The sequence below is a fragment of the Brevibacillus sp. FW306-2-1A-C05A genome, from assembly GCF_058781555.1.
Genome location: NZ_JBYSWV010000008.1, coordinates 1 through 57,671 on the forward strand (window position 1 = coordinate 1; position 57,671 = coordinate 57,671).

General features: G+C 56.3%; 45 protein-coding genes and 2 pseudogenes. 10 read left to right on the plus strand and 37 right to left on the minus strand.

The window, feature by feature from the left end; genetic code table 11:
- The 6 genes and pseudogenes from AC3WJN_RS07900 to AC3WJN_RS07925 form a co-directional block, all read right to left on the minus strand.
- Positions 1-382: transposase (locus tag AC3WJN_RS07900; protein ID WP_492329238.1), on the minus strand; the 382-nt coding region annotated here is incomplete at its 3' end.
- Between the two features lie 92 nt (positions 383-474).
- A complete protein-coding gene (locus AC3WJN_RS07905) occupies positions 475-804 on the minus strand; it encodes a DUF5682 family protein (RefSeq protein WP_005829600.1) in 330 nt (109 codons plus the stop codon).
- Positions 792-1,890, minus strand: a pseudogene (locus tag AC3WJN_RS07910) (ATP-binding protein). The gene AC3WJN_RS07905 and the pseudogene AC3WJN_RS07910 overlap by 13 nt, the downstream one beginning before the upstream one ends.
- Before the next feature lie 513 nt (positions 1,891-2,403).
- The gene (gene kynA / locus AC3WJN_RS07915; RefSeq protein ID WP_005829598.1) at positions 2,404-3,264 is read right to left on the minus strand and encodes a tryptophan 2,3-dioxygenase; all 861 of its coding nucleotides are present in this window, start codon (positions 3,262-3,264) and stop codon (positions 2,404-2,406) included.
- Positions 3,265-3,539: 275 nt separating this feature from the next.
- Positions 3,540-4,679 (minus strand): amidohydrolase family protein, encoded by a 1,140-nt coding sequence (locus AC3WJN_RS07920; RefSeq protein ID WP_007786365.1) that lies wholly within the window; start codon positions 4,677-4,679, stop codon positions 3,540-3,542.
- 266 nt (positions 4,680-4,945) lie between these two features.
- On the minus strand, positions 4,946-5,557 hold the full coding sequence (locus AC3WJN_RS07925) for a DedA family protein (RefSeq protein WP_005829594.1): 612 nt from the start codon (positions 5,555-5,557) through the stop codon (positions 4,946-4,948).
- A gap of 193 nt (positions 5,558-5,750) precedes the next feature.
- Here AC3WJN_RS07925 and AC3WJN_RS07930 point away from each other — a divergent pair, with 193 nt between their 5' ends.
- The 3 genes from AC3WJN_RS07930 to AC3WJN_RS07940 all read left to right on the plus strand — a co-directional run bounded on the left by AC3WJN_RS07930 (position 5,751) and on the right by AC3WJN_RS07940 (position 7,874).
- Positions 5,751-5,918, plus strand: coding sequence for a hypothetical protein (locus AC3WJN_RS07930; protein ID WP_007786367.1), 168 nt, complete (start codon positions 5,751-5,753; stop codon positions 5,916-5,918).
- Between the two features lie 203 nt (positions 5,919-6,121).
- On the plus strand, positions 6,122-6,619 hold the full coding sequence (locus AC3WJN_RS07935) for a cation:proton antiporter regulatory subunit (RefSeq protein ID WP_007786369.1): 498 nt from the start codon (positions 6,122-6,124) through the stop codon (positions 6,617-6,619).
- Between the two features lies 1 nt (position 6,620).
- A complete protein-coding gene (locus tag AC3WJN_RS07940) occupies positions 6,621-7,874 on the plus strand; it encodes a cation:proton antiporter (RefSeq protein WP_005829592.1) in 1,254 nt (417 codons plus the stop codon).
- A 62-nt stretch (positions 7,875-7,936) separates the two neighbouring features.
- Here AC3WJN_RS07940 and AC3WJN_RS07945 read toward each other — a convergent pair whose 3' ends face one another.
- Together AC3WJN_RS07945 and AC3WJN_RS07950 are read right to left on the minus strand one after the other, a co-directional pair.
- Positions 7,937-9,538 (minus strand): SagB family peptide dehydrogenase, encoded by a 1,602-nt coding sequence (locus AC3WJN_RS07945; RefSeq protein ID WP_005829590.1) that lies wholly within the window; start codon positions 9,536-9,538, stop codon positions 7,937-7,939.
- Between the two features lie 32 nt (positions 9,539-9,570).
- Positions 9,571-11,034 (minus strand): annotated as a pseudogene (locus AC3WJN_RS07950) (TOMM precursor leader peptide-binding protein); the annotation flags it as partial.
- Between the two features lie 49 nt (positions 11,035-11,083).
- On the opposite strand from AC3WJN_RS07950, the gene AC3WJN_RS07955 reads away from it, so the two are divergent.
- Both AC3WJN_RS07955 and AC3WJN_RS07960 read left to right on the plus strand, forming a co-directional pair.
- Positions 11,084-11,859, plus strand: a protein-coding gene (locus tag AC3WJN_RS07955; protein WP_193373893.1) for an IS5 family transposase whose coding sequence is annotated in 2 segments (ribosomal slippage) — positions 11,084-11,411 and positions 11,411-11,859 — 777 coding nt in all. Because the reading frame shifts where the segments join, the coding sequence is not laid out codon by codon here.
- 52 nt (positions 11,860-11,911) lie between these two features.
- The gene (locus tag AC3WJN_RS07960) at positions 11,912-12,907 is read left to right on the plus strand and encodes a homoserine kinase (protein ID WP_007786373.1); all 996 of its coding nucleotides are present in this window, start codon (positions 11,912-11,914) and stop codon (positions 12,905-12,907) included.
- A gap of 397 nt (positions 12,908-13,304) precedes the next feature.
- Here AC3WJN_RS07960 and AC3WJN_RS07965 read toward each other — a convergent pair whose 3' ends face one another.
- From AC3WJN_RS07965 to AC3WJN_RS08075, 23 genes are all read right to left on the minus strand, one after another.
- Positions 13,305-13,643 carry a hypothetical protein gene (locus AC3WJN_RS07965; protein WP_007786377.1) on the minus strand — a complete coding sequence of 113 codons (339 nt, stop codon included), beginning with the start codon at positions 13,641-13,643 and terminating at the stop codon, positions 13,305-13,307.
- Positions 13,644-13,668: 25 nt separating this feature from the next.
- Positions 13,669-14,253, minus strand: a complete 585-nt coding sequence (locus tag AC3WJN_RS07970) for a hypothetical protein (protein WP_492329239.1) — start codon at positions 14,251-14,253, stop codon at positions 13,669-13,671.
- Between the two features lie 114 nt (positions 14,254-14,367).
- A complete protein-coding gene (locus tag AC3WJN_RS07975; RefSeq protein WP_026557145.1) occupies positions 14,368-15,846 on the minus strand; it encodes an Lsa family ABC-F type ribosomal protection protein in 1,479 nt (492 codons plus the stop codon).
- A 375-nt stretch (positions 15,847-16,221) separates the two neighbouring features.
- Positions 16,222-17,598 carry an acetyl-CoA carboxylase biotin carboxylase subunit gene (gene accC, locus AC3WJN_RS07980; protein ID WP_005829569.1) on the minus strand — a complete coding sequence of 459 codons (1,377 nt, stop codon included), beginning with the start codon at positions 17,596-17,598 and terminating at the stop codon, positions 16,222-16,224.
- 14 nt (positions 17,599-17,612) lie between these two features.
- On the minus strand, positions 17,613-18,074 hold the full coding sequence (locus tag AC3WJN_RS07985; protein ID WP_492329240.1) for an acetyl-CoA carboxylase biotin carboxyl carrier protein: 462 nt from the start codon (positions 18,072-18,074) through the stop codon (positions 17,613-17,615).
- A 17-nt stretch (positions 18,075-18,091) separates the two neighbouring features.
- Positions 18,092-19,642 (minus strand): acyl-CoA carboxylase subunit beta, encoded by a 1,551-nt coding sequence (locus AC3WJN_RS07990; RefSeq protein ID WP_007786386.1) that lies wholly within the window; start codon positions 19,640-19,642, stop codon positions 18,092-18,094.
- A 21-nt stretch (positions 19,643-19,663) separates the two neighbouring features.
- The gene (gene meaB / locus AC3WJN_RS07995) at positions 19,664-20,710 is read right to left on the minus strand and encodes a methylmalonyl Co-A mutase-associated GTPase MeaB (RefSeq protein ID WP_005829564.1); all 1,047 of its coding nucleotides are present in this window, start codon (positions 20,708-20,710) and stop codon (positions 19,664-19,666) included.
- The gene (gene scpA, locus AC3WJN_RS08000; RefSeq protein ID WP_007786388.1) at positions 20,707-22,890 is read right to left on the minus strand and encodes a methylmalonyl-CoA mutase; all 2,184 of its coding nucleotides are present in this window, start codon (positions 22,888-22,890) and stop codon (positions 20,707-20,709) included. Before scpA ends, meaB begins: the two co-directional genes overlap by 4 nt.
- Positions 22,887-25,013, minus strand: a complete 2,127-nt coding sequence (locus AC3WJN_RS08005) for a methylmalonyl-CoA mutase family protein (protein WP_429775370.1) — start codon at positions 25,011-25,013, stop codon at positions 22,887-22,889. The genes scpA and AC3WJN_RS08005 overlap by 4 nt, the downstream gene beginning before the upstream one ends.
- 33 nt (positions 25,014-25,046) lie before the next feature.
- Positions 25,047-25,583 carry an acetyl-CoA carboxylase biotin carboxyl carrier protein gene (gene accB / locus AC3WJN_RS08010; RefSeq protein WP_025847684.1) on the minus strand — a complete coding sequence of 179 codons (537 nt, stop codon included), beginning with the start codon at positions 25,581-25,583 and terminating at the stop codon, positions 25,047-25,049.
- Between the two features lie 227 nt (positions 25,584-25,810).
- Positions 25,811-26,458 carry a TetR/AcrR family transcriptional regulator gene (locus AC3WJN_RS08015; RefSeq protein ID WP_005829556.1) on the minus strand — a complete coding sequence of 216 codons (648 nt, stop codon included), beginning with the start codon at positions 26,456-26,458 and terminating at the stop codon, positions 25,811-25,813.
- Positions 26,459-26,589: 131 nt separating this feature from the next.
- On the minus strand, positions 26,590-27,510 hold the full coding sequence (locus AC3WJN_RS08020; protein WP_007786394.1) for a M15 family metallopeptidase: 921 nt from the start codon (positions 27,508-27,510) through the stop codon (positions 26,590-26,592).
- Positions 27,511-27,689: 179 nt separating this feature from the next.
- The gene (locus AC3WJN_RS08025; RefSeq protein WP_025847681.1) at positions 27,690-28,616 is read right to left on the minus strand and encodes a bile acid:sodium symporter family protein; all 927 of its coding nucleotides are present in this window, start codon (positions 28,614-28,616) and stop codon (positions 27,690-27,692) included.
- A gap of 230 nt (positions 28,617-28,846) precedes the next feature.
- Entirely contained in the window at positions 28,847-30,418 is a 1,572-nt protein-coding gene (locus AC3WJN_RS08030) for a glutathione ABC transporter substrate-binding protein (protein WP_005829550.1), read from the minus strand.
- 220 nt (positions 30,419-30,638) lie between these two features.
- Positions 30,639-31,610, minus strand: a complete 972-nt coding sequence (msrA, locus tag AC3WJN_RS08035; RefSeq protein WP_005829548.1) for a peptide-methionine (S)-S-oxide reductase MsrA — start codon at positions 31,608-31,610, stop codon at positions 30,639-30,641.
- Between the two features lie 155 nt (positions 31,611-31,765).
- Complete coding sequence (locus AC3WJN_RS08040) at positions 31,766-33,166, minus strand: M20/M25/M40 family metallo-hydrolase (protein ID WP_007783662.1); 1,401 nt, start codon at positions 33,164-33,166, stop codon at positions 31,766-31,768.
- A gap of 36 nt (positions 33,167-33,202) precedes the next feature.
- Positions 33,203-35,221, minus strand: coding sequence for a S9 family peptidase (locus AC3WJN_RS08045; RefSeq protein ID WP_005829544.1), 2,019 nt, complete (start codon positions 35,219-35,221; stop codon positions 33,203-33,205).
- 15 nt (positions 35,222-35,236) lie between these two features.
- Entirely contained in the window at positions 35,237-37,021 is a 1,785-nt protein-coding gene (locus tag AC3WJN_RS08050) for a S9 family peptidase (protein ID WP_492329241.1), read from the minus strand.
- A 119-nt stretch (positions 37,022-37,140) separates the two neighbouring features.
- Positions 37,141-38,775, minus strand: a complete 1,635-nt coding sequence (locus AC3WJN_RS08055; RefSeq protein ID WP_005829540.1) for a peptide ABC transporter substrate-binding protein — start codon at positions 38,773-38,775, stop codon at positions 37,141-37,143.
- A 36-nt stretch (positions 38,776-38,811) separates the two neighbouring features.
- Complete coding sequence (locus AC3WJN_RS08060; RefSeq protein WP_007783650.1) at positions 38,812-39,759, minus strand: ABC transporter ATP-binding protein; 948 nt, start codon at positions 39,757-39,759, stop codon at positions 38,812-38,814.
- A complete protein-coding gene (locus tag AC3WJN_RS08065; RefSeq protein WP_005829535.1) occupies positions 39,760-40,779 on the minus strand; it encodes an ABC transporter ATP-binding protein in 1,020 nt (339 codons plus the stop codon).
- Positions 40,780-40,807: 28 nt separating this feature from the next.
- The gene (locus AC3WJN_RS08070) at positions 40,808-41,752 is read right to left on the minus strand and encodes an ABC transporter permease (protein WP_005829533.1); all 945 of its coding nucleotides are present in this window, start codon (positions 41,750-41,752) and stop codon (positions 40,808-40,810) included.
- Between the two features lie 3 nt (positions 41,753-41,755).
- Positions 41,756-42,688 (minus strand): ABC transporter permease, encoded by a 933-nt coding sequence (locus AC3WJN_RS08075; protein WP_005829531.1) that lies wholly within the window; start codon positions 42,686-42,688, stop codon positions 41,756-41,758.
- A 388-nt stretch (positions 42,689-43,076) separates the two neighbouring features.
- Between AC3WJN_RS08075 and AC3WJN_RS08080 the strand changes: the two genes are divergently transcribed.
- Complete coding sequence (locus AC3WJN_RS08080; RefSeq protein WP_007783597.1) at positions 43,077-44,393, plus strand: helix-turn-helix domain-containing protein; 1,317 nt, start codon at positions 43,077-43,079, stop codon at positions 44,391-44,393.
- 204 nt (positions 44,394-44,597) lie between these two features.
- Here the strand turns inward: AC3WJN_RS08080 and AC3WJN_RS08085 are convergent, their stop codons facing one another.
- The 3 genes from AC3WJN_RS08085 to AC3WJN_RS08095 all read right to left on the minus strand — a co-directional run bounded on the left by AC3WJN_RS08085 (position 44,598) and on the right by AC3WJN_RS08095 (position 48,986).
- Positions 44,598-45,515, minus strand: coding sequence for a DMT family transporter (locus tag AC3WJN_RS08085; RefSeq protein WP_005829527.1), 918 nt, complete (start codon positions 45,513-45,515; stop codon positions 44,598-44,600).
- Positions 45,516-45,619: 104 nt separating this feature from the next.
- Positions 45,620-46,546: an MsnO8 family LLM class oxidoreductase gene (locus AC3WJN_RS08090; protein ID WP_005829526.1), complete on the minus strand. Its 927-nt coding sequence runs from the start codon at positions 46,544-46,546 to the stop codon at positions 45,620-45,622.
- 298 nt (positions 46,547-46,844) lie between these two features.
- Positions 46,845-48,986, minus strand: coding sequence for an acyltransferase family protein (locus AC3WJN_RS08095; protein WP_005829525.1), 2,142 nt, complete (start codon positions 48,984-48,986; stop codon positions 46,845-46,847).
- A gap of 237 nt (positions 48,987-49,223) precedes the next feature.
- Here AC3WJN_RS08095 and AC3WJN_RS08100 point away from each other — a divergent pair, with 237 nt between their 5' ends.
- The 3 genes from AC3WJN_RS08100 to AC3WJN_RS08110 all read left to right on the plus strand — a co-directional run bounded on the left by AC3WJN_RS08100 (position 49,224) and on the right by AC3WJN_RS08110 (position 52,468).
- Positions 49,224-49,844: a hypothetical protein gene (locus tag AC3WJN_RS08100; RefSeq protein WP_157179536.1), complete on the plus strand. Its 621-nt coding sequence runs from the start codon at positions 49,224-49,226 to the stop codon at positions 49,842-49,844.
- A 378-nt stretch (positions 49,845-50,222) separates the two neighbouring features.
- On the plus strand, positions 50,223-50,630 hold the full coding sequence (locus AC3WJN_RS08105) for a hypothetical protein (RefSeq protein ID WP_122953421.1): 408 nt from the start codon (positions 50,223-50,225) through the stop codon (positions 50,628-50,630).
- A 215-nt stretch (positions 50,631-50,845) separates the two neighbouring features.
- The gene (locus AC3WJN_RS08110) at positions 50,846-52,468 is read left to right on the plus strand and encodes a multicopper oxidase family protein (protein WP_492329242.1); all 1,623 of its coding nucleotides are present in this window, start codon (positions 50,846-50,848) and stop codon (positions 52,466-52,468) included.
- Positions 52,469-52,671: 203 nt separating this feature from the next.
- Here AC3WJN_RS08110 and AC3WJN_RS08115 read toward each other — a convergent pair whose 3' ends face one another.
- Entirely contained in the window at positions 52,672-54,636 is a 1,965-nt protein-coding gene (locus AC3WJN_RS08115; RefSeq protein WP_197186496.1) for an ATP-dependent DNA helicase, read from the minus strand.
- A 165-nt stretch (positions 54,637-54,801) separates the two neighbouring features.
- Here AC3WJN_RS08115 and AC3WJN_RS08120 point away from each other — a divergent pair, with 165 nt between their 5' ends.
- Positions 54,802-55,161: a Lin0512 family protein gene (locus AC3WJN_RS08120; protein WP_005835290.1), complete on the plus strand. Its 360-nt coding sequence runs from the start codon at positions 54,802-54,804 to the stop codon at positions 55,159-55,161.
- A gap of 54 nt (positions 55,162-55,215) precedes the next feature.
- Here the strand turns inward: AC3WJN_RS08120 and AC3WJN_RS08125 are convergent, their stop codons facing one another.
- Positions 55,216-55,530, minus strand: coding sequence for an MGMT family protein (locus AC3WJN_RS08125; protein WP_005835296.1), 315 nt, complete (start codon positions 55,528-55,530; stop codon positions 55,216-55,218).
- Positions 55,531-55,645: 115 nt separating this feature from the next.
- Positions 55,646-57,445 (minus strand): oligoendopeptidase F, encoded by a 1,800-nt coding sequence (gene pepF, locus AC3WJN_RS08130; RefSeq protein ID WP_007783585.1) that lies wholly within the window; start codon positions 57,443-57,445, stop codon positions 55,646-55,648.
- Positions 57,446-57,671: the final 226 nt, after the last annotated feature.

Here is a 57,671-nt window from a genome sequence, read left to right on the forward strand (position 1 = left end):
CGGTGGTATCTCCTTTAACCAAAAAGCCCTGATACAGCCAGCGATACATCGTTTTAAACGACACTTTCTGTTCGGGGCATTCCTGACTCATCCGTCCGGCAATCTGCTCGGGAGACCAGGTCTGCGCCAGCTTACGGGCAATATAATGCTCACGTTCAGGAGTCCACTTGCCTCTGGGAACAGACCGTTCGCGACGTTTCTCGTAAACCTCTTGCGCGGCTTCTGCCTGATATTCCCCTGCCTTACAACCCCGTTTTAACTCACGGGCAATGGTAGCATGATGCCGTTTGAGTTCTCTGGCAATGGCGCGGGCAGACCAACCCAACCGATGAAGGAGTGCTAGCTCACTACGCTCTGTTATGCTAAGATGTGTATAACTCATGATTGATTCTCCTGTGTAAATGGTGTTGTGGTGACTTCATTTTACACGAATCAATCATGGGCCGTTTTTTTATCTAGGTGTCGCACTTGATATTACAATCTGTCTCTCTTCCGCGCTTCGGTGAGCGCGACGTATTCCGGCGAATAGGCCAAAAACGGAAAGTAGCAGACGTACTTGTTCTCCCCGGACGCATACGCGTAGTAAATGCTGATCGGCGGCTTCGTCTGTTCATCGGTCAAAATCGGAATGAGGTGGTTGCTGTTGTCCGGCCCCTCGATCAAAATGATCTGCGGCGCGTATGCCTCAATCGTCTTTTGCAGATGGTAGGCGCAAGCAGGGCTGTGGTGCCTGACCGGAAAATAAACGACCTGCCCGGAAAGATCGTAGACCTCCTGCTCGACCAGCCTGTTTATTTGATCCATTTCTTCTCGTTGTAGTACGCTTCCCATAGGCCCTCTTCCTTTGCCCGTTCTTTGACCACCTTCGTGAAGTACGTTTTCAAAATGCCCGCGTCCTTCTGATTTTCCTTGACGACCGCACCCTGCAAGTTTTGCACCAGCCGCTCCAGCGTAATCGGCTTGCCCTCGTAGTAATAGGCGGTCATCGCGCTCTGCACGTAGACGGATACCGCTTCCGCCGTGCTCATGACGGATTGCGGCGACTCGATTTTGTAGCCTTCCTTCGTCTCGCCCGTGCGCAGCTCCATAAAGGTCGTCGCCAAAAGTTCCACGACATCGCGATCAATCTCGACTTCCACGCCGCTTTGCTGCAAAATCATTTTCGCTTGCGACTCGATGATTTGCGCTTCCATTTTGACGTGGTTGATCGGCGCGATCGTCTCGAAGTTGAAGCGGCGCTTGAGCGCTTCTCATCTCGTTGACGCCTTTGTCTCTTAGGTTGGCGGTGGCAATAATATTAAAGCCCGGCTTGGCAAACAAGATGCCGTCTGCAAGCTCGGGAATGTTCATGACTTTGTCGCTCAAAATGCTGATTAAGACGTCCTGCACCTCGAAGGGGCAACGGGTAATTTCTTCGAAGCGGGTGATGAAGCCCTTGTTCATGCCGTTGTACAAGGGCGACGGGACCAAAGCTTGCAGCGACGGTCCTTTGTCCAGCAGCATGGCGTAGTTCCACGAATACTTAATCATGTCCTCGGTCGTTCCCGCCGTGCCCTGGATCGTATTGGTGCTCGTGCCGCTAATCGCAGCCGAGAGCAGCTCGCTTAACATCGTCTTCGCCGTTCCCGGCTCGCCTACGAGCATGAGTCCGCGATTTCCGGCAAGCGTCACGATCGCCCGCTCGATCAGGGCATCATCGCCGTAAAACTTTTTCGTAATCTCGATGGACTCTCCTTCGTACGCAAGCGGCTTGTCGGTGCCGAGAATAAAGTCGCGGACCGCTCGCGGCGACAATTGCCAGTTCGGCGGCTTGGCTCCAGTGTCGTTGGCCCGCAAAGCAGCCAGTTGCGCTGCGTACAAAACTTCCATCGGCGGCTTCATCGTTTCCATCCAAATGCCCACTCCGTTTCGGCTTTTTCTGACAAACATGGCTTATCTCAAAAATAATAAGCAAAGCAAACTTGGGAAATTAAGGGTATTTGTGCCCAATATTAGGAAGAATATGTGAAAATTTGCGCTTGGAGTCCTGGTGCGCGGCAATTTGAGGCGGGACTTTCGAGGACAAAAAACCTGGATCCCCCCAGGCAGTCAACAAGCAGCGAAATGATTACATCCACCTTTTTTTCGGTCACGGCTTTCTCCTTCTTCCTTGATTGTAACATGACATGCAAAAAGTTCCATTTTTTCGAAGAGTTCTTTTTGTGAAGCATCGACAACCGGATGGAAGTTTTCTGCCAGGTACGTTCTTTGCCGTCGGATGCATGCTAGGCTTAGCATCGTGCTGTTCCTGTGTCCTGATAGCTCACGCGCTTTGCGCGTCAAAAAAACAGGCGTGACCGAACATGTTTGTCCGCACGCCTGTTTGCTGTGGCATTTTACCGTTGCCTATTCGCTTGGATTGTCCTATAGCTGTGTGCGCAGGCTCCACAGCTCCGGGAAAAAACGGTGATCGAGCGCCCTGCGCAAATAAGCGACGCCAGAGGAACCGCCCGTTCCGGGCTTTTGCCCGATGATGCGCTCCACGGTCGTCATATGGTTGAAGCGCCATTGCTGCTGCTGGCTGGCGATGTCGACGAGCTTTTCCGCCAGCTCGTACAAGTCCCAGTATTGGTGCACGTCGCGGTAAACCGTCAGCCAGGCTTGCTCGACGCTCGCGTTTGGCTGATACGGCTGCGACCAGTCCCGCTCCAGGCACGCCGGGTCGATCGGCAAGCCGCGCGCCGCCATTTCCTTGATCGCCGCATCGTAAATGCTCGGCGCATGCAACGCTTTGTTCAACTGCCCGTGCAGCTTTGGCTGATGCTCGTACACGGCCAGCACATGAGCGTTTTTGTAACCGAGCGTAAATTCGATCAGCCTGTTTTGAAACGACTGAAAACCGGACGAGTGCCCGAGCTTGTCGCGGAACTGCAAGTAATCGGCGGGAGTGAGCGTGGAGAGCACATCCCACGACTTGATAAGCTGTTGCTGGATGCGCGACACCCGCGAAAACATCTTGAACGCCGGCTCCAGCTCGTGATTGGCAATACAGTCCATCGCCGCGGCAAGCTCGTGCAAAATCTGCTTCATCCACAGCTCGCTCACCTGGTGAATAATGATGAACAGCATCTCATCGTGATGAGTCGACAGCCGCTGCTGGCTTGCCAAAATTTTGTCCAGATGCAGGTAGTCGCCATACGTCATTTCCTTCTTGAAATCGGTATGGATATCGTGTTCCAGCGAGGACTTGTCCGGTTCGTTGCTTCCATGCGGATGGGGATTCATCTGTGGTCGGCCTCCTTTTTCCGTTTCATGCAGACGATATGTATGCGCTTACATTACTGGGCACGTACTGGCTTTACGTATTAATTCCTTGCCGCCCTGCACAGTTCCTGCTGTTCGGTTCTTGTCCGCCTGCATTTTCTCCGTGAACATGGCCGCCCCAGAGGAAAAGGGCAAGGATGTCGGCTCCTTGCCCCGCCGTTGCAAGCCATGGCTTCTCAGTCCCCTTGGCGAACCGTTCGATAACATGGCTACGCCAACAAGCCATTGGCGCAGCCTTAGTCGCGCGAAAACAACGGCCTCGCCCGCCCTTCATCCAGATAGGCCCGCGCATGCCCCCAGAAGTATTTGCCCGGCTGCATGTAAGCGGCAAGCCCCGCCCGCGCAATCGTGCGTGCCGCCTCTTCATTCGCCTCCGTCAAAATGCGCTGCTCATCCACGGTCAGCACCTGCCGCTGATCCATGACCAACTGTCCGTCGACGATCACGTGGTTCACATCGCCGCCAACGGCCTGGTACACCAAGCGTTGGACGTGCATCGTTTCCGGCGTCAAATGAGCCTGCTGCATGTTCACCGTAATCACATCGGCCTTTTTCCCTGCTTCGAGCGAGCCCAGCTCGTCGTCCCAGCCCACGCAGCGCGCCGCATCAATCGTCACCATTTCCAGCAGCTTGCCGGGCGGCAGGTAAAAGTAATCGCGCAGAGCCGCCTGCTGCAAAAGCTGCATTCTGCGCATCGCCTGAAACATGTCAAACGGCGTCATCGGCGAAGTGCCGTCCGTCGTGATGGCGACGGTCGCCCCCATTTCCAATAGCTCGGTGATCGGCGTCCAGTCGTTGATTTGCCCGAAACCGGGAGAAGCGCTCACATTCGTCCCCGTCTCCGCCAAAATTTTCGCTTCGTCAAACGAAATGCCGCGACAATGCTGCAAGTGGACGTCTGGACCGAGCAAGGCGTACTCTTTGTCTTGCACAGCCAGATGAATCATGCCGCCAAACGCGTCAGAGTGAATCCGCGTGTCGTACTTGCGGGCAATTTCCCGGATTTTTCGCGCCTGGTAACGGTCAAAATCGGTGAGGCCAAACAACTGAGCCGACGGGTTGATCGACGTGACGATGACAAACGGCGTGATGTACGCCCGCGTCCTGTCCGAGTTGGCATGGTGCAGCGCCTCGATCACCGCTTCGGCTCCCGCCAGCACTTCTTCGTAGGTCACTTCCTTCGTCACCTTTTTCCCGTCGACCCAGCGGCTGAACGGATGCGGCCACGGCGGGTTGCACGGCCCTGTGCAAACGATCTCCCGCACCCCGACCTCCACGATCCGCCCGTCGTCAATCGCAACTGCGCCGTCCGCAATCACCCGTCTGTCCTTGTCCATCGTGATGACCACGCCGTTTACGAGCAATACATCGATCATTGGCAATCGCCTCCCTGTCTTTTTGTGCATGAGGGAAAAAGCGTGCTGCGGTCCCCTACCCTACACGATAACGAAAAGCAATGCCGTTGTATTTGCAAGAGTATTACGACTTTTTTCACGATCTTTACCTGTTTCGCCTGCCTGCCCGCTTTTGGCGACGCTTTCGCTGCCTGTATGCCGATACGATTTTGTCAAAAGGCTCCCTAGCTGAAAAAACCACCTTTCCCAAACGGAAAGATGGCGGATGGCTGACAGCGGGCAACGCTTTATGGATGGGTTCTGCGCTTGCGCAGGAAAACGATGAGAAAAACAAGAGCAGCGACAGCGATCACCCCGTAGACAAAGTGGGAGTAGACGTCCATCACGTGCAAAACATCTTGCCACGATTCGCCGAGAAACGCCCCGATCCACACCAGGGCAATGTTCCACAGCAGCGTCCCGATGCTCGTAAACAGCAAAAACAGCGGGAGATTCATCCGGGTCATCCCCGCCGGAATGGAAATGAGACTGCGCACCAACGGAATCATCCGGCAAAACAAAATCGTCCAGTAGCCGTATTTGTCAAACCAGGCATGCGCTCTCTCGATGTCTGTCTGCTTGACCCGCAGCAGATGTCCCCAGCGCTCTACGACCTTCTCGATTTTTCCTACGTCCAAATAGTAGCCGATCCCGTAAAGCAAAATCGCGCCGAGTACGGACCCGAACGTGGCCGACAAAATGACACCCGGCACGGTCAACGCCGAGTGTGTGGTCATAAAACCGCCAAATGTCAGGATCACTTCAGAAGGAATCGGTGGAAATACGTTTTCCAGCGCCATCATCAAAAAAATGCCCAGATAGCTGTATTGTTCAATGAAATGCGTCAGCCAGTTTTGCATACTACCCCTCTTTTATATCAACCGATGCTTATGATTCAAGTATAGAGACGATTTGTTCATAGTTCAATGAAAAGCGGCATTTGCCCGGGAGAATCTGTGCAAAGCTATGGGCCTTGCGCACGCCAAATCTGGTAAATATGGTACAATTCTTTCTATTAGATAGATTAGCAGAAAATGTAAAAGGAGCGAGCCGATGCTGGTTTTGGTTGCCGTCGTTGCCGTTGCTGCTTTGGCTGCCCTGTACGACGCCCTGCGGAAAATCAACGCGAACATTCTCATGCAAGTCGAGCAAAACGAACGAATCATCAAGCTGCTGGAAGACATCAAAAAAAAGACAATCATAGTGTTCAACCCAAGTTAAAGATCGTTTACCTGGACTACTCGCAGAGGCGGTCTTTTTTTGTACTTTTCTGCCCATTCAGAAACCAGACAAAGTGTGTCATATTTTTTGCAAACTGTTTCGAAATGTAGACTATTCGCATCATTTAAGTATATGATGATATTAGCAAACAATTATTTGTTTGTCGAAAAACAGGTGGATTCCACTTTTTAGGAGGCGTTTCCATGTTCACTATCAGGGAATCAGATTTGCCAGGAATCGGACGAAAGTACCAGGTGGAAACAAGAAGCGGCGACAAGCTGATTATCATTATCCACGATGACGGCCAACGGGAAATTTACCATTTTGACAAAGACGACTGGGACGAAAGCGTCTCCATGGTCACGCTGGATGACCAGGAATCGCGGCAGTTGGCTGGCATCATCGGCGGGATGACCTACAAGCCGAAAGCGCTGGAAACGATCGAGATGGCGCTCGACCAGCTCGTGATTGAATGGTACAAGATCGAGCCAGGGTCAGCCTGCATCGGCAAGTCGATCGGGGAACTGGACATTCGCCAAAAGACCGGGGCTACCATCATCGCCATTATTGAAAAGGATCAAAAGCAAAAAGTGAGTCCGGGACCAGAGTGCGTTCTGACTGCAGGCGTGACGCTGGTTGTGGCAGGTGAGAGAGGGCAGGTGAAGGTGTTAAAATCTACACTCATATCAGGGGGGGCTTGATTTGGAACACATCGTCTTTGAAATTGGTCTAGCCATTGGCTTGATTGCCATCGCAGGGTTCATTTCGCAAAAACTCCGCTTTTCCATCGTTCCGTTTTACATCCTCATCGGCATGGCCGTAGGGCCGCACGCCGCTTCGATCGGTCTGATCGACTTTCGGTTTATTGAAAGCGAACCGCTCATTGACTTCATGGGTCGGATGGGTGTTTTGTTCCTCTTGTTTTACGTCGGGCTTGAATTTTCGGTTGGCCGTCTGATTAAAGCGGGACGCTCTATCGCGATCGGCGGCACTATCTATATAGGCATCAACTTTACGCTCGGCTTGCTCTTCGGGTACTTTGCCGGGGTTCCTTTCAAAGAAATTCTCATTATCGCCGGTATTACGACGATCTCCTCTACAGCCATCGTGGCAAAAGTGCTGGTGGATCTTAAACGGACAGCCAACCCGGAAACGGAAATGATTCTGGGCATGATTATGTTTGACGACCTGTTCCTCGCTGTTTACTTGTCCATCATGTCCGGTCTCGTGCTCAGCGGAGCCACATCGGTCGTCGGCGTCCTCACTTCTGCGCTGATCGCACTCGGCTACATGCTTCTGTTCATCATCGTAGGGCGCAAGCTCGTTCCATTGCTCAACCGTGCGCTCAATATCAAATCAAATGAACTTTTCATGTTGACGGTCTTTGCAGGCCTGTTCCTCGTAGCTGGTTTCTCGGAAACCATCCACGTAGCCGAGGCGATTGGCGCCTTGCTCGTCGGTCTGGTCCTTGCAGAAACGGTCCATATGAAGAGAATTGAGCACATGATTCTGCCTTTCCGCGACTTTTTTGGCGCCATGTTCTTCTTCAGCTTCGGCTTGTCGATTGACCCGCTTCAGCTCGGCGGAGCTGTCTGGCTGTCACTGGCGGCTGTCGCCATTACGCTGATCGGAAACTACACCGCCGGACTTCTGGCCGGGCGCAGCGCAGGCTTGTCGGCACGCGCTTCCTCGAACATCGGGCTGACGATTACGGCGCGCGGGGAATTTTCCATCCTGATTGCGAATATGGGGAAAGCAGGCGGACTGTTGGAAATTTTGCAGCCATTCACCGCCCTCTACGTCCTGATTCTGGCCATTCTCGGCCCGGTACTGACGAAGGAATCGAAACATATTCACAACCTGCTCAGCAAAGTGCTGCCGCTGGAGAGGATGTTTCAGGCAAAAGCAGCCAAGGCATCTGCTCCTGCGCCAAGCGCGGAAAAGCAACAAGGGTAATCATCCATAACGAAGAGAAGGCTGATTTCTGTGCATCCGGCGCACGTCAGCCTTCTCTTTTTTTACCCATGCAAGCTCCCCTCTAGGCGGACTCGCGGCCTGTACGAGCCAACGGGCAACTGAATCAGGCACGTCTTCTGCTCATCTGCCAGCCCGTAAATGCCGTCGCTTTTCGCCACATCGTACCCGAGCAGCGGATGTCCTCCCAGCCCGCAGGAAAAAGCGCCAAGCAGCAAGCGGTGTACCGCGATCCCCGCCTGCATCTGCAAAATCCTGTAGCCTCTGTCCCCCCATCTGTCGCGCAACTGGTTTCGCTCCCCCGCTACGTGGAAGCAGAGCGGCACCTGAAACAGATTGACATTGTCGAGCGTCATGCCCGCTTGCAGCTCCAGCCGCTGGTCCCCGTACCGTCTCGCCAGCAGACTGTGGCTGTCTGGCTCGTAGCGGTACGCCCCGTTTTCGATGCCGTCCACCTGGTGAATGCAGACGCAGAGCGCGGGCAGCCCACTGTCTGTGCCGCCGAGGTCATGGCGGTAGCGAAAAGCGCCGAACGCCTCCTGCAAGAGAGCGGATAGCTGCTCCTGGGCGATTTTTCGCCAAACAAAGTCAAGCTCCGGCGAAGTGCGGCGGCGGCAAAACTCCGCGAAATCGTACCGCTGCGGCAAGCTGTCCGGCAAAACATGCCGCTTCTTTGCACTGTCCGCGACTGGCTGCTCGGCGGCGGCTCGCGGAGTTCCAAATGAAGCGGTCGACTCGTACATCGCCGCTTCATTCATTTTGCGCAGCAGCGGGTAGTCTTTTTGCCTCTGCGAGCCGATATGATACCGATGCGTGACAGGTTCTAGCTGCCGGAGCAGTTGTTCAGCCGTCGTCTCCCCTCGGGATTTCGCTCCAGCGGAAAGCCCCGGCGCTGCGGGCAGCGGCCACGCTTCCTGTCGCTTCGCTGCAAGCGGCATGATCGCGTACACGCTCTCTTCGTTTCCGGACAAGCCGAGCAGGTGGTTGATTGCGCGATCCAAAAACAAATAGTGCACCCCTGTTTCGATGCCGCAACCCTCGGCCAAAGCCAACCATTGCCCGAGCAGCACTCCCGTGTCCAGCCCTTGCAGCCGGTATGAAAACAGGTCGTATTTAAAGGCGTTTTTCCAAAAGTAAGCGGAGACAAACAGCGCGCCAAAGCAATGGTGAAGCGCGCAGCGCTGGCCGAGCGACTGGCTTACGTATGCATCGAAGTCGCCTTCGCGAAGCAGCACGAGCCGATGATGCGCCACATCGTAATGATAGACGCCCTGGGCCATGTACGAGAGCTTTCCGTACAGGTAGACTTCGTTCGGATACAACGCCCCGCCGGAAGGAATCGCCCTGCGGTAAGACTGCACGGGAAACAGCCCCTCCTCCGCGGCCTCTTGCGGAAATACCGTCTGGCTGACTTTTGCCAGTCCGTACATATAGTAGAGCAGGCTGCCGAGCTGGGCGAGCGACGGTTCGCCCTCTACCTTTTCCTCCGCCAGTGACAATGCCACCTCCGCAGGCAACGACACAGCCGGCAAGCCGCTATACAGCTTGTAGGGCAGCGGAGCGTCGTCCCAGTTCACTTCCAGATCGGGCGGCCTGACTTTTTCGGTGGCAAAATGCAGGTCGTGCACGAAACGCTCAAGGCTCATTTCCTCACACTCTCCCCCTTTGGTCGTTGCTTTTACGGAAACGGGTGCGGATGCGGATTCAGTTGGGCGTACGTGAGCGGCTGTTTGGCGTAGCCGAGCGTGACCGGAACGTGCAAGACGCGCTCCAGATTGGTCAGCCGCGTCAAATGGTGACCAAACGTCATCGGTAGCATCCCCGGAATCAGGACGCGCACGCAGGACAGCCCGATGCGGCTCACCTCTGGCGTCGTCTGCTCCACGACGATCACGTCGAGCTGCAAGCGGCGAAATACAGCCAACAGCTCCTTTAAGTCGTCTGTCAGATCCGCGTGCCTGCCCGGCTGCGCAAACACCTCGGCAAACGACTGCTGCGGCCCGTTATTTTCGAGCAAAAAGCCGAGGCGTTCTTCCGCCTCCGGCAAGCCGTAGAGCATGGCGTGATCGTCCATTTTTTTCACGAGCGAGGCGTCGTGGTACATGCGCACATAGCGGTCGCGGTTCGCTTCAAACTTGTCGTGCAAATTGTTCAGCATCGCTGCCGTCTCGTGCAGCCCGCTTTTGACTGCCCGGATCGGATCGGGATGGGCGCCGCCTGCGCAGACGAGATTCAGCCCTGTCTGTTTGCGGTTTTTCGCGATCATCCACACGCTCGGAATGCCGTTTTCCAGCGTCGCGTTGAACAAGTGCAGGTCGTAGTCGGTGACGGACTCAAGCCGCGCGAGCATCAAGTCCAGCTCCCGGTCGCCGGACGTCGCCGGATCGAGCCTCGGCAGCGGCAGCCGGGCATACCAGGTGAGCAAAAAAGCATCGCGCTCCACCACTTCCAACATGCCGTAAAAAATCGCTTCCTCCAGGCTTCCCCCGATCGCACAGCCATTGGACGTCTCGAAGACGAATCCGTCTCCGTAGCCGAGACTGTAGTAAGCCATCCGCTCGGGAACGAGGATCGGCCGCTCCTTCATGCAGGAATAGCCCCATACCCAGTTCATCGGTCGTTTCGGGTCGAACGGCTGAAAAGGAAAGCCGGGCATAGCGTACTGCTCCCGGGAATGAACGCCGCATGTCACAGGGTCGAGCGCGTGCTCCGCCAGATTCGCGTAGCAGTCGTAGACGACCGTTTTTTTGCCGCGCGGCGTCAAGCCGCAGTAGCGCTCCAGCCCTTCCAGAATCGCCGTCCACTCGCTGTCGGCATAGGAATTGGACCGCCCCGCTGTCGCTTCGTCGTGGGGAAACAGCGGCAGATTGACGCTCACATCCGAGTAAACCGAGACGAGATCGCGCATTTTCCCGTTTAAAAAGCCTGTCCGCGCATCCACGTATTCCGTGCGCAGCGCGGGCTGCAACTCCGCCATCGACTTCACGCGGTAGCTGTCCGGATGCCGCTTCGGACTCGGCTTCCAGGCAAACGTCGCCCGCTCTGACGTGTCCTCGTCCAGACGACCGCAAATGCCGCAGAGCGGATCGGCGAGAAAAAAGTGGCGAGAGCTTGCCAACGTCTCTAGAGCGTATCTGAAAACTAAAGAAAAATATGGTATCCTATGAGAAAAACGAATTGGAGCACTGAGGATGATACAACGACGGTATGAAATAAGTGATGAGCAGTGGAATCAAATAAAAGATATGTTTCCACGATACAGAACAGGAAGACCGTCTAAATTAAGCAATCGGACGATGTTTAACGCAATTCTTTGGATTGCACGAAGCGGTGCAGCTTGGCGCGATCTACCCGAAGAACTCTATGGTTCATGGAAAACAGTTTATAGTCACTTTTGCCAATGGAGAGATACAGGATTACTTGTAGCAATCTTTCAATCCCTCCAGGTTGAACCCGATTTTGAAAACTTGAGCATCGACTCTACATCGATAAAAGCTCATCAACATAGTGCGGGTGCTAAAAAAACGCCCCCGGCCACGAAGTAAATCAGCATATCGGCGTCAGCCGTGGGGGCAAGACAACCAAGCTTCATACCGTCGTTGATGGCTTAGGTAATCCTCTCGCTTTTCTCCTGACGGGTTGTCAGGTCTATGATAGCGTCCCCGCCATTGATTTACTTCAAGAATTAGATATTGCTGGTAGTCATATTCTTGGCGATAAAGCCTATGGCTCAGAAGCAATTCGGAACTGGATTACATCACGCGAAGCATCCTTTACCATCCCTCCTAAAGCAAACTGTAAAGAACCTTGGGATGTGGATTGGTATCGCTACAAAGAACGCCACTTGGTGGAGTGCTTTTTCAATAAAATCAAGCATTTTCGTCGTATAGCCACCCGCTACGATAAATTGGCAAAATCATTCCTAGCGTTTGTACACATTGCCTCTATTTTTAAATTGACTCAGTAAGAGTTTTCAGACACGCTCTAGTATTCAGAACGCTGGAACAGGGGGCTGTTACGTGAAAAGCAACGCACTTGCAACCGAGGAAATGATTCTCGCTGACTTGACGGAGGCGGTAGCGCAATTCTTCGGCCTGACGATCAGCAAAGCCACTCCCATCAACCGGGGGTGGCTCAATTTGAAATGGAAGATCAGCACGGAAGATGGGAGCTTTTTGCTAAAGCAGTACAACAAAGACAGATTTGCCTTGTACCATTCGGCGGACCTGGCTCTCGCTTTTTCCCAGCAAGCGAGATTGCATGCGGCGGGCCTCCCTTGCCCGAAGCTGCTGGCGCACGCCGGACAGTTTTTGTTGGAATCGGCTGGCAAAGAACGGTTTCTGGTCATGGAATTTTGCCCAGGCACCCTCGTTCCGCCGGGAATAGCAAATGCAGCGCAAATGTACGAGCTGGGCCGGGCGACGGGAACCATGCACCGGCTGCTAAACGACGGAACGGCTGGAACGCAAAAATCCCCGCAGTTTACGCCCCCACGCCGCGAAGAGCGGCTGGCTCATTGGCACTCGGTCTATGACCAGGCGAAAGCAGCCGGAAAGCCGCAGCTTCTCGACAAGATCGAATGGCAAATCCGCGCGACCGAGAGAGTGGACCTGGAACGGTTCACCGCTTTGCCCTGCGGGTGGGCGCATCGCGATCTGTGGGCGGACAATATTTTGTTTCGTGCGGAGCGCGTAGCGGCCATCCTCGACTTTGACCGATTGAAGTACGACTACCCGGCGCTTGATGTTGCGCGGGCGGTCCTATCGTACGCGTTGGACGAGCAGTTCGATCCTGCCCTCGCCTCGGCTTTCATGGCCGGATACAAGGAGGAACGGCCTGCGTCGGCGGACGGCTGGTTGGCAACTGCCCTGTCGCTGCTCTGGTATATGGAAAGCACCTGGTGGATTACGGCGCGGATGGACGAGCACAGCGTGCCTCCAGCCCGCTTCGCGAAAGAAATGATCTGGCTGGCTGAGCATGGGGAAAGCTTGGCGGAGATGCTTGAGGGATTATAGGTGGTTGACAGAATGTTATTATGGTAAACAAATATGGCGAGGAAAAGTGGAGATTGGAAAGCGGCGGTTTGTTTGTCTGAGGAAATGGCTAATGTATTGTTGAACCATATAGCCCGGCCATATGGCTAAACCGTATTGCCAGACCACATTGTCACACCGTATTGCTAGACTATACATAATCAAACCGCATTGCCAACCTGCATCGCCAAACCGCATAGCTATACCACATTGCCCAAGCCCCTCCTTCGCAAAACAACGATGCTTACCAAATTGTAACCGATCCAAAAAGGCAGCGGCCCGCCTGGAGCGTGCTGCACGTATGCTTGCGGCATACTGCTCGTTGCTCCTGACCGACCACTGCCCTTTTATTTTTTACCCGACAAGGCGTATGCCCCCTCTACCTGCCTCGCTTGAGTAGCGTACTCCCCTTCCAGTCAAAGCCGAGCGGGGCCCCGCTTTTTTCCGGGACCCACCCTTGCGCCACCGCTTCCGTGATGATCGCCTCCACCTCAGATGGCTTGATTGCCCGGCGCTCGCGCGTTGGCGCTGAGCCGCTCGCACCCGCCGACCTCGCGTCATGCACATCCGCTTTGGCATAGACGCGGATCAACTGCCCGGTTCCTTCCGCATGCTGAATCGTGACGACGATCAGCCCGTCGGCAGCGGGGCTGACCACCCAGCGGTATTCCGTTTGCCCCACGGTAATTTTCCGTGTGCCTTTTTTGCTTAACGCCATACCTTCCTCCTGTTCTTCCTGTCGGTCACTTCTGTCGTTGTTCATGATGCATCGGATTGGCTGGGCGCTCGCCTGACTCGGGGAGCGCGAAGCTCATCGCCTGAAACCAGACAAACACAGCGAGCAACAGCAAAGCCCCGACGACGGGATGCCGTAGCGCAAGCAACGTTGCGGACGGCTCCGCCTTCTTCTGTTCAGGCAGATGCCACCTCTCCATCAGCAAAAGACATGCCGTGTACAGCATCACCAGAAAAAACAAAAGCGGCTCCGCCTGCTCCAGCGTTATCATTTCACCAAGCATAGCCCCCATCATGCCCGCCATCAGGCCGGATAGCGTGCCTTCCACCACGGTCAGCGTCGACAAGGGCACGCCCACCAAAAAGCCTGCCGTAGCGCCTGACGACATCCCCCACAGCGTGGAACGAGAAAGGCTCCCTTGGAATACGAGCCCAAACAACAGACCAGCGATCAGCCCAACCAGCATCCCGATCGCCATGGCGCCTACCATCCCGTGCATCGGCTGTATGTGCCCTCTTCTTCGCCAGACCAGCCAGGCAAACCAGACGTACGCGATAATGACGAACGCAAAAATCTGGAAAACGGCGCTCATGATACCACCTCTACGTATATGTCCCTCCTTACACCGTATGTCCAGGCGGTGCAAAACAGGACAAGAACAAGTGGCGGCGCCCTCTCGCATCGCCCTGCCAAACCAGCCTTCCTGCTACAACTCGATAACCTTTGTCGCGATATTTTTGCAAAACTCGCTGTCATGCTCCACAAACAAAATCGTCGGCGCGTGCTCCAAAAGCAGCTCCTCGATCTGCATGCGCGAAATGACGTCGATAAAGTTCAGCGGCTCATCCCATACGTACAGATGCGCCCGCTCGCACAAGCTTTTCGCGATCAGCACCTTTTTCTTCTGTCCCCCGCTGAAAGCGGCCATATCCTTTTCAAATTGCACGCGGGAAAAATCGAGCTTGCGAAGGATCGCTTTGAACAAGCTTTCGTCCAGCCCGTTGCTTCTGGCGTAATCCGTCAAATTGCCCTGCAAGTGCGATGTATCCTGGGAGACGTAGGAAATTTTCAGTTGGCTTCCTTTGCGGAATGTTCCCGTGTAGCGCACGTCCTCGCCGCAAATCAGCTTGAGGATGCTCGATTTGCCCGAGCCGTTTTTCCCCGACAGCGCGATTCGCTCCCCTTGCGAAACCGAAAAGCGGATGCCGCTCGTGACCTGTTTGTCTCCGTAAAAAATCGCAACGTCCACAAGCTCGACCAGGCGATCTTTATGGTAAGCAAGCGGAGCGATTTTTAACGTATCGCCTTGCTCCACGTTTTTCAGCAGCTTGGACTTTTCCTCGATGGCCGCATGCTGACGCTGCTCCAGCGATTTTGCGCGCTTCATCATTTTCGCTGCCTTGTGGCCGACGTACCCTTTGTCTACCTTGGAGCCGGAATTTCTCGTGCCGTTTTTCGTTTTTTCCACTTCGTGCGACCAGTTGCTGGTGCGCTTCGCGGACTCGGACAGCCGTCTGATGTCCTTTTTCAGCCGCTCGTTTTCGGCCAGCTCATAGTTGTCCTGCCGCTCTTTGTTCTCCCACCACGTCGAAAAATTGCCTTTTTGAATCTCAATGTTCGTCTTGTTGATAGACAGGATGTGGTCGACGCAGTTGTCGAGAAAAGCTCTGTCGTGAGAGACGAGAATAAAGCCGCTTTTCGTCTGGAGGTAGTCGCTGACGAGCTTTCTGGCGCCCATGTCCAGATGGTTCGTCGGCTCATCAATCAGCAAAAAGCTGTTTTCTTTCAAAAACAAGGCCGCAAGAAGCACCTTCGTCTGCTCGCCGTTGGACAACGTCGCAAACGGCCGCTCCAACACTTCCTCGTCCATCTGCAAAAAGGAAAACTCGCGCAGAAGCTCCCAGTGCATGTAATCGGGAATCATCTCCTGGATGATCTCTGCGGTGATTCGCTCCTTGTTTTCGATTGGATACGGAAAATATTCGAACTGCACCTGCGCCGAGATCGTGCCGCTGTATTCATAGCGGCCGAGCAGCAGGTTCAGAAATGTCGTCTTCCCTCTGCCGTTCCTTCCGGTAAAGCCGAGCTTCCAATCGGTATCAATCTGGAAGCTCACGTTTTCAAAAATGTTATCGAAACTGCCGTCATAGGCAAAAGTCAGATTCGTCACTTTGATGGTCGACATAACCTCATCCCCCTGGATAAAAATAGAAGAGCTGCAAGAAAGTTACTCTCTTGCAGCTCAAATACGTATAACAAAACCTACTCCACCCAGGAGCCGGATTTGGATATATCGCTTGAGTGAACAGATGTAGTAACTTTCTTGCATAGAAGGAAATAAGCATGCGAAAAAAACGCACTTGTTTTCCTTTTTTGAGCAAGAAAGCTTACTTCATCGGCTTCAACTCCAGTCATCAAAGTACAACTATCTTACCATACCGCGCTGCTTCTATCAACTATCCGGCACGCTCGCTCCACGAGCAAATGTCCCGGTGTCGCCAGGCTGCGCGCAGAGCTTCTGCCCCTTGCCCGCCTGGCGAACCGAACCCGAGCGCTTTCGTCATTTGCCGCCGCTTGCGGCTTCGGTTTCCTTCAGCTCCAGCGGATTTTTCTCCAAAAAGTTGGTCGCGAAATGGCCCGAGACAAAATCAGGATGCTCCAGCAGCTTTTCGTGAAACGGAATGGTCGTGTGCACGCCTTCGATCACGAACTCGCGCAAGGCCCGCTTCATGCGAGCAAGCGCTTCTTCGCGGCTTGTGCCCCACACGATCAGCTTGGCGACCATGGAATCGTAAAACGGCGAAATCTCGTAGCCCGGGTAAACGGCGCTGTCGACGCGCACGCCGTAGCCTCCCGGCGGCAAGTAGTTGCGGACCTTTCCTGGCGACGGCATGAAATTTTTCGCTGGGTTTTCCGCATTGATCCGGCACTCGATCGCCCAGCCGTTGATTTTGACGTCTTCCTGGGAAAAGGACAGCGGATTGCCCGCCGCGACCGAAATCTGCTCTTTGATGAGGTCGATGCCCGTAATCATTTCCGTGACCGGATGCTCGACCTGGATGCGCGTGTTCATTTCCATGAAGTAAAACTGTCCGTGCCGATCGAGCAAAAATTCGACGGTGCCTGCTCCGTGGTACGAAACCGCCTTCGCGGCCGCGACAGCCGCTTGCCCCATCCGCTCGCGCAGCTCCGGATCGAGCGCAGGCGATGGCGCTTCCTCCACCAGCTTCTGGTGTCGGCGCTGGATCGAGCAGTCCCGCTCGCCCAGGTGAACGACGTTGCCGTGCTTGTCGCCCATCACCTGAATCTCCACATGGCGCGGCTCCTCGACGTATTTCTCCAGGTACACGCCCGCGTTGCCAAAAGCCGTCTCCGCCTCTTTTTGCGCCTGGCGAATCGCTTTTTCCAGCTCCTCGGCGTCAAAGGCGACGCGCATGCCTCTGCCGCCTCCGCCCGCCGTCGCCTTGACGATCACGGGATAGCCGATTTTCTCAGCCACCTGCAGCGCTTCGTCGATGTCGTCGATCAGCCCGTCCGTGCCTGGGACGAGCGGCACATTCGCCGCACTCATCGTCGCTTTGGCGACAGCTTTGTCTCCCATTTTCGTGATCGCGTCGGGATCAGGGCCGATGAACGTAATCGAACAATCCTGGCACAGTTGGGCAAACGAAGCGTTTTCCGCCAAAAAGCCGTAGCCGGGATGAATCGCATCCACGCCTGTGAGCAAGGCAACCGTCATGATCCGGGCCATGTTCAAGTAGCTGTCCTTCGATTCCTTCGGGCCGATGCAATACGCTTCGTCTGCCAGCTCGACGTGCAGCGCTTCGCGGTCTGCTTCCGAGTAGACGGCGACTGTGGCGATTCCCAGCTCCTGGCACGCCCGAATAATGCGCACGGCGATTTCGCCGCGATTGGCAATCAATACTTTCGTGAACATAGGAACGCTCCTTCTTACTGTGGTTTGACGACCAGTAACGCCCTGCCGTAATCGACGAGCTGACCGTCCGGTACAAGCACTTCCGTCACGATCCCGGCCACCGGCGACACAATGTCGGACGACAGTTGCAGCGCGTCCACGGTGCAGCGTCCGACTACCTCCTGCGCCTTGATCGCCTGGCCGACGGTCACTTGCGCGTAAAAGATGCCGACGGATGTGGACAGGACAAGCTGTGTCGCTTCCTCTGGCACTTTTTCTTCGGCGACGGTGGCGACAGGCTCTGCCTCAGCCGTGGCCGCTGCTTCCTGGTAGCCTTGCTCGACTTCGCTTGCTTGCTCAGGGAGCACGCCTGCCGCTACAGTGACAGGCTCGCTTTTTTTGATGACGATCCGGGTCTTGCCCTTTTGCCATTCCAGCTCCTCGATCGAGGACTGGTTCACCAGCTTGATAAATTCACGCAGTTCATGCAGCTTCATTCCAAGACGCTCCCCTCTTACAATGGGATGTTCCCATGCTTCTTATATGGACGGTCTTCCTGCTTGTTTCGGAGCATCTCCAACGCTTGAGCGACCTTCAGGCGCGTCTCGCGCGGGTCGATCACATCGTCGACCATGCCCAGGCTGGCTGCGACGTACGGATTGGCGAACTTCTCGCGGTAGAGCGCGATTTTTTCCGCACGCGTCGCCGCCGGGTTTTCGCTGCTCTCGATCTCCTTGGCAAAAATGACATTGGCTGCGCCTTCCGGTCCCATCACGGCGATTTCCGCATTCGGCCAGGCGTAGACGATATCGGCGCCAATCGACTTGGAGTTGAGCGCCACGTAAGCTCCGCCGTATGCCTTGCGCAAAATGACGGTGATCTTCGGCACGGTCGCTTCCGAGTAGGCGTACAAAATTTTCGCGCCGTGGCGGATGATTCCCCCGTGCTCCTGGTTGATCCCCGGGAAAAAGCCGGAGACGTCCTCGAAGGTCAAGAGCGGGATGTTGAAGCAATCGCAGAAGCGGATGAACCGCGCCAGCTTGTCGGAGGAATGAATGTCGAGTCCTCCAGCCATCACCTTCGGCTGGTTGGCGATGATCCCGACGCTGTGTCCGTCGATGCGGGCCAGTCCGATGACGATGTTGCGGGCGAAGTTCGGCTGCACCTCCATGAAGTCGCCAAAGTCGACGATTTTTTCGATCACCTTGCGCACATCGTACACTTTTGTGCTCTCGGCAGGCACCAGCTCCAACAGTTCCTCCTGCCAGTCCTTGCCGACTTCCGCTTCCGCCACAGGGGCGCGATCGCGGTTGTTTTGCGGCAGGAAGCCAAGCAGCCTGCGCACGCTTTCGAGCACCTCCTGCTCGGACTCGGCCGTGAAGTGGGCGTTGCCGCTGACGGAAGAATGCACCCGCGCGCCGCCCAAATCTTCCGCGGAAATTTTCTCGCCCGTCACCGTTTCGATGACTTTCGGGCCCGTAATGAACATCTGGCTTGTCTTTTCCACCATGAACACGAAGTCGGTAATCGCCGGAGAGTAGACGGCGCCGCCTGCGCACGGGCCGAGAATGACCGAGATTTGCGGGATGACGCCGGAGTAGATCGCATTGCGGTAAAAAATCGTGCCGTAGCCGTCAAGCGAGCTGACGCCTTCCTGGATGCGCGCGCCGCCGGAGTCGTTCAGCCCGATGAACGGAGCGCCGTTTTTCGCCGCCAAATCCATCACCTTGGCAATTTTCATCGCGTGCATTTCTCCGAGCGCGCCGCCAAACACGGTAAAATCTTGCGCGAACAAGTAGACGGGGCGCCCGTTGATTTTGCCGTAGCCCGTCACGACGCCTTCGCCGGGCGCTTCCATCTGGTCCAGCCCAAAGTGCGTGGCCCGGTGCTCGACAAACGGATTCAGCTCCACGAACGTGTCCGGGTCGAGCAGCAACTCGATCCGCTCGCGGGCGGTCAGCTTGCCGCGGTTGTGCTGGGCATCAATGCGCGCATCGCCGCCGCCCAACTGGATTTTGAATTTGCGTTCCATCAATTCGTCGATTTTTTCGTACATATCGCTCATCGTCCGACCTTCTTCCTGTCCCTATTTCATGATCGCTTTTTCGTAGACTGCCACCAGTTGCTGAACGGCGCTCGTCGGCGACAGCTCTCCGCTGGCTACAGCCTGTTCAATCGCCGGCAGCAGTTGCGCGACCTGCGGATTGCCGAAAAACGTCGCGCGCAAATAGTCCTGCGCCATGCTGTGCATCCAGTCGAGCAGTTGCGCCTTGCGCCGGGCCTCGAAGCCGCCTGACTTCACGGTCGTCTCGCGGAACTGTCCGATGACGTCCCATATCTCGGGAATCCCTTCGCCAGTCACGGACGAACACATGTACGCCTTCGTCTCCCAGCCGGTTGTCGCAGGCTGCAAGTAGTGCAGCACCCGGTTGTATTCGCCCTTGGCGATCAGCGCGCGGGTGCGGTTTTCCCCGTCTGCCTTGTGAATCAACAGCGCATCGGCAATTTCCATGATGCCTTTTTTGATGCCTTGCAGCTCGTCGCCCGCTCCCGTCAGCATCAGCAGCAAAAAGAAATCGACCATCGACCTGACCGTCGTCTCGCTTTGCCCGACACCGACCGTCTCGACCAGAATCACGTCGTAACCTGCCGCTTCGCAAATCAGCATCGTCTCCCGCGTCTTGCGGTTGACGCCGCCAAGCGTCCCGCCCGTCGCGGACGGCCGGATGAACGCCTGCGGATTGCGCGACAACAGCTCCATCCGCGTCTTGTCCCCGAGAATGCTGCCGCGCGTCACCGTGCTGCTCGGATCGACCGCGAGCACGGCGACCCGGTGGCCTTTTTCGCACAGCATCGTGCCAAATGCTTCGATAAACGTACTCTTGCCCGCTCCCGGCACGCCGGACACGCCGATGCGAATCGAATTTCCCGTGTGCGGCAAAAGCTGGCGGATCACCTCCTGAGCCATCTCCATATGGGCGGCGGAGTTGCTCTCGACAAGCGTAATCGCCTGCGCGAGCACGGTCCGGTTGTTTTCGCGCACGCCCTTTACGTACTGCTCGACGGAGAGGCGCGGGAGGCGGACTTTGGAGGAAAAGTTCAGCGAAGCCTTGCCGTCTCCACCTGCGCTCATAGGCCAGCAGCCTCCAGACGTTGGACGATCTCTTGCAAAACGTGCTGGGCCGCTACCGGAATCACCGTACCCGGACCGAAGATAGCAGCAGCGCCGTGCTCGCGCAAAAACGCGTAATCTTGCGGCGGAATGACCCCGCCGATGACGACGACGATATCCTCGCGCCCGAGCTTTTTCAGCTCCTCGACGAGTTGCGGCAGCAGCGTCTTGTGCCCTGCGGCCAGCGAGCTGAAGCCGATGACATGCACGTCGTTTTCCACCGCTTGCTTGGCTGTTTCCTCCGGTGTCTGGAACAGCGGCCCGATGTCGACGTCAAAGCCGAGGTCGGCAAAAGCAGTCGCGATCACTTTGGCGCCTCGGTCGTGCCCGTCCTGGCCCATTTTGGCGATCATGATGCGCGGGCGTCGGCCTTCCCACTGCTCGAACTCGTCCGCCATCTTGCGCACGGCTGCCACTTCTTCCGCATCCGCGTATTCCGAGCTGTAGACGCCGCTGATCGAGCGAATGACCGCTTTGTGGCGGCCGACCACTTTTTCGTAGGCGTCGGATATTTCCCCGAGCGAAGCCCGTGCCCGCGCCGCTTCGATCGCCAGCGCAAGCAGGTTGCCTTCGCCTGTGCGCGCGCACTCCGTAATCGCCGCCAGAGCCGCCTGCACTCTCGCCTCGTCGCGGTTTTGGCGCAGCTCCTGCAACCGCCGGATTTGCGCCTCGCGCACCGCCGTATTGTCGACTTCGAGAATTTCCAGCGGGTCTTCCTTGTCCAGCCGGTATTTGTTTACGCCGATGATCGCTTCCTTCGCCGAGTCGATGTGCGCCTGGCGTCTTGCGGCCGCTTCCTCGATCTTCATTTTCGGCAGGCCGGTCTCAATCGCCTTGGCCATGCCGCCCAGCGCTTCGATCTCTTCGATGTGCGCCCACGCTTTTTCCACGAGCTGCGCCGTCAGCGACTCGACGTAGTACGAGCCAGCCCACGGATCGACGACCTTCGTAATCTGCGTCTCGTCCTGCAAAAAAAGCTGTGTGTTGCGCGCAATCCGGGCAGAAAAGTCGGTCGGCAGCGCGATTGCCTCGTCGAGCGCGTTCGTATGCAGCGACTGGGTATGCCCGAGCGCCGCCGCCATCGCTTCGATGCACGTCCGCACGACGTTGTTGTACGGGTCTTGCTCCGTCAGGCTCCAGCCGGACGTCTGCGAGTGGGTTCGCAGCGCCATCGACTTTTCGTTTTTCGGGTTGAACTGCTTGATGAGGCTCGCCCAGATCAGGCGGGCTGCCCGCATTTTCGCGACTTCCATGAAGTAGTTCATGCCGATCGCCCAGAAAAACGACAGGCGCGGCGCGAATGCGTCGATGTCGATCCCTGCGGCAAGCCCTGTGCGCACGTACTCCAGCCCGTCTGCCAGCGTGTACGCCAGCTCGATGTCCGCCGTCGCGCCCGCTTCCTGCAGGTGGTAGCCGGAAATACTGATGCTGTTGAATTTCGGCATGTGCTTCGAGGTGTAGGCGAAAATATCGGAAATGATCTTCATCGACGCTTCCGGCGGATAAATGTACGTATTGCGCACCATGTATTCCTTCAAAATGTCGTTTTGGATCGTTCCGGTCAACTGGTCCTGCGAGACGCCCTGCTCTTCTGCCGCCACGATGTAAAACGCCATGATCGGCAGCACCGCTCCGTTCATCGTCATCGAGACAGACATTTTGTCCAGCGGAATGCCGTCGAACAAAATTTTCATGTCGAGAATCGAGTCTACCGCCACCCCGGCCTTCCCGACGTCGCCGACGACCCGCGGGTGGTCGGAATCGTAGCCGCGATGCGTCGCGAGGTCAAAGGCAATCGACAGCCCTTTTTGTCCGGCCGCCAAATTGCGGCGATAGAAGGCGTTGCTCTCCTCCGCCGTGGAAAAGCCGGCATACTGGCGCACCGTCCACGGCTGCGTCACGTACATCGTCGGATACGGCCCGCGAAAATACGGCGGCAAGCCCGGCATGTAGCCGAGATGCGTCATGCCTTGCACGTCTTCTTTTGTATAGAGAGGCTTGACGGGAATTTGCTCCAGCGTCTGCCAAATCTGCTCATCCAGAAGCTTTTTCGCTTCGGCGGATGCCACATGGTTTGGAAACAGATCGGAAATGTCCCGGCTGCCACGATACGGCACTTTGGAAAAATCAGGTCTGTTCATCGTGAGCTCACTCCTGTCCGCTCCTGAAGTTCTCGCAGCATCTGATAGCAATTGGAGCGCAAATGGATGCAGTCATCTACGCCAGCCGCCTTGTACGCGGCCAACTGCTCGGCGTCAGGCAAGCCGGCAAGCAGCACGGTCATGTCGGCAGCTTCCTGCTTGAGCGCCTGGGCGAGCGGCGGCACCAGTTCGGGATAGCTCGCATCGTCGGAGCAGATGACGGTAATTTTGGCTCCGGAGGCGAGCGCCGCTTCCTTGGCCTCTGCGGCAGTGCCGTATGCTTGCGGGCGCAAAACCGCAAAGCCTCCGACGGCAAAAAACTCGGCGGCAAAATCCGCCCTCGCCTTATGCTTCGCCACAGGGCCGACTGCCGCGAGAAAGACGCTCGGGCGCTGCCCGGTCCTGTGCGTATAGTCGTCCGCCTGTTTGCGGAGCGCTTCAAACGCCTCGGCCGCGCGGTGCGTGCGCAGCGGGGCAATGACGGTCGCTGTTTGCCCGGAGCGGGTCAACGCTTTGGCGAGATCGCCTATGGTCGCTCCGGCGAGCGCGGCCTGTACCGCATGGCCGACCCACTCTTCTGCGTCGTGCGCGAGCTTTGCCAGCCGTTCGGAAAACGCAGACGGCGCTGTTCTCGCCCGATGAGCGTGCAGTGCGGCGATGCGCTGTTCATGCAGGGCAGGTGCCGCCTGTTGCGGCAACGGCTGCTCGGACGGATTCGGATACATATTCGTGCCGACGATGCGGCTTTTGCGCTCGGCGATATCTTTTTCCTTGCGCGCGGCGCTCTCTGCAATCACGCTTTGCGGGAAGCCTTCCGCCAGCGCCCGAAGCATGCCGCCCTTTTCCTCTACCTGCAAAAACAGCTCCCACGCTTTTTTCGCCAGCTCATCGGTGAGCCATTCCACGTACCACGAGCCGCCGGCAGGGTCTGCCACCTTCGCCAAGTGCGCCTCCTGCTCCAAAATGATTTGCGTGTTGCGGGCAATGCGCCGGGAAAATTCGTTTGCCGGGCGGATCGCTTCGTCGAACGCCGACACGTGCAGGCTGTCTACCCCGCCGACAATCGCCGAAAACGCTTCCGTCGTCGCGCGCAGCATGTTGACGTACGGATCGTACACCGTTTTCGTCCAGGCGGCCGTCCGCGCGTGAATCTTCATCTTTTGCGCCTCGGCCGAGCCTCCATAAGAAGCGACGATGTTCGCCCAGAGCATTTTCGCGGCCCGCAGCTTCGCGATTTCCATAAACACGTCAGAGCCGATAGAAAAAGAAAACTGCATCCGGCCCGCCGCTTCCTCAATCGACAGCCCGCGCTCCAGCATGGCCTGGATGTAGTCGACGCCCGTCGCCAGCGAAAACGCAAGCTCGGCAACCGCATGACCGCCGCTTTCGTAGTAGGCGTTGCCTTGGACGAGAATCGTTTTGAGCTGCGGCGCATGCTCGCTCGCCCAGCGCGTCATTTTCGCCATGGCGGCAAACGCCGTGTCCAGCGAGTACGGAAGCTCGCCATCTGCGAGCAGCGCTGCCACCGGGTCTTGGCCGATGCAGCCGCGCAGTTCTCCGGCTTTGCACCCGCTCGCTTCCAGATGAGCCAACACGAGGGCAAACACTGGCAAGCCGAGCGGCCCGGATGGGATGAAAATCGGCAGTTCCTCCAGGTTCAGTCCACGCAGCGCCTCAGCCAAATCCTCCACGGAAAAAAGCGAGACGCCTCCTGCTCCGATGTCCTCCGGCAGCGCTTCATCCGGGTCCAGTCCTGCCCGTGCCGCCCGGTCGAGGACGAGGTGCAGCATCGTTTGTCCGCGAGCCAAATCCGCGAGGGCCGTTTCGTTAAACGACTTGGCGTCCGAGGCCGTCATCTCCTGGCAGACCTCCCAGCGCTGTGCGCCGCCTCCGTACGGACTTTTCGTTCCCCTGACAAATGGCGCCTGGCCCGGCTCCACGTCTAGCTGTGGCAATGTTGCGACATCTTCCGTCCGGTAGATCGGCTGGCGGACGATTCCTTCATACGTCTTGGTCAACAGTTTGGCATCGAATGACGCGCCCTTCAACGATTTTTCTGCGGCTTCCCGCCACTGCTCGTACGTCGGCACGGGAAATTGCGTAAACAGCGTGTCTTTGTTCACTTGTCCAGACCTCCCTTCAATCGCGCTTTCCTTCTAGGCAAGCTTTACGAGAAACAGCGGCTGACCATGCTCAACCAACTGACCATTTTCCACCAGTACTTGAACGATTTCCCCTTTTACCTCTGCCTCAATCTCGTTAAACAGCTTCATGGCCTCGACAATACAAACGATGCTTGACGGCTCTACGCGGTCGCCCGCGGAAACGTACGGCGGAGCATCCTCGGCCGGAGCGGCATAGAAGGTCCCGACCATCGGGGAGGTAATTTTGTGCAAACTTTCCGTCTGTTCAGCGACTGCGGCCGGAGCGACTTTTTCTGCTACAGCTACAGCCACAGGTTGCGGCTTCGGTTGCTGGACAGGCGCTTTTTCAGGTTGTGGCAAGGCAACGACCGCAGCCGCTTTTTTGCCAGGCTCCGTCTTTTGCACGTAGGCCGCTTTGTCGGCTGTCGCAGTCTCATTCGTGCGTCGTTTGATGCGCAGGCGGGATTCCTCGTCTTTTACTTCGAGCGATTCTATGTCCGTCTGCTCCAACAGCTTTACAAGTTCTCTCAATTCATAGATCGTCAGCACACTTATTCCTCCCGTGTTCCGAGTCTGTCTTTTACGAACCGACTGGTTGGTCTGTGGAGTGTCTACTGGACCGACCAGTTGGTCTTTTGCTGATTATAGCAAATATCTGAATAATAGTACAGACCAACCAGTCAGTCTGCGCGATACATTTTTAAGCGGACCGTGAAGCGACTATGCCCCTGCTCTCTTGCCAGCAAACGGCGAGTAGCCGCCTGATCCCTCCTGCTTTAAAACGACTTGAACGGCGTGTCGCCAGACGTCAGGAAAAAACGGTTGAACGCCGGATTTTCCATCGCCTCGGGCTTCAAAACGGAATGCAGCACCATGTCGGCGTAAATGTCCGCAATCTGCTCGATCGAGTACGTCCCTGTTTTTTGATACCATTTGTAAATCCAGTTGACCATGCCGAAAATCGCCATGGAGACGATCGGCACAGGCAGCTCCGGCCGAAATTCGCCTGACTGAATCCCGTCCGAGATGACCGTAAACATGATCTTTTTGTAGCGATCCCGCTTCGTTTCAATATCCGTAAAATATTCCGGGGTCAAAAAGAGGCTTTCCTGATAAAAAATCGTTACCTGTGAGCGGTACAGATCAATCATCATGACAAACGATTTTACGATCGCCTGCAGGCGTTCCGTCGGCGTATCCCATTTCTCGTAAGCTTCCTCTGCCTTTTCCAGAACGTACGTAATGAATTGGTCGTGAATGATGTAGAGGAGTTCATCCTTGGATTTGAAGTTGTGATAAAATCCTCCCTTCGAGGTTCCGCTTTCCTTGACGATTTGGTCGACGGTCACCCGGTGGTAGCCATGTGCTTCGAACAGGCGCATGGATGTTTCGATGATTCGTTCTCTGATTGATTTTTCGCTCATTATCTTCACCCGAGATCATTATAGCATAGAAATCCGTTTCTCAATGGCAGATTGCGCGAACAGCAGCCGGGCAGGAAAAACGCCGATTTTTCATCGGGCGAAAAATCGGCGTCGCGTTTTGCGGATGATCGCTATTCGCTTGCGGAAGCTGGAACCACGCCCAAATACTCTTCCAGGGTGATGCCTTGCGCTTTGATTTCCTTGGCGATTTCTGTCCCGACATAGCGCAAATGCCACGGTTCGTACATGTAGCCGGTAATCGCCTCTTTGCCTTCCGGGTAGCGGATGATAAAGCCGTATTCCTGAGCGTGCTCGGCAAGCCACTTCGCTTCTTTTGTGTCCGCAAAGCAGCTCGTCGCGGCGCATTTGCCGTCGATGCCGGAGACGTCGATCGCAAGTCCCGTCTCATGCTCGCTCGTGCCAGGCACGGCGCTGTACGTGCGCGCCTTTTCTACTCCGTCTTTTTGCACGTAGCGGTTGAACAGCGCTTTTTGATAGGTGTGGGAGCGGTAGGCGGATACGCCCGCAAGCGAGACTCCGTCTGCTTTCGCCGCAGCAAACAACGCTTCCAGTGCCGCTGCTGCCTCTTTGCGCAGCTTCCGCTTCTCGCTCTTTTTCGGGAGCAGGTAAGGCACATTCGGGAAAACGAGGTCGGTTGGCGTGTAGTTTTCCGGGAGCTTGCGCTGCTTGTTGACGAGAACGGCCATGCTCGCTGGCTCGGCGACTACCTCGATATCCGCAAGCATCGCCTCGGTGTCTGCGGCCGCTGTGGCAGGCGGCTTTTTCGGCGGTTGCGCTTCGGTTTGCTTTGCCTCATCCGGCTTGGCCTCGGCCGGCGGCGCGGTTTTTGCAGAAGGTGCCGGCTGCTGATCCGCCGGCTTGCTCTCCTCTGGCTTTACGCTCTTCTGCTTCGTCTGTTCCGGCGCTGTCGCGGGCGGAGCCGTTTTTTCCTGCGGAGCAGGCCCGGCCAAGCCGCTGCACCCCGACAGCGCAAGAAGCGCTGCCGTTACCAGTATGATCGGATGGTTTGTACAATTGGCAAAACGTTTCATCTTGACGTCCTTTCGAATCGGGCCCGGCTACAAAGTCAGCCCAAAAGGTGTTGGGTACGTCCTGCAAAGCGGAAGTACGTACCCATTATGACATAAATCGGGCCCGTTTCGTTACAGGAACGTTGTCTGTATCGGCAAAAAATCATCATGCCACCCCGAGCGATCGGTTGTCATACGTACTATTCTTCTTTTTTCGCAAAGTACGTAGCGAGCACCGACCCGGACAGATTGTGCCAGACGCTGAAAATGGCGCTCGGCACGGCTGCCAGCGGGTTGAAGTGAGCGGCTGCAAGCGCGGCGCCGAGACCGGAGTTTTGCATCCCTGTTTCCAGCGTGACCGCTTTGCGCTTGGCCAGGTTCAGCCCGAACAGCTTGGCGAAGAAATAGCCGAGCAAGTAGCCGAGCACATTGTGCAGGATGACGACTGCGAAAATCATCATGCCCGTTTCGACGATCTTGCCTTTGTTCAGGGCGACGACGATCGCCACGATCAGCACAATCGCGATGGTGGATACGAGCGGCAGCGCTTTTGCACTCGCCTCCGCCTGCTTGCCGAAAAACGCCTTGACGATGACACCGAGCACAATCGGCACAATCACAACCAGGACGATATCGAGAAACAGCGACTTCGCATCAATCGCCATCCACTTGCCGGCCAAAAGCGAGATGAGCGCAGGCGTGGCAATCGGCGCGATCAGCGTGGACACGGCAGCGATGGACACACCGAGCGCCACGTCCCCTTTTGACAAATAGGTCATGACGTTGGACGCCGTTCCGCTTGGACAGCAGCCGACCAAAATGACGCCGACGGCAATATCAGGCGGAAGCTGCAACGTAACCGCGAGGATGAACGCGAGCGAAGGCATAATCAAATAATGGCCGACGACGCCGATCAGCACATCGACTGGCCTGCGAAACACTTCGCGAAAATCTTCGGACGACAATGTCAGCCCCATCCCGAACATAATGCTCCCGAGCAAAAACGAAATGTAGCCTTTTCCTCCGACGAACGCTTCCGGCATGAAAAAACCGAGAATGGCAAACAGGATCACCCATAGCGAAAACGTGCTGCCGACAAACTTGCTGATTCTTTCCACAGTATGCATGTTTCTCTCTCCTACTCTTTCTCTATGTTTTACGGCTATTTAAAATATTTTTGATTATACTGCACGTTTTTTGATTCTTCTATCCTTTTCGACCATTCTATCTATACTTAAAACCTATACAGCTATAGCCTGCGCGTAACAAAGCAACAAAAAGACGCGCTGTTGTGCAAGCGCGTCTTCGGGTTCCGCCCTAGAGCACAGCCACTTCGTGCGCCGTGCTGCCGCCTTTTTTATTTTTGCAAGCTCACCTGATAGAGCATCAGATAGCCTGCCGGACTGATGGAAAAGCCCTGGATGTCCGTGCTGATGACGGCGAGGTTTTCCAGGTTGCGGATCGGTACGAGCAAAGCGTCGCGCAGCTCCAGCTCCTGCGCCTTGGCGTAGATCGCAAGCCTTTTGGCCGGGTCTGTCTCCACTCTTCCGGCGTCAAGTAGCCTGTCCAGCTCCGGGTTGCTGTACTGAAAGCTGTTTCCGGCCCCGCCGCCCTGGGTGTGAAACAGGTTGTACTGATTGTAGTCCGCATCGCCTGTCGCATTGCCCCAGCCGCTGACGAATATTTCGTGCGTCCTCGTCTTCTCGATTTGCGTGACAAAATCGGCGTAGCTGACCACTTCGAGCCTGGCATCAATCCCGATGCCTTTTAGCTGCGAGCGGATCACCTGCGCGACCGTAACGCGGTCGTTGCGGTCATAGGTCAGCATGCGGATGGAAAAGCCGTTCGGATAGCCGGCTTTGGCGAGCAGCTCCCGCGCTTTGTTCAAGTCGTACGGATAGCTTTTGACGGAAGGACTGTAGCCGAACACTTTCGGGCCGAGTGGCGAATTGGCCTGCGTTCCTACGTTGTTGTACACGCCTTTGATGATCGCGCCCGTCTCGATGGCAGAGCTGATCGCCTGTCTGACGCGGAGATCGCGCAGCGGCCCCGCCGCCACGTTGAACCCGATAAACTCCGTGCCCAACGCCTCGCTGCGGTAGACGCGCAGACGATTGGACGCGGACAGCCGCTCGATGTCCTGCACCGGAATGGACTCGGCCACATGGGCCTCGCCGTTTTCGACCAGCGCAATCCGCTTCGTGTCGTCGGCGACGACGCGGAAGACGACGCGATCGAGCTTCGGCTGATCGCCCCAATAGTGCGGGTTTTTGTCCAGCACGATCTGCCGGCCAGGCTCCCAGGAGCGAAACAGAAACGGCCCTGTCCCGACAGGGTGCGCGGAAAGCTCGCGGCCGTACTCGTCGATGGCTTTCGGGCTGATGATGCTGCCTTCGTGACTGGCCAAAATGGACAGCAGCGGCGCAAACGGCTTTTCCAAAAGAAACTGCACCGTGTACGGGTCGATGATTTTGACTTCCTTGATCTTGTCGAACATCGCAGCCCGCGGAGAAGCCGTTTTTGGGTCCATCACCCGGTCCAGCGTCTTTTTGACCGCTGCAGCGTCAAACGGCGTACCGTCGTGGAAGAACACGCCCTGACGCAGCTTGAACTCCCACACCAGGTCGTTCACCTGCCTCCAGGAGAGGGCAAGCTGCGGCGCGATCACCATGTTGGCATCCCGCTTGACCAGCCCCTCGTAAACTTTTTGGTGCACCACACTGGCTGCATTGATGGTAGAAATGAAGTGCGGGTCGAGATTGGTCGCATCAGACATGCGGGCGACGACCAAGGTGCCTCCCTCAGCCCCCGCTTTTGGTGGCGGGCTCTCGTTTTCCGCAGGCGGTTCCACCCCCATGGAACAGCCCGCAAGCATCGTCGCTGCGAGCAGCAGTCCAAGCAAGCTGTGGAAAAGTCTCTTTCGGATCATGGTGGACTCTCTCGCATCCTTTCCATGTAAGCCTGTGAGGCGCGCTTGTTTTGGATGAGAAAACTTGGCTGCGCCAAGCCATTGCCGCAGCCTTCGTTGCCCTTATACTGGATAAGAATCTTATCCATTCTTAAACTGTACAAAAAGACCGCCCTTCCCAAAAAAATCCACAGAGAATGGCGGCCCGATCCTCGCGATGCGCAAGGAACAGCAACTGGCGTTATTTGTTTTCAAACAGCTTTTTATACTCGCCGAAGCCTTCCTCTTCCAGTTTGTCTTTTGGAATGAAGCGCAGCGCCGCAGAGTTGATGCAGTAGCGCAAGCCGTTTTCCCCCGGGCCGTCCTCGAACACGTGCCCGAGATGGGAGTCCGCGTGCTTGCTGCGCACCTCTGTGCGAATCATGTTGTGAGACAGGTCAATGTGCTCGGTAACGTTCTCGCTTTGCAGCGGCTTCGTGAAAGACGGCCAGCCGCAGCCCGCATCGAATTTGTCCAGCGAGGAAAACAGCGGCTCGTTGGAAACGATGTCGACGTAGATGCCCTCTTCCTTGTGATTCCAGAACTCGTTGGCAAACGGGCGCTCCGTGCCGTTGTTTTGCGTCACTTCGTACTGAATCGGCGTCAGTTTCTTTTTCAGTTCTTCCTGCTTCTGTTTGTCGCGCCACGCTTCCTTGATGAACTTCGCCCTGCCGGACGCCGCCTTGTAATACTGATAGCGCAGCGGATTTTTCTTGTAGTAGTCCTGGTGATACTCCTCCGCCGGGTAAAACGGCTTGGCAGGCAAAATCAAGGTCGCAATCGGCTTCTGAAAACGCCCGCTTTGCGCAAGCTCGTCGCGTGACTGGATCGCCAGCCGCTCCTGCTCGGGGGTGTGAAAGAAAATCGCCGGAGCGTAAGACTGTCCGCGATCTCCGAATTGGCCGCCTGCATCTGTCGGGTCGATCTGTCTCCAAAACATTTGCAGCAGCTCCTCGTAGGAGATGAGCGCAGGATCGTACGTAATCTGTACAGCCTCAAAATGCCCGGTCGTCCCGGAGCATACTTGTTCATAAGTCGGGTTTTCCACATGTCCGCCTGTATAGCCGGACACAACCTTTTCAATTCCTGGCAGCTTGTCAAACGGGCTGACCATGCACCAGAAGCAGCCACCTGCAAAGGTTGCGGTTTCAAACCGGGAATGTTCGCTGTTCATGCCATTCGCCTCCTGAAATATACGACAGCTTCGCTAAGTCGATTGTACATGGTTTGCAAAATGAAAGTCCACTCCGTAGCTGTCGCAAACAGCAACCGGGTAAAAAAAGACCCCGTCTGGACGAGGTCTTGAAATGGGGGAAATGAAATTTGCGCTTACGCTTCCACTTCTTTTTCAGCCCCGGACAGCGCCTGGGCAAAGCCGGAGAGCATCACGACCATGTGGGCAATGCCTTCCTCAAAGTCTTTCAGACGGATAGATTCGTTCGGAGCGTGTACCTTGCAGCCGACCCAGCCTACACCTGTGCTGACGACGGGCAGTTGAAGTTGCTCCCCGAAAATGTACATCGGGCCAGTTCCTGCCGCATTTGGCGCGAGCACAGGCTCGTTTTCATAAATAACCCGTGCGGAATCGAGCACATGGGCGACGAACGGATGGCGGAAAGCGGAGCGGTACGCTTTTTGGCCGTTAATCATCGTGACGGAAATGTCGTCGAAGCCGTGCTTTTGCAGATGAGCCTCGACGCAGCGCAGGATGTGGTCCGGGTCTTGGCCTGGGACGAGGCGGCAATCGACCTTGGCTTTTGCCACCTTCGGCAAAACCGTTTTCGCGCCTTCGCCCGTGTAGCCGCTGTCCAGCCCGCAAATCGTCATCGTCGGATGGAACACCATCGCTTCACGCGGGTCTACCCCTTTTGCCGCCGTAATCAGCGGGCGCTTCAAGCCGTATAGCTGCGCCGTCGCTTCCTCGCTGAACGGCAGCGCGGCCACGACCTGCTTTTCCTCTTCTGTCGGCTCCACGATCCCGTCGAAAAAGCCTTCTACCAAAATTTCGTTTTGCTGGTTTTTCATCGTCGCCAAAGCTTGCACCAAGCGCCACGCCGCGTTGTCGACATACGCGCCCACGGAGGAATGCATGTCGATGTCCGCGCCTACGCACGTCAGCTCCAAATACGCCATGCCTTTGATTCCGGCGACCATGCTGATGCGCTCAGCCTCGTCTTTTCCGCCGAACTCCCAGATGCACGCATCGGCTGCAAACAGGTCTTTGTACTTGCGCAAATACGGCTCCAGGTTCGGGCTGCCGATCTCTTCCTCGCCTTCGATCAAAAACTTGATGTTGCACGGCAGGCCGCCCAGCTTTTGCTGCAAGATTTTGATCGCGGAAAGCCGCGCCACGAGGTCGCCCTTGTTGTCTGCCACTCCGCGCGCGAACAGCTTGCCGTCGATCTCGGTCGGCGTGAACGGCTCGGTCTGCCACTCGTTGAACGGCTCTGGCGGCTGAACGTCGTAGTGGTTGTAGTAGAGCAACGTTTTGCTCGCGTCGCCTTCGCTGCCCGCTGCAAAAAAGGCGTAGACGACCGGATTGCCGCCCAGGTCGTCGAGAACTTTTGTCTCGCCGCCCGCCTCGCGAATCATCTGCACCACGTATTCCACCGTCTCCGGGATCGCTTTATGCTGCGCGGACACTGTTGGAAAGCTGGCGTATTGCTTCAGTCGGTCGACAGCCTCCGGCAATATTTCCTGGACGTAGCCCAATACTTGTTCCTTGTTCATGGTACGCTCCTCCTCAAGACCGAATGGGTGGTACGATTACTGCTGCAAGCTCGGCACCTTCGGCTCCATGTACGTCGCGAACCAGTCTGCGGTGTACTGCAATCTGAGGACGCGCTGCTCCGGGTCGCCGCTGCGGGACAGCTCGTGGCTGGCGCCGGGGAAGCGGACGAAAGACACGGGAGCCTTGCCTTGATGTTTCAGCGTGATGTAAAGCTGCTCGGCTTGGTCGATCGGGCAGCGGTGATCCTGTTCTCCGTGCATAATCAACAGCGGCGTCTCCATGTTGGCGACGAGGCGGATCGGCGAGTGATGCCACATTTTTTCCGGGTTGGTGAACGGATTCGCCTGAATTTCCTCTGCGCTGAAGTAGTAGCCGATGTCGCTCACGCCGTAAAAGCTCATCCAGTTGCAAATGCTGCGATCTGTCACCCCGGCCTTGAAGCGGTTCGTCTGCCCAACGATCCAGTTGGTCATAAGGCCGCCGTAGCTGCCGCCAGCTACCCCGAGGCGCGACTCGTCCACGAAGTCGAACTGTGCGCACGCGTAATCGACCGCGCTCATCAGGTCGAGGTAATCTTTGCCGCCGTAATCGCCGCAGCACGCCTGCATGAAGCGCTCGCCGTAGCCGAAGCTGCCGCGCGGATTCGTGTAGAGCACCGCGTAGCCTTTTGCCGCCAAAAGCTGAAACTCGTGGAAAAACGTGTTGCCGTACATCGAGTGCGGGCCGCCGTGGATTTGCAGGACGAGCGGGTACTTTTCGCCTGGCTGGTAGCCGACCGGCTTCAAAATCCAGCCGTGCACGTTCCAGCCGTCTTGTGCGGTAAACTCGATTTCTTCCGGCACGGACAGTTCCACATCCGCAAAAAAGTCGCGGTTCAGCTCTGTCAGACGTCGCTCGGCTCCTGTCGCCAAATCAATCTGGTACAAATCGCCAGGGATGAGCGGATCGCTAATGGCCGCGATCACCGTCTGCTGCTGCTCGTGGAAGGTAAATCCGTACACGTTGCGATTGCCGCCGACGATGCGCGTCGCCTCGCCACCGAGCGACACGCGGTAAATGCCGGAGTTGCCGCGCTCGCTCACGATCACGTACAGCGCGCTTCCGTCCTCTGTCCAGACCGCGCCCGGATTCGGATGTCCCGGGGAGCGCACGTCGCCAATCGTCGAATCGCCAATCTGCACATCCCAGTCTGCCGTCACGCACGTCTGCTGGCCGCTTTCCAAATCGTAGACCCATACTTTCTTTTGCGTCGCATTCAGGTAGGTTTCAGACACGCTGCCAATATAGGCGAGCTTTTTGCCGTCCGCCGACCAGGTTGGATAAAAGAAGGTTCCGTTGCTGCTCGTCAGCTTTTTCCATTCCCCTCCCGCAATCGGGATGAGGTACACATCGAGGCTGTGCTGCATGTCGGGATTTTCCGTGCGGTTGGCCGTGATCGCCAGCCATTGTCCATCCGGCGACCAGGAGCCGACCGTATGGTGGTACGGGCCGTCCGTGAGCGCCGTGATTTCTCCCGATTGCACATCGACCAGTGCCAGTTGCCGGGTTTTTTCGTACAAGTAGCCGTGGTCGTCGGACTTGTATTTCATCCGCTCCACGTGGATGACTTTCGGGGCAGTCGCTTTCTTTTCGCCTTCGCCTTCGCGGTCGTGGAACGTCTCACCGCGATCCAGCAGGGCAGAAAACGCGATGTAGCGGCCATCCGGCGACCAGATCGGAGTGCTTGCTCCTGCCTTGCAGAAAGTGAGCTGGCGCGGCTCGCCTCCGGTAGCGTCCATCAGCCACACCTGTGACGTGCCGGAACGCTTGGAGACGAACGAAAGCTGCGAGCCATCCGGCGACCAGCGCGGATACGTGTCGCGCACAGCGCCTGTCGTCAGCGCCCGCGGCTCTGCCGCTGCCAGCTCTCTTACGTACAGATGGTTGCGGTACGCATGTTCCTCGTCAATCGAGGTTTCTACGTAGACGACGGTGCGCCCGTCCGGAGACAGTTGGGGATCGCTCGCGTACTTCAGTTGGTACAAATCTTCTGCGGTCATTCCTCGTTTGGTCATGCCCCTCACTCCTTTTCACTTATGGGAAGGCTGTAGATGCTGCAAGAAAAACTGCGTAATGCTCTGGTTCAGCGTGATGTGGTTGGCGAGCTTTTCCGTGAAATGACCCTCGTCCTCGAAGACGTGCAGCGAAACCTGCTGCCCTCTGGCCTGCATATCCGCCACAAGCTGTTCTGCCTCGCTGACGGGTACGCGGGTGTCGTTGCGCCCGTGGAAGACGAGCAACGGCGCCTTGATCTTGGCGGAGTGATTCAGCGGCGCGATCTCTTCGAAGAAATCGTCGTCCTCGCCCAAATATCCGTACTCGACCTCGCGCAGCTTTCTCCGCCATTCCCCGGTGTTTTCCAGGAACGTGCGGAAGTGCGAAATGCCGACGATATCCACTCCGGCAGCCCACAGGTCGGGGTAATGGGTCAGAGCGGCCAGCACCATGAAGCCTCCGTAGCTGCGGCCCATGATACCGATTGCTTGCGGGTCGACCGTGTCTTTTTGCGACAGGTCTTTGACCAGCCAGGCGAGATCGGCGACAGAGTCCATCCGTTTGCGGCGATCGTCGAGCTGCACGTACTCCCGGCCGTAGCCCATGCTGCCGCGCACATTCGGAGCCACGACGGTGAAGCCTTGATTGGCCAAATATTGAAAAACCGGATGATACTCGGCGCGAATCTGGCTCTCCGGCCCGCCGTGGACGTAGACGACGACAGGGCTTTTGCCCGTTTTTTCCTTGCTGTACAGGAAGTACGGAACTTCCAGGCCGTCGAACGAACGGAACGTACACAGCTTTGGCTCGACCAGCTTGTCCTGGATCGTCCGCGCCACGCCGATGCTCGTCACGCGCGCGCTTGTTTTTTCGCGGAGCGAGTACGTCCATATATCGCCGGGCAAGGTCGGGCTTTTCAGCGCAAAGGCAAGCTGCTCATCCGCCCGGAAAGCCAATCCGGCAATTACTCCGCCAGGCACGTTTTCCGCCAACTCCCAGCGCTCTTCGGCCAGCGAGTAAACGCCCAAAACGGAACGCCCGCCCTGATTGACGGTAAAAGCAAGCAAATCCTCGTCGGGCGAGAGCTTCGCTTCCTCGATATCCCACTTCGCGATGTGAACGAGCTTCACAAGCTCTGCATCTGCCAGCGAAAAGCGGCAAAGCGCCATCGTATTGTCGTCGCGGTCTGTGACGATGTAGCCGTGCTCGCCGTCCTTCGTCAATTGCAGCGACTGGAAGCGCGCCTGCTTGCTGCAAATCGGCAGCTTCTTCGCCTCTCTGCTCTTTAGATCGAGCAGGTAGAGCGCGTTGTCGATATTCGTTTCCTGCACGGTAAAAATCAGGCCGTTGCCATTCGGCAGCCAGGCGATCGGGTCGCAGCGCCCGTCAAAGCGATACACCTCTTCATAGACACCGCTGTCCACGTCTTGCACGTACAGGTCGAAGCAGCGCGGATGCCTGCGGTTGCTCGACCAGGCGATCTTTTTGCTGCAAGGCGACCAGCCACCGAAGTAGTGGAAACATTGCGGCGCATCCGTGAGCGGCTTGACGGCAGCCCCTTTGTCCGTCAACAAAAAAAACTGCTGCCGTTCGTCGCCTTTGTTGTCCATGCCTACGACGGTTTTCGTCCCGCACGGCGAATGCCCGAAATCGACCACTCTGTCAGGCAAAAAGCTCACCTGGCGCGCGCTCTGGCTCCCTTCGTCCCAGCGCCACAACTGGGCGATGCCTGTCAGCTTGGTCAAAAAGGTCAGCTCGTCTGTCTGCGGCACCACTTTCAACTGATAGGCGGACTTCACTTGCAAATAGTCCATAATCAAGGTTCAATCACCCTTTCCTCGTAAGTTGCGTGTGTATGTAGGTGGATCTTCGCTGACGAATCGTTGCGTGGGGATGACCGTGTAGAAAAGGGAAAAAAGAGGAGAGACTCCTCTTTTTTCTATTTTTTCGTTGCCCAACGCGCACTTGGGAAAGCGTTGACCGGATATGTCAAACCTTCCAAGTTTGGTTTAACCAAATAGTTTTGCTGATAGTGGTAAATCGGAATGAACGGCATGTCATCCATCAGGACCGCTTCGGCTTTATGCAGCAATTCCATCCGTTTGTTCGGATCTTGCTCGACTTTTGCCGCCATGTTGAGTTGATCGTACTCCTTGTTCACCCAGCCAGTGCGGTTGTTCGGGCTGTCGCCCAAATAGTAGTCGAGGTTAAACGCCGGGTCGCTGATTTGGCCTACCCAACCCATACGAGCCATTTGATAGTTCTTTTGTTTCGTCGTGTCGAGGTACACTTTCCACTCTTGGTTCATCATCTTCACTTCTACGCCCAGGTTTTTCTTCAACATTTCCTGAATCGCCTGCGCTACTTTTTTGTGGCTCTCATCTGTGTTGTACATGAGCGTTACTTCAGGCAGAGTAGACCAGCCCTCTTCCTGCATGCCCTCTGCGAGCAGCTTTTTCGCTTCTGCCACGTCTTCTTTGAAGTAGTCGCCGCCTTCTTCGCGGAAGTCTTTGCCTGTCGGCGTGATCGCTCCGCGCGGTACCATCGAGTAAGCTGGCGTTTCTCCGCCCTGGCTGACCATTTCGGTCAACGCTTTGCGGTCGATTGCCATTGCGAAAGCACGGCGGACCTTTTTGTTGGTGAACGGCTCTTTCGTTACGTTGAACATGTACATGTACGTGCCGTAGTATGGAACGGATTTGTAGTCAGGGCTTGATTTTTCCTGGGCGAGAATGTCAGAAGGCATCTCTTTGTTGAAATCAAGCTCGCCGCTTTTGTACATCTGGTAGGACGTCGTGGCATCGTTCACCATTTTCCAGGTGATCTTCTCCATTTTTACGTCGTCCTTGTTCCAGTAATGCTCGTTCTTTTCAATGACCAGCTCGGAGTCATGCTTCCAGGAAACGAGCTTGTACGCGCCGTTGGAAATGTACGTTTCCGCATCGGCTGCCCATTTTGGATTGGCTTCGGCCAGCTTTTTGTTGATCGGATGCCAGTAGCGGGTTGCGAGCATTTTGTCGAAGTAGGAAGTTGGCGCTACCAGCTCGATTTCCAGCGTTTTTTCGTCTACAGCCTTGATGCCGACGTCTTCTGCTTTTCCAGTCCCTTTGTTGTAAGCCTCTGCTCCTTTAATGTAGTAGAGCAGATAGGCAGTCGTGGAAGCAGTCGCCGGATCAATGTGCTTCATGAACGTATAGGCGAAATCTTCTGCCGTCACCGGCTCGCCGTTCGACCACTTCGCATCGTCACGCAAAATGAACGTGTACTTCAACTTGTCGTCGGACAGCTTCACTTCTTTTGCTGCGCCCAGGATCGGATTGCCCTCTTTGTCCTTGGTGTACAGCCCTTCGCCCAGATGATCCATAATCCAGAACGAGGTCGTATCTGTGGAGGTGAGCGGGTTCAAGTCAGGCGGTTCTGACTTGGCGTTGAACACGACTTCTTGTTTGACCGCAGCAGTTGGAGCACCTGTAGCGGCACCTCCGTTGGTTGCTGTCCCGCCGCTGCCGCCGCAGCCAGCAAGCGCTGGCACCACGAGCGACAGAGACAGGGCAAAAGCAGCTAGTTTCTTCACAATGGTTCCCCCTGTATAAAAAGATGTAAAATCGTACTACCGATACAAATGGCAGGCGACCCAATGGTTGGGCGCCGCCTCGATCCACTCCGGCACCTCTTGTGCGCATTGCTCGGTTGCTTTCGGGCAGCGCGTCCGGAAGACGCAGCCGCTCGGAGCATTGGCAGGGCTCGGCAAATCCCCCTGCAAAATGATGCGCTCCCGCTTGATCGTCGGGTCGGGAATCGGGATCGATGACAACAAGGCTTGCGTATATGGATGCAATGGTTTGGCGTAAAGCTCGAAGCTCTCGGCCATTTCCACCATTTTCCCTAAGTACATGACGCCAATTTTCGTCGAGATATGCTTGACCATCGACAGATCGTGGGCGATGAACAGGTAGGTCAGCCCTTTGTCCTGCTGCAAATCTTCCAGCAGATTGACGACCTGCGCCTGGATCGACACATCGAGCGCAGAAATCGGCTCGTCGGCGATGATAAATTCCGGCTCGACCGCCAGTGCCCGCGCGATGCCGATCCGTTGCCGCTGACCGCCGGAAAACTCATGCGGAAACCGGCTGGCGTGCTGCTTGGAGAGACCGACCAGCTCCAGCAGCTCCTTGACCCGATCGGCGCGCGCCCCGCGCGACAAGCCGTGGATGTCCAAGCCTTCTGCGATAATATCCATGACCGTCATGCGCGGATTGAGACTGGCCTGCGGGTCCTGGAAGATCATCTGCACATCGCGGTTGAACTGCGCCGAGTCTTTTCCTTTTAATTGGTGTACATTTTTGCCCTTGAACAAAACTTCGCCGTCTGTCCGGTCGTACAGGCGAATCATCGTCCTGCCGAGCGTCGACTTTCCGCAGCCGCTTTCCCCTACCAGCCCGAGCGTCTCTCCCCGCTTGATCGAAAACGTGACCCCATCTACCGCCTTGAGCTGGATGCCGTTGCCGATCTCGAAATGTTTCTTCAAATTTTTTACTTCCAGCAATGACTCACTCATCTACGTCTGCCTCCCTGCTGCTACGAGCTCATCCAGCTTGGGCGCCCGAGGATCATGCAACCAGCATGCTGCCTGGTGTGCATTTTCAAACACGCTAGCCTCTGGCATCTGCTGCTCGCATATTTCCATCGCAAACTGGCAGCGCGGGGCAAACGGGCAGCCTTTTGGCGGATGGAACAAGTCTGGCGGCGCGCCTTCGATCGGCACGAGCCGTTCTTTTTCCTCGCCATCAATACGCGGCAGCGAGCGCATCAGCCCCCATGTGTACGGGTGCTTCGGATTGGCGAAAATGTCCTCGACCTTGCCCGTCTCGACGACGATCCCTGCGTACATGACGACAGCGCGGTGCGCGATCTCCGCTACGACCCCCAGATCGTGCGTAATCATCACGATAGAAAGCTGCTGCTTGGCTTGCAGTTCGCGCAGCAAATCGAGAATTTGCGCCTGAATCGTCACGTCGAGCGCCGTAGTCGGCTCGTCGGCGATCACCAGCTTCGGATTGTTGGCCAGCGCGATGGCGATGACGACGCGCTGGCGCATGCCGCCGGAAAATTCGTGCGGGTATTGATCGACCCGTTTTTCCGGATCGGGAATGCCGACCAGCCGCAGCATTTCCATGGCCTTTTGCCGCGCTTCTTCCTTCGTCACCTGCTGAGAGCGCACGAAGCCTTCCACGATCTGGGCTCCTACCTTCATCGTCGGGTTCAGTGCGGTCATCGGGTCTTGGAACACCATCCCGATTTCGGCGCCGCGCAAGGCGAGCAACTCTTTTTTGCTCAGGCTCGTGATGTCTTTTCCGGCAAAGCGGATGCGCCCGTCGACGATCCGTCCCGGCGGATTCGGGATCAAGCCCATGATCGCCTGGGCGGTCACGCTCTTTCCGCAGCCGCTCTCTCCGACTACAGCGACGGTTTCGCCGCGGTCGACGTGAAACGTGACGCCGCGCACCGCCTGTACTTCTCCCCCGTATGTCTTGAAATGTACCCGGAGGTTTTCTACTTGCAGCAATTGCTCTGTCATGCCCGGTTCCTCCTATCCTTGGGCGCGGTTACTCACGAATCCGCGGGTCGAGTGCGTCCTGCAAGCCATCGCCGAAAACGTTGAAGGCGAACATCGTCAGCGAGATCATCAAAGCCGGGAAGAACAGCCTCCACCAGTCTCCGGTCAAAATCACGCCCAGCGCATCGTTCGTCATCGTCCCCCAGCTAGCGATGGGAGCTTGTACCCCCAAGCCGAGAAAGCTCAGGAACGATTCGGCAAAAATCGCCGACGGAATGGTGAACGTCAGGTTGACGATAATGACGCCAATCGTGTTCGGAATCAGGTGGCGCAGCAGGATGCGCGGAAATTTTGCCCCGAGCACCTGGGCCGCCATAATGAACTCCTGGTTTTTCAACTGCAAAATCTGCCCGCGCACGAGCCGGGCCATCCCGGTCCAACCAGTTGCCGACAAGGCGATGATAATCGTCAAAATTCCCGGCTCCATGACGACCATCAGCATGATGACGACCAGCAAGTACGGCAAGCCGTACAGCACCTCGATCAGACGCATGATGATCGTGTCGATGCGGTCGCCGCGTTTTCCCCGGCCCGCCATGTATCCGGCAATCCCTCCGATCGTGACCCCGATCACGAGGTCGATCAGCGCCGCTGTGACGCCGATGATGAGCGAGATTCGCGCTCCGTACCAGGTGCGGGAAAACATGTCCCGTCCAAGCTCGTCCGTCCCGAACCAATGCTCGGCGGATATTTCCTGATTCGCGGTCAAAAGGCTCTGGTCCGAGTAGCTGTACGGCACCAGATGCGGCCCGACGATGGCCATGACCACCATCAGCACGATGAGCGTAAAGCCTACCATCGCGAGCTTGTTGCGGACGAGCTTGCGCGTCACCTGTTGAAAATGGGTCAGGCTCGGCCGCATCTGGACAGCTTGCCCATCTGTTTTTTGTGCTCTTGGTCGAAACAGCTCATTCGCTGCTTGTTCTGCCGCCATTGGCTACCTCCCCCTGCTCGACAATTTGATGCGCGGATCAATGAACATGTACGCCAGGTCAATCAAGAAAATAATCAGCACGAGAATCGCGCTGTAAAACACCGTTGTTCCCAAAATGACCGGATAATCCCGGTTGAAAATACCGTCCACGAAATATTTCCCGATACCCGGCACCGCGAAAATTTTCTCGACGACGAACGTTCCGGTCAAAAGCCCGGCCACCAGCGGACCGAGGAACGTGACGACCGGCAAAATCGCGTTGCGAATGCCGTGGCGGACTACAATCAGAAAAGTCGGAATCCCTTTTGCCTCCGCTGTCCGTATGTAGTTCTGGTTCATGACTTCGATCATGCTCGTCCGCATGTAGCGCGTGATGATCGCGAGCGGCCCGAAGGCAAGTGCCAGGGAAGGCAACACGGAATGCTTCCAGCTTGCGAGCGTCGCGACCGGGAACAGTGGCCACTTGATCGCCAGATAGTTAATCAACAGCGGCGCCATGATGAAGCTCGGTACCGCAATCCCCAGGACGGCCATGACCATCGCCGCATAATCAATCCATGTATTTCGGTTTAATGCCGCAATTATTCCGAATATCAGTCCAAAAAAAAGCGCAATGACGATTGCCTGCATCCCGATCAGGGCCGACGCCCCGAACCCGTCTTTAATCATATCGTTGACCCCGCGTGTCTCTGATTTGATCGAAGGGCCCAGGTCCAGCATCGCCAAGCTTTTCAGATAAGACAAATACTGCATCGGCAGCGGCTCATCCAGATGGTACTTGGCGCGCAAGTTGAGCAAAATTTGCTCCGGGAGCTGATCGGATTCCGAGGCGAACGGATCGCCCGGGATCATGTGCATTAAGGAAAACGTCAGCGTAACGATAATCCACAGCGTGACGACCATCATCAAAATTCGTTTTAACAAGTAACGCGCCATTTTCTTCTTATTCCCCCTATCCAGGCTTGCAAAAAACGTGCTTCTCTCTCGTTCGGCCCCCTTTAACGGAAATTAACCTAAAACATTCCTTAAATCAACAATATAGTGATATCTTTATTTAATGTCAATTCTGATTTTTTGTTTTACTCATAATTTTTTTCATCGGTTGCAACTCGCCTGTTCTAATAGTAAACTACGCTAATACGGAATTTTTCCCTAAAACATCCCTTAAACGCCTTTTGCTCACGTGCTGGATTTCCTTTGCTTGGGCTGGGTATTTATGGCATTGGCATCAAGAATATAACGATACGATAATGCCGAAAAGAGGATCGATCCACTTCGTGACGAATAGGTTATCCCGTACTTTACCGTTTAGTTGGAGGACATGATGATTATAAGAGTCGGCTTAGTAGGTCCGAAAGATTCCGTGGAATTGATGAAAAAGGTGGGACGAGAGTTCGCAGACCGCCTCGTCCTGATTCCGTTTGTTTACCAGCGCGCGGAGGAAGCGGCTACGATCGTGGTAGAAAACGAGCCGGAGGTAGATATCTGGTTTTTCTCCGGGATTGGCCCCTACTCGATGGCGAAGCAGCATTTGCACAAGCAAAAAGCTTTTTATCCGCAAATCAACGCCAGTGTGCTGACGAAGGTGCTCCTGGAATTGGTGTACCGCGACGGGCTATCGCTGGATCGCGTCAGCTTCGATACCGTATCAGAAATGCATTTTCGCGAAACGCTGGAGGAGCTTGGGCTGACGTGCGAGCAGCCGTATCTCAATCCGTACCAGGAGTTCCGGCTCACCAACCACCTCGTCGCCTATCACACGGCTCTCGTCCGGGAAGGAAAAGTAGACGCCTGCGTCACCGGGATGCTGTCCGTGACCGAAGAACTGCAGCGCCAAGGGATCAAGGTGTACCGGATGGGCTTCACCCGTCTGACGTTCCGCGAAATTTTCAAGCAAATTTTGCAGGAGGGCGAGACGCTGCACTTCAAACGGTCGCAAATCGCCGTGCAACTGCTGGAAGTATCCGATATGGACAAGCTCGCCAATGAACCTGCAAACGCTTACGATTTGCGCCGCCTCGACCTCAAGCTGCAGGAGATCGTGCTCGACTACACCGAATCCATCTCGGGAAGCTTCGTCTCGTTGGGCAACTACAAGTTCATTTTGTTTTCTACACGCGGCTCGTTCGAAGACAACCCGGCGTTCCATCCGACGTGCCTGCTGGAAAAAATCATGCTGCTCACCAACTCGACAGCCAATATGGGCATCGGCTTTGGCGTCACCGCGCTGGCGGCCGAACGCAACGCGCAGCTCGCGCTCGTCCACGCCAAAAAGCACGGAAACGCCGCGATTCTCGTCGATCACGACGGCTCCATCGAAGGCCCCTTGCGCCAGGCCAAAAGCATCAGCTACGAGTACTGGACAGAGGACAAGGAGATCAGCGAAGGACTGAAAAAGGCCGGGGTCAGCATTACGACCTTGAACAAAATCATTTCGGTGCAAAAGGCGTTGGGGCAAAATTACATCAGCGCGGCGGAAATGGCCGAATGGATGGGCATGACGCCGCGCAATGCCAGACGGATTTTGAGCGATCTGGCGGAGCACAACGTCATCGAGCAGATCGGCGAGGAAACCCCGACCAATCGCGGACGCCCGCGCAAAATTTACCGCGTTCTCCCCGCTTTATCGGACAGCCCGTAAGTACAATCGTCCGCATGCCCGATTAGAAAACTTGGCCGCGCCGCCAACGGCTTGGCGCAGCCTTAGTTGCACGAATGCTCGATAACCAGCTTATCCATTGTTATCTGTACAGTACAAAAAACCAGTCTGAGACACGGTGCGCGTTTGAAGCGATGCCGTGGCGGACTGGTTTTTTGCCGTTTGGTTTTTGGCTTTTGTATGGTTCTAAACGTTGCAGCGATTCGGACGATCGGCGAGCCTTTGCGCCGCCGCCTGCGCGGACCGCTTCGAGCGCACGCTGGCGACGACGACGCCTGCGACGATCAAAAGAGAGCCGCCCGCCTGGATCGCGGTCACCTGCGAGCCAAGCAGCAAAAAGCCGACGAGCATCGCCACGAACGGCTGCAAGTTGAGAAAAATCGCCGCCTTCCCTGTCCCGACAATTTTCAACTGCGAATTCCAGACGATCCCGCAAACGCCTTGCATGAGAATCGCGGTGACGATCAGCATGCCCCACGCCCACGCTTCATGGCTGATGTGCGCCGTGGAATCGAGCGTCAGCATCGCCGCAGGCGTCAAAAACAGCGTCCCGACCGTCGTCGAATACACCGTCGTAATGAACGGCTGCATCGTCTGCGTCAGCTTGCGAATGATAATCATCGACGCCGAGAACGTCACCATCGCAATCACGATCAACAGCACGCCTTTGGAGATGGAGAGGCCCGCTCCAATCCCCACGACGAAAAAAGTGCCGAGCAAGGCGATGCCCGAACCGATTTTCATGCGCAGCGTAAACTGCTCCTTCAAAAACAGCGAGGCCAGAACGGCTGTCACAATCGGCGCCAGCGACAGGATCAGCGAGGCGGTCGTGGCGTCTGTCGTCAGCAGGCCGTTGAAATACGCCGTCTGATTGGCCAGGGTGCCGATGAGTCCGAGCAAGACGAGCAGCCCCAGCTCGCGCAGCGTAATTTTCACGAATTTTTTCGTCAGCCAGGCGTACAAAATCAAAAACAGCGACGTGAAAATCAGCCGGACATCGGCGAGAAACAGCGGAGGAAACTCTTTGACCAGCATGCTTCCGAACACAAAGTTGCTTCCCCACAGCGTCACACAAAAAAGCAGCAGCAAGTATGAACGAATCATCGTTTTTTCCTTCTTTCACCCGTTACATGATGGAATCCCGTATGCAATCGTACATGAGAAGGCCAAAAAAGTCCATGTGCAGATGAGCCATACTCTGCCCCAATTTATGTCTGGCGGCAAGCCGGGGAACCAAGGTTAAAGACGGAGTGGGCAATCAGCTCGTAGGAGCGCAGCCGTTTGGCGTAATCCGGAATGTCGGTGATGACCATGATTTCCGCTGCTTGATAGCGCTCTGCCAGTTCTTGCAGCTTTTCCCGGACAAAAAGCGGATCGCCCGCGATCGGCGGCCTGCGGAACGCGGCGCTGCTCGCTTGCGCACAGGCGCTCGCCTCCTCCATCGTCTCGGCGCAAATGACGCCGACGGCAACGATGACCTCCGGCTTTGGCTGCCGGACGGACGGCTTGTAGTCTCGCTTGTACGCGGCAATGACGTCCTCCCCTTCCGCTTCGCTCATAAACAGGCCGAACGCGTAGCCTGCCCCGTTTGCCGCGGCGTAGCCCGCGCTTTTTTGATTGGTCCCGAGCAACCATAGCTGCGGCGGCTGTGGCGGGAGCGGTCGGGCGAGGACAGGCTCGCCCTCGACGGTGAACGCGTGGCCCAGCAAGGCAGCCAGTTGCGCGACAAGCTCCGGCATCCGGCCAACCTGCTGCAAAAAATGGTCGTTCAACGCCATCGTCGCATGCGCAGAGCCTCCCGGCGCGCGGCCGACGCCAAGATCGATTCGCCCAGGGTACAAGGTCGAAAGCAGATGAAAAGCTTCGGCCACTTTGTACGGCTTGTAATGCGGCAGCAGCACCGCTCCCGACCCAATCCGGATGCTGCTCGTCTGTGCCCCGATATGCGCGAGCAAAACTTCCGGCGCAGACGAAGCCAATCCGGGCATGTCGTGATGCTCGGACACCCAGTAACGGCAGTAGCCGAGCGCTTCAGCGGTTTGGGCCAGCAGCACTGATTGCCGCAGGGCAACAGCCGGATCGACTCCCCCGTAGATGGGCGACAAATCCAGCACGCTTAGTTTTTCTAAAGTCATATGTGCATTCCACCTAACTGCCTTGTTCTTTTGCCAGGCGCCTCTATGTTTTGGCAGCAAAGTCGATGGGACTGCTTGCCGCCTATGACGTTCCAGCGATCGGGCCTGTCTTGTTCACTATAGCGCTATCCGGTGCGATTCCACAACGATCCAGATGGCAACTGTTTCGACAAATGCGGCGTCCGGCTGTTTGCCTGCCAGTCTGGATGCTGACGTGAATACTACTACTAGCAACTCTCACAACATAAAAACAGGCCAGCCCCCTTTCGGCAGACTGGCCTGTTTTGTGCGATTCCGTTTATGGCTGCGCTTCTTCCGCTTCCTGCGGTTCTTTTTGCGCATGCTCCTGCTTGTTGTCCTCCTGAGCCGCTGGCTGTTGCTGTTGCGGCTTTTCCTCATTTGGCTTCGGTGCTTGCGCCTCGCTCTCCTTGTCCGCTTCGGTCGGAGCGAGCGCGCTGGCTACGAGCAGCGCGTACGCCCGTGCGCCCTCGGAGTTGAGATGCACGCCGTCCTTGTAAAAGTACGAGTTTTTCCCGGCGCTGGCCGCATGCCAGTCGATCAGCTTGACGTTCGGATGGGTTGCCTCCACATCTGCCAAAGTCTGGTTGACAACGCTTTCCCAAGGCTTCGGAACCCGCGTGTTGATGACGATAATTTGCTCCACGCCATTCAATGCCTTTAGCAGCTTATCCAGTTGGCCTTTGCTGAAGGAGCCATTCGTCCCCAGCTCGATGATGACGCGATTGCCGAGCCGCCCTTGCGCTTTCAAGGCGGCAATCGTGTCAGGCGCTTGCGACATTTGCCGACCGACCTTGCCGTCAATTACGATCCCGGGCAAAAGCTTTTCCAGATACGGCTCCACGTCGAGCATGACCGAGTCGCCGATGGCAGTAATTCCTTTGCCGGATTGGACAGCGACGGCTGGCGCATCCGAAGCTTTCGGCTGTTTGGAATCGGCGGAATTGTCCTGATTTTGCGCGGGCTTGGTGCTGTCCGCAGCAGGCTTGGTTGCGTTTGGCTTTGTTTCGTTTTTCGGCTTTGCCGCCGTCTGGCTATCTGGCTTCGGTGCCGGGTCCGGCTTCTTCACAACGGCTGGCACTTCCGGGCCGTACGGTTTTCCGGCGCGCTCGGCAGCCTGTTCCTTTTGTCCCGCAGCGTCTGCGGCGGAGGCCGACTCCACCGGCTTTGGCTGCGGGGAGCTGTTGCCAGCGGTAGCGCCGGAAGTCAAGGTCGCGACTCCAAAGTAAATGACGCACAGCGCGAAGGCGCATCCTGTGGCGAGGATGCGGGTAGAACGCTTGGAAGCCCCCCGCTTTTTGCCCGAGCCGACGTTCGCCCACAGTCTGCCCAGCGCGCCGTGGCGAATCGGTTCCTCGACGTATTTCCAGGACAAGGCGGCCAGCACGATGCAAGCGACAAGTTGCAGAGCGGCGCGCACGACCGCGATCACGCCTCCGTCCTCCATACCAGTCGGACTCGTGAGCACGATTACGGGATAATGCCACAAATAAATGCCGTACGAGCGCACGCCGAGCCATTTGAGCGGCTTGCAGCCCATCACCTTCGCCAGAGCGCTTGCCGGATGGGCGAGGACAGCTACCAAAAGCGCGCTTACAAGCGACAGCAGCACCAGCCCGCCCTGATACAAAAAGTCATCGTACTGGTTCGTTTTCCAGATCGACAGAAGCAAAATCGCGAGACTCGCGGCTCCGACCACGTCCAGCGTCAGACGCGCCTTGCCGGAGATGTTCGTGGTCAGCTTGCGACTCGGCCACATCATGGCCAGAGCAGCACCGATCAAAAGGGCGAACACCCGTGTATCGGTTCCGTAGTAAATCCGGCTCGGGTCTTCTCCCGGCACATACAGCACGACCATCAGGATTGCCGAGAGTGCAGCCAGGCCGAGCGTCAGCATCACGAGCGGGCCGCGGCGTTTGACCACGGACAGCCCGAGCGCGACCAGGAGAGGCCAGATCAAGTAAAACTGCTCCTCTACAGCCAACGACCAGAGGTGACCGAGCGGCGAAGGCGGGCCAAACTTTTCAAAATACGATACTTCGGAAAAGACCAGCCACCAGTTGCTGACGTAAAAAACAGCCGCCCACACATCCCCGCGCAAGCGTCCCATTTGCTCCGGGACAAACAGCGCGACGCTCATCACGACGACGACCATCAGCAGCAACAGTGCCGGCAACAGCCGTCTGGCCCTGCGCAGCCAGAAGTCTTTCATATCCAATCGCCCGTGCCTGCTCCACTGGGCAATCAGCAAATCAGTAATCAGGTAACCCGAGAGGACGAAAAAGATCCCGACTCCGAGCAGTCCTCCCGGCGCCCAATTGTAATTCAAGTGATAAATAATGACTGCGAGTACCGCCAGTGCCCTCAGCCCGTCGATTCCGGGCATGTAACGGCTGTTGGAAGCCTTGATCGGTTCAGGCATGGTGGCGGCCTCCTCTGCTGTTTGTTTGGCGAGTCCGTACTTCCACTTGCTTGTGCGTCAGATCCTTGCCATTCGAAAAAACCATTGCTTTGTTCTTGCTTACCGTGCTCGCCATGCAGCTCATCTGCACTCTCCCCTTTTAATTCCGTTCTGTTTCGTTATTAGTTGACGGGGGCAGTCATTACACATCGGGAATTGCGTGCTATATGAATGCAAAAACCCCAGGTTTCTTAAAGGTTGGCTGAAGAAAACGGGGGTTGGTCTCGTTCATTATCTGCAATGGAAAATGAATCCTCCAATCATCATTGCCCGTATTCAGGATGTGGTGCCCTACGTACTTTCCGTAATGTGTGCGCCTTCTTCTTATGTATGGCTGTTTCCCCTCTTTCCTTCCTGATTTTTGTGCGCAAACCAGACTTTCCCAACGATGTGGACGAAGCCTTCGCTGCATCGGTGCCGACCGGATTTTTGCAAGAAAATCTGATCGGCCCAAATCAGTTGCCCGGTCACCTTTTTCATGCCTTCTGCTTTGTGCCCGGCAACCTCTTGTATCCTGATTATAAGACGCACAAAGACAAAAACGCGTTACAAATTGTTTACATTCCCTGCCGATTTTTTCCGGGAAATCACAGGCGCCAAAAGCTGCGGCAAAAGACAGGGAGCAGCGCTTCTGTTTTCAGCCAAATGGCCTGGTTTTATGCGCATTTTTCCGGGCGGCATGCCTCTTTTTTCCGGGCCGGACAGACGCAAAAAGCTGACGGCGCGTTTCCACCGTCAGCTCCACTATGTACTGCTATCGAATCAGGATGTCCGATACACATCAGGCCCGCATGGGATGTTTTGTCCAGATCATTCTGATCCGGTATAGGTGCAACCAGGATTCGTCCATGGCTTGGCAGAGCCACGGTTTCGAAAATTAAATGTGATGAGTAAACAAATAGTTCAGGAATAGTCCCCCGCTGATGACCGCGATGACCATACAGACGATGCCGCTTTTCACCCGCTGGGATACAAGACGCATAAAGCCAATACAGAAGAAAGCGCCGGTCACCAAAAAATAGGAGATTCCGATCCAAAACAAATTCCAAGGTAAGCTTGCAAAATCCACGTTACCCAAAAGTGAACACCATCCCTGTCCCAATCTACTTTCATTTTTGCATGGAGGATACTCCATTATAGCATTTTTCACGCTCTCTTCGCCGGTTTCGCTCAGATCGTAACAGAAGTGTCATACATTTGCAAAAGCAAGCCTTGTTTTTCCGGCTCTGTTTTCTCGGCTTCGCCGTCGGGGTTTTTGGCGCGGGACGGATGGCGCTGTGCCTGGGCTTGGCTGCTGCGTGCTGGTCAAGACTGCTTACGAGCGGCATGAGCTGCCTGCACCATGGCTCGCTTGCCGCGATGCCGCTGTCCTTTTTCGCCTGGTCGCTGTTCATGGCGCGGGACGGTTGGCGCTGTGCCGGGGCTTGGCTGCTGCGTGCTGGTCAGACTGCTTACGAGCGGCATGAGCTGCCTGCACCATGGCTCACTTGCCGGGATGCCGCTGTCTTTTTTCGCCTGATCGCTGTTCATGGCCTGGGACGGCCAAAACGCGACGCGCAAAAGCACGCGCTGGCGAGCGCCGATTCAAACAGGCGCGGCGACTGACCGTTGGACTGGCCGTTGGGCGGCGCCTTGGTATTTTGGTATTTTGGCATTTTGACGCTTTTGTGATTTGGTGATTTGACGCTTTGCCACTTTCCCGCTTTTCCCGCCGCAGAAAAAGCCGCTTTTTTTCCTCCCCGTCCCTCGCGCCTTCATGGTTTCTCCACATTCCTTTGCTACGCTTTTTTCGAAAGTGCGCAAAGGAGGACGCCAGAATCATGAACAAATCATCGTTACGAAGCACAGCCTTCCCGCTTTTGCTGGGCGGTCTGCTGCTTCTGTCCGCCTGCTCGACCGAGCAAGCGACGACCGCGGGCCACGCCGGGCACGACATGGGAGCCGACCAAAGCGCGACGCAGCAACCGGCTGCTCCCTCCCAACCGATGACTGCGTCAGGCGACAATGCCATGGAGGTGCTGACGGGCAATACGTTCACCCTCACGGCAAAAGAGAGCATGCTGCACCTCGACGACCAGACGATGAAAACAGCCTGGACCTACAACGGAACCGTCCCTGGACCGCAGCTTCGCGTCAAGCAGGGCGAGACGATTTCCGTCACCTTGAAAAATGAACTGCCGGAGCCGGTGACGATCCACTGGCACGGGCTGCCTGTGCCAAACAACATGGACGGCATCCCCGGTGTCACGCAAAATGCGGTGAAGCCAAACGAAAGCTTCACCTACCGCTTCAAGGTCGACGTGGCGGGAACGTACTGGTACCACTCGCATCAAAACAGCTCCAGGCAGGTCGACAAAGGGCTGTACGGCTCGCTCGTCGTCGAGCCGAAAACGCCGGAGCCAGCAGACAAAGACGTCACGCTCGTCCTCGACGAATGGATGCAGGACGACAGCATGGCCGAAATGCACGGTGGCGGCGGCTCGATGGCAGGCATGAACCACGGTGCTGACCACGCCGCTCCCGCCACCTCTGCTGCGAGCGGCCACGACATGGCGAACATGAGCGACGCGAAAATGATGCCGCTCATGTACACGATCTTTTCCGTCAACGGGAAGACGGGACCTGCCATCGCTCCGCTGCGCGTGAAGGAAGGCGAAAAAGTCCGCATCCGCCTCATCAATGCCGGGTATTTGTCGCACAAGCTGAACCTGCAAGGACATGCGTTCCAAATCGTTTCCACGGACGGGCAGCCGCTGCACAATCCGCCGCTCACGAGCGGACAGTTGCTCAACATCGCCCCCGGCGAGCGCTACGATCTCGAATTTGTAGCGAACAACCCGGGAACATGGCTGCTGGAGGAGCGAAGCGACAACCCTGGCGCCAAATCGCTTGCCGTGCCTATCGTCTACGAAGGCTACGAAGCGGCGCAGGCCAAACCGGAGTCGGGTCAACTCCCGGTCATTGATCTCACCCGATACGGCGAAGCGGCCCAAAGCAGCTTTTCGCTGGAACAGCCGTACGATATCACATACCGAATGGACTTGAACACCGACTCGCGCGACGGGCAGATGGTGTTTACGATCAACGGCCAAACGTTCCCGAACGTCCCTCCGCTGGATGTAAAAAAAGGCGACCGGGTCAAGGTGACCATCGTCAACAACTCGCCGGAGGACGTCCACCCGATGCATTTGCACGGACACTTCTTCCAGGTGCTGAGCAAAAACGGCCAGCCCGTGTCCGGCTCGCCGCTGGTCAAGGACACCTTGAATGTGCTGCCAGGCGAGTCCTACGTCGTCGCCTTTGCGGCTGACAATCCCGGCGAGTGGATGTTCCACTGCCACGACCTGGGGCATGCGGCCAAAGGGATGGTGTCCGAGGTCAAATACACGGGCTTCCAGCGGGACTTCGTCGTCGATCCGACCGTCGGCAACATGCCGGAGTAACAACATTCGCGCTTGCACCCGCTAAGGCAAAAACGAAAACCGCTACGCACAAAAAAAGCAGGACGCCATCCATCTGGCTCCTGCCTTTTTGCTTTTTGGAACAGAAACGACGGAAGCGCCGTTTCTTCGCAAAGCGCCGCACGTGCGCCCTGCTGGACTTTTGCACCTAGCCAAAAGCGGTCTTGCCCAAAGCTTGAGCTTGCTTACACAACCTCGCTCGCAAGCGTCTCGCGCCATCGCACGCCTGCGGGAAAGACGCTCTGCACGTGCTTTCGCAACTGTTCGTCTCTCCACAACTCCGGGCTCAGTATGGAGACGATGCCTCTGTCCTCGCGGGTGCGAATCAGGCGGCCAATCCCTTGGCGCAGTCGCAGCAACATGTACGGCAGGTCGACCTCTTCCATCGGCGACGCTGCGCTTTTTCGCTTGGCGGCAAACACCGGATCGTTCGGCGGAAACGGCAGCGACCAGATGATGACGTTCGAGAGAGACGGCCCCGGCACATCCAGCCCTTCCCATAGCGAGACGGCGCACAGGATGCTTTCCTCGTCGTTTTGAAAACAGGAGATCAGGTGGCTGATTTCCGCGTCGCCTTCGTACAAAAAGCGCATCGAGGCACACGCAGGGTACGCTTCCGCCGCGTTTTTGAACTCCCGCATTTCTTCCAGGGAGGAAAACAAAAGCAGCGCGCGTCCCCCGGTTTTTTGCAGCAAGGCGACAGCCAGCTCCATTTTTTCGGCGAACGGCTGCGTACAGGACAGCGGCGGAACGAAAGCTTCCATCTGCTCCGCGTAGTCGTACGGGGAAGCGACGGAAAACGACAAGTAGTCTTCAATGCCCAGGCTGTCCGCGATGTAGGCAAACGAATTTTCTACCGACAAAGTCGCAGACGAGAAAACGATCGGCATGTTTTGCGAGAAAACGCGCTCCCGGAGCACTTCCTGCACCATTTTGGGCATGACGACCAAGGTCGGGCCTGTCCACTCTTCGCTCATCCAGGAAATGACGTGATCGGGCCGCTGGAACAGGCCGAGAGCGAGCTGCATCATTTCCAGATGCTCCTCGACGATCCGCAACTGAAAGTCGTCCAGCGTGTACAGGCCGCTCTCCAGCGCCAGCTCCTCTTCAATCGAGCCAATCAGGCTCGTAAAGCGGTGAATGGCTGCAATCAGTTCGGGATGAAACACGATTTCCTTGCGCGCGGAGCCCGCGACTGGCTTGCTCTCGGCGTTCAAGCGCGAAAACAGTTCCTCGCTCTGGATGATCGCTTCTTCGATGGCGACGGCCAGCGACTCCCTGATCTCTCCTTGCAGCAGCCGCGTAATGATCTCTTCAAAAACGGCGTGGTTCAGCTTGTAGGTCAACGCCTTTTGCGCGGCAGGCTCCAGCAAATGCCCTTCGTCAAAAATGACAGAGCTGTGGCTCGGCAAAAGCGGAAGCTGTCCGCCCCGCTTTCTCGCCTCGTACGTCCAGACGTGCTCCATGTAAAAATCATGCGAACAGATGATGAGATCGGCAGACTTGCGGTAGTGGTCGCGCGACAGCGTCTGTCCGCACCGATGCTGCCTGTCGCAGACAAAGCAGTCCTGGAACGCATCCCAGTTCATCTTCGCCCACTGCTGGTCGTTCAATGCCGCGTAAGCGCTGCGGTCCCCGTACGGATAAAACGACTGGAGCGCTTCGTGCGTGTGCACAAAAGACGGCAGCCCCTCGTAAATTTCCTGGAAAACTTCATCGCCATCCAGTTGGTGACGGGCCTCGTCCAGCTTCCGCAAGCAAATATACTGGTCCGGCGATTTTCCCAGTCGCGCGTCAATCGTCAGGTTGAGGTGCCTGGCCAGCTTGGCGATGTCCCCTTCCGGCTTCACGAGCTGCTCGATCAGCGACTCGTTGGCACAGGCGATGATCGCCGGCTTTCTCGTATAGCGGGCATAGCAGACCGCGTACAGCAGGTAGGCGAGCGTTTTGCCCGTCCCGACTCCCGCCTCGGCGAAAATCGTCCGCTTTTCCTGGAAGGCCCGTTCAAGCTGAAACGCCATGTAGATTTGCTCATCGCGGACCTCGAAGCCCGCCTCTGGCAACGTATCGTAAAAAACGTCCGCTACCCAGTCGCTCACCTGCGGGATGAACGGCTGGGCCGGATCGTGGGCAAAAGGATACCGTTCCACTTCAGACCTGCCTCCATTATGGTAAAAGAATCATCGAGCAATGATGCCAAAGTGTAATGATGACATGACTTGTGGAGAAACACAAGACGTCAGGAGCGAAAAAATCGCGATTCGTGGTAAGATGAAAGAGGAACACCGAAGGAAAATGTAGGAGTGAATGCGACAATGGACAAGGTCATGTTTATCGAAATCGGAATGGGGATTGATCTCCACGGGCAAAACGTCACGAAAGCAGCCGTTCGCGCTGTCCAAAACGCGATCCATCACAATTCAATGCCAGGGCTGCGCTCCGTGCTGCCCGGAAACGATATTCACAATATGAAGGTCAACGTCCGCCTCGCTGTGCCAGCCGACCGCGACAAGCTCGATCTGGACACCGTGCGCGCCGAATTGCCGTACGGAGAAGTGTCGTTTGAGGTCGTGGACGGCGGCATGCTGACGTCAAGCGGCGTCGTGATCGCGGAAAAGGATGACAAGAACGATCTGGCTTACGTCGTCATTGCCTCTGTGGAAGTAGGCTACTAGGCTAGGCCGAGCCGGATTGGGCTGGGCTGGGCGACACGAAGGCGGTCAAGCTGCCTAAAGCGAATCGGGATGGTGCTGATAGCGTTCGAGGTCAATCTCCCCTGCCTCGGAGACTGCTACGCCTTCGCCTTCCAGCAGCATTTTTTGCAAATTCATGGAATCGCGGTCCTGCAATCCGATTTTGCCTTTGGCATTGATGACCCGATGCCACGGAAGCTTGTATTTTTGCGACATGGAGTGGAGAATCCGCACAATTTGTCTGGCTCCGCGCGGACTTCCCGCCAAGGCGGCGATCTGTCCGTACGTCATGACGCTACCCGGCGGGATGCTGGCGATGATTTTTACGGCTCGCTCTGTAAATTCGGTCATTTCCTGCGCTCCTATCTTTCTTGTAAAAAGATGACGTTGAAAAAGGCTTGTGACGGTTTCGCCATCACAAGCCTTTTTTCCTGTTTGCCTGCGCGAACGGCTGGCCCGGCTACAACTAGAACAGCCTTTCCAGTTCGTCTACCAGGCTGCCCACGTAGGCGACAGCGTCGCGGATCGGCTGCGGCTGGGACATGTCCACTCCCGCCTTTTGCATCAGTTCAAGCGGCTTCAAGGTGCCGCCCGCCTTCAATACTTCCAGCCAGCGATCGACGGCTGGCTGTCCTTCCTCTTTGATGCTCGCTGCCATCGCGGTGGAAGCGGTCAAGCCCGCCGCGTACGTGTACGGGTACAGCCCCATGTAGTAGTGCGGCTGGCGCATCCACGTCAAGCTGGCTGCCTCGTCAAGCTCCACGGCGTCTCCCCAGAACTCCGCCAACACTTGCCCTTTCCATTCCGACAGCTTTTTTGCCGTCAGCGGCACGTCGTTTTGCGCCGCCTCGTACACTTTGCGCTGCATGCGGCCTTCCAGCAGGTGCGTCACGAAGTTGTGGTAGTACGTATTCATCAGTTGCAAAATCACCCAGCGCTTGAGGCGCGGATCGTCGGACTGCGCCATGATGTGCTGCCCCAGAAGCAGCTCGTTGATCGTCGACGGCGCTTCGATAAAGTACAAGGACGGACGCGAATTGGTATAGCTTTGCTCGCGGGTCGCCAGCGTGAAATGGCCGCAGTGCCCCAGCTCGTGAGCCAGCGTAAAGGCGCTGCGCATGTTGCCCGACCACGTAATGAGGATGTAGGAGTGGTTGCCGTACGGTGTCGTGCAAAACGCTCCTGTCGATTTGCCCACGTTGTCCACGTAGTCGATCCAGCGTTCGTTCAACGCCTTTTCCATGATTGCGGAGTATTCCGGTCCCATTACTTGCAAAGCAGACTGAATCAGGCGGCCCGCTTCCTCAATCGTAATCGGCGGGCTGAATTCCGGATCAAGCGGCGCCTTCAGGTCGCAGAATTTCAGCTTTTCAAGCCCCAGCTCGCGCGCCTTCAGCTTGGCGTAGCGGCGCATGTGCGGCGCCAGCTCTGTGCCGATGATATCGAGAATGTTGTGGTACATGTCCAGTGTTACTTGCTGCGTGTGCAAGAGCATGTCAGTCACTGTCTCGAAGCCGCGCAGCCTGGACAGCACGGTTTGCTTTTTCACCTCAGTGGCGTACACAGCGGCAAACGAGTTTTGGTAGGCAGCAAGCGTGTTTGAAAACGATTCGTAGGCAGCCCGGCGCAGCGTCGTGTCCGCAGACATTTCGTAGTCGGCTTCAAACAGGGCAAAAGACACCGGGCGCTCTGCTCCGGCCCCGTCCTGCACGGGCGCAAATGACATATCGGACAGCTTCCCGCGCTGGTAGATCGTGTACGGAGCGCCGAATACTTCGCCGAGTGCGGCAAGCGACGCTTCGGTTTCCGCAGACAGCCGATACGACTTGGTTTCCAGCAGATCGAAAAGGCTTTTGCGGAAAGGCGCAAGACCCGGCTCTTCTTGCAGGAACTTCTCGATCGTGCCGTCCGGCAAGGCCAAAATTTCCGACGGCACAAACGATAGCTCTGCGTTCAGCCTGGAGACGACGTCCCCGACACGCGCGGAATTTGCCTGATTTTGCGGATTGGTTCCGTCCTCGGATGAGCGCAGACGGGCATAGGTAGCCGCAAGATTGGCGCGAACCTCGATCGCTTCTTTTGCTTCCAGGCAGGCCAGCAATGTTTCTGCGCCTGTGTGCAGTTGCCCTTTGAAAGCCGTTACGGCCGGCAGTTGGCTGATAATCTCGTCCAGCTCCTGCTCCCACGCTGCTTGACTGGCAAATAAGTCATCCAGGTTCCATGTATATTCCACGGCTACCTGGTCACGCGTCTGTCTCGTCTTCACTGTGTCTGCCTCCTTATGATTCCTACAATAAAATGTTTTCTATTATTCAAGTTTGATTCTCGTTTGAATTTTCCTCCCATTCCAAAAAATAAATAAACGAAAAATGTCGCGAAAACTTCCGTAATCTGTCTGTTTCTGCGCTTTCCAAGGAAATTTTTTCAAAATGACTAGCGAGCAACTCCCGTTGTGCAGGTATAATAGAGAGGTGCTGAACGCAAGTGAAAAG

Coding starts and splice junctions, on each gene's coding strand:
- AC3WJN_RS07905 (WP_005829600.1), bottom strand. CDS start 804: ATGGATCAAATAAACAGGCTGGTCGAGCAGGAGGTCTACGATCTTTCC.
- kynA (WP_005829598.1), bottom strand. CDS start 3,264: ATGAATCCCCATCCGCATGGAAGCAACGAACCGGACAAGTCCTCGCTG.
- AC3WJN_RS07920 (WP_007786365.1), bottom strand. CDS start 4,679: ATGATCGATGTATTGCTCGTAAACGGCGTGGTCATCACGATGGACAAG.
- AC3WJN_RS07925 (WP_005829594.1), bottom strand. CDS start 5,557: ATGCAAAACTGGCTGACGCATTTCATTGAACAATACAGCTATCTGGGC.
- AC3WJN_RS07930 (WP_007786367.1), top strand. CDS start 5,751: ATGCTGGTTTTGGTTGCCGTCGTTGCCGTTGCTGCTTTGGCTGCCCTG.
- AC3WJN_RS07935 (WP_007786369.1), top strand. CDS start 6,122: ATGTTCACTATCAGGGAATCAGATTTGCCAGGAATCGGACGAAAGTAC.
- AC3WJN_RS07945 (WP_005829590.1), bottom strand. CDS start 9,538: ATGAGCCTTGAGCGTTTCGTGCACGACCTGCATTTTGCCACCGAAAAA.
- AC3WJN_RS07965 (WP_007786377.1), bottom strand. CDS start 13,643: ATGGCGTTAAGCAAAAAAGGCACACGGAAAATTACCGTGGGGCAAACG.
- AC3WJN_RS07970 (WP_492329239.1), bottom strand. CDS start 14,253: ATGAGCGCCGTTTTCCAGATTTTTGCGTTCGTCATTATCGCGTACGTC.
- AC3WJN_RS07975 (WP_026557145.1), bottom strand. CDS start 15,846: ATGTCGACCATCAAAGTGACGAATCTGACTTTTGCCTATGACGGCAGT.
- accC (WP_005829569.1), bottom strand. CDS start 17,598: ATGTTCACGAAAGTATTGATTGCCAATCGCGGCGAAATCGCCGTGCGC.
- AC3WJN_RS07985 (WP_492329240.1), bottom strand. CDS start 18,074: ATGAAGCTGCATGAACTGCGTGAATTTATCAAGCTGGTGAACCAGTCC.
- AC3WJN_RS07990 (WP_007786386.1), bottom strand. CDS start 19,642: ATGAGCGATATGTACGAAAAAATCGACGAATTGATGGAACGCAAATTC.
- meaB (WP_005829564.1), bottom strand. CDS start 20,710: ATGAGCGCAGGTGGAGACGGCAAGGCTTCGCTGAACTTTTCCTCCAAA.
- scpA (WP_007786388.1), bottom strand. CDS start 22,890: ATGAACAGACCTGATTTTTCCAAAGTGCCGTATCGTGGCAGCCGGGAC.
- AC3WJN_RS08015 (WP_005829556.1), bottom strand. CDS start 26,458: ATGAGCGAAAAATCAATCAGAGAACGAATCATCGAAACATCCATGCGC.
- AC3WJN_RS08020 (WP_007786394.1), bottom strand. CDS start 27,510: ATGAAACGTTTTGCCAATTGTACAAACCATCCGATCATACTGGTAACG.
- AC3WJN_RS08025 (WP_025847681.1), bottom strand. CDS start 28,616: ATGCATACTGTGGAAAGAATCAGCAAGTTTGTCGGCAGCACGTTTTCG.
- AC3WJN_RS08030 (WP_005829550.1), bottom strand. CDS start 30,418: ATGATCCGAAAGAGACTTTTCCACAGCTTGCTTGGACTGCTGCTCGCA.
- msrA (WP_005829548.1), bottom strand. CDS start 31,610: ATGAACAGCGAACATTCCCGGTTTGAAACCGCAACCTTTGCAGGTGGC.
- AC3WJN_RS08040 (WP_007783662.1), bottom strand. CDS start 33,166: ATGAACAAGGAACAAGTATTGGGCTACGTCCAGGAAATATTGCCGGAG.
- AC3WJN_RS08045 (WP_005829544.1), bottom strand. CDS start 35,221: ATGACCAAACGAGGAATGACCGCAGAAGATTTGTACCAACTGAAGTAC.
- AC3WJN_RS08060 (WP_007783650.1), bottom strand. CDS start 39,759: ATGAGTGAGTCATTGCTGGAAGTAAAAAATTTGAAGAAACATTTCGAG.
- AC3WJN_RS08065 (WP_005829535.1), bottom strand. CDS start 40,779: ATGACAGAGCAATTGCTGCAAGTAGAAAACCTCCGGGTACATTTCAAG.
- AC3WJN_RS08070 (WP_005829533.1), bottom strand. CDS start 41,752: ATGGCGGCAGAACAAGCAGCGAATGAGCTGTTTCGACCAAGAGCACAA.
- AC3WJN_RS08075 (WP_005829531.1), bottom strand. CDS start 42,688: ATGGCGCGTTACTTGTTAAAACGAATTTTGATGATGGTCGTCACGCTG.
- AC3WJN_RS08080 (WP_007783597.1), top strand. CDS start 43,077: ATGATTATAAGAGTCGGCTTAGTAGGTCCGAAAGATTCCGTGGAATTG.
- AC3WJN_RS08085 (WP_005829527.1), bottom strand. CDS start 45,515: ATGATTCGTTCATACTTGCTGCTGCTTTTTTGTGTGACGCTGTGGGGA.
- AC3WJN_RS08090 (WP_005829526.1), bottom strand. CDS start 46,546: ATGACTTTAGAAAAACTAAGCGTGCTGGATTTGTCGCCCATCTACGGG.
- AC3WJN_RS08095 (WP_005829525.1), bottom strand. CDS start 48,986: ATGCCTGAACCGATCAAGGCTTCCAACAGCCGTTACATGCCCGGAATC.
- AC3WJN_RS08110 (WP_492329242.1), top strand. CDS start 50,846: ATGAACAAATCATCGTTACGAAGCACAGCCTTCCCGCTTTTGCTGGGC.
- AC3WJN_RS08120 (WP_005835290.1), top strand. CDS start 54,802: ATGGACAAGGTCATGTTTATCGAAATCGGAATGGGGATTGATCTCCAC.
- AC3WJN_RS08125 (WP_005835296.1), bottom strand. CDS start 55,530: ATGACCGAATTTACAGAGCGAGCCGTAAAAATCATCGCCAGCATCCCG.